Here is a 57,671-nt window from a genome sequence, read left to right on the forward strand (position 1 = left end):
CCTTCCGCGCCCGATTCGGCCACCGACTGCCCCGCGGATTGCGGGAACAAGCCCACGGCATGGCCTGGCGGACGTTCACGGAAACATTTTGCGCTCCCGGTGGGGCGCTGAGCTTACAATCGCTGAACCACGAGCAGCTGCGCGCCGGGCGTCGTCGCTACACCATCACCCTGGCTGACAGCTCGCAGCCGTCCTCCCAGCGCACCTCCACCCACACCATCACATCGATGGGTGCTATCAGCGCCATGACCCACATCCTGGCTGACGGTGGGCGTCGCGTCGAGATCCTGGAATTCCACCAGTTCACGATCTTCGAAGCAACCGTCACCATGATCTATGCGGCCCATGATCGTCGGAAAGTCTGGACCGTCGGCTTCGGTTCCAACCCCGATATCTCCGCTGCGAATTCCCTGGTCAACGCAGCCAATCGCCTGTACCCGACCGTTAAATAAGCCGGCCACCCGTCGGCCGGGAATCGCCAGCCGGCAATTACCTCTCGTCGGGGAAGTTCTCCTTCAACTCTTTAATCGACGCGCGCACGGCGGCCTTCCACGCTTCCGGCGTCGCAAACCCATCCAACGCCCCGGCTTCGCCTGCGAGACGAACACCGGGCTCGCGGGCGGCACCTGCCGCACGAGCGATCTTTCTCTGCCGCTCATACGATGCCCCCTCTTTCACAATCGTCAGGACATCCTCCAGCTCGCGTCGGCACGATAAGTCGTCAGCGACCGGCCGGAGCCGCTCAACCCACTCGCGAATATCGTCGCGCACATCTTTTTCATTGGTGCCACGATCCACAATGACGATCGCATCCAGGCCATACCGCGCCGCGCGCCACTTATTTTCGACGATGTGCCACTGCTGCAGACTCGGCAAGTCCTCCCCGCGGTCGTAGGCGCGATCGAAATACACCACCGCGCAATGAACAAAAGCAACAATCGCGCTGAGATCGCGCATGTTGGTGGTGGCGTCGGCAAAACGGACCTCAATGGTTCCCCATTTACCGGCCGGACGGATATCCAAATGCATAGCGTCAGGCTTGTCGATGACCCCGCTGCGCAGCTGGTCGCGGGTGAATTCCTCCCACTCGGCCCAGGTTTTCATGGGGTACGGGAGGCCCGCCGTCGGCAATTGTTGGTACAGGAGCGTCCTATTGCTGGCGTACCCGGTGTCCATACCCTCCCACGCGGGCGAGGAAGCGGACATGGCTAAAATGTGCGGATACAACGTCAGCATCGCGTTGATGATTGGCCATACCCGATCCTTCGAGCGGATCCCCACGTGCACATGGATTCCCCAGATCAGCATCTGACGGCCCCACCACTGGGTGCGCTCGATGATTTGCTGATAGTTCGTCTTATCCGACAGTTCCTGGTCACCCCAGTGGGCAAAGGGGTGAGTGCCGACGGAGAGCAAGTCGACGCCGATATCGTCCGCGGCCCGGAGCGCGAGATCGAGGGATTCCCGCAGGTCATCTTCGACATCGGCCACCGTTTTGCACACGGCCGTGACGAATTCAATCGTGTTCGAGAGGAATTCGCGGACAACGCGGTGATTCGGATCCATCGTGGACATCACTTGCAGCAATTCGCCTGCACGCGGGGTGAGGTCCAAGGTCGTGGGATCCACCAGGGCCAGCTCCCATTCCACGCCCAATGTCGGCGCAGGAGAGGCGTTAAATGCGACAGTGGGAGGTTTTTCCGATGTCACTATGGTCTACCTTCCGGGCGTAAGACGACGACGCCGGGCTTTTCAGCCAAGCGTCGTAATGTTCATAAGTCGTGCGGTAGAACCGATCGGTCAGCCCGCTACTGATTCATATCAGCCGTCGTCACAACAACCACGGAGCCCGGGTGCTGGCCGGACACCATTTCCGCGTTGGCCAATTGCTGGTTGGTTTGGTCTGTTTTCGGCTGAGCTTTGAGCCCCAATGCCGTGGCTACCTCAGTTGCAGCAGCTTTGCTATCCGCGTTGTCGTCATACAGAACGACCGAGCCAGGGAAAGCCGCAGCTCCGTCGGCAGGCAAGTTACCGAACGAGGTGTTGCTCCAGCTATCGGCGTTGAGGTTTTTGGAAACCTTCTCTGCCAAACCTTGAACTCTCGAGTTGTTCAGAACGGTGACCTGAACTTTACTCTTATCCACCTTTTTATCGGAACTAGTACCGTTGCTTCCGGTGTTTCCGTCCTGTGCAGCCGCGCCATTCTCAGCGGTGTTCTGCGTTCCTTGGTTGCCGGCCGTGTTCTGCCCCTGGTCGGCGGTGCTGTCAGGATTATTGGCGTTTTCACCAGGCTGCTGCTGGTCCGTCGCAGCCCCGGCCCCTGGCGCACCGGTATTCCCCGGGTTCACGGGTGCCGACGACGACGTTGAACTTGCCGATGAATTGTCATCGTCCTTGTCGCCGCTTACCAGGTGGTAGATGCCGAAAGCGATCAGCGCGACGGCCACGATTAACAAGATCACGCCGATCGTGCGCAGCGGAACTTTGGACTTCTGAGTCTTCTTGGGCTGGCCCTCTGCCGACGCTGCACGTGCGGGCTCTGATGCGCTAAGGTCCGACGCGAGGGGCGCTGCTGCTTCGTCGTAGTTAGTGGGTTCGTCGTATTCGGCGCGGTCGTCGTAGTCGAATGGTTCGGCGGGCTCATTGGGTTCGACGGGTTCCGACGCGGCCGCGCGCGCCGTTGATGCCGAGTCCCTGACGGAGCCGTCGTGTGGGGTGGCGTGGCCATCGTGGGCGCCTGCCACGGAGGCAGCCTCGGGGCTGGTGCTTTCGTGATGATGCGGGGTCTCGTCGTACGAACCGTAACCGGCAAAACCGGTATACCCACCCTGAGCAGCACTTTCACCTGCGGAATAATCGCCTGATTCAGTGGAGGAATATCCAGATTCCCCCCGGTCAGCGGAGGATCCGTCGTTAAACGCTTGATCCTCATAGACGCCATCCCTTGCGCCGTCGGTGTGCACGTCGTCGTCGAATAAATCATCGTTATCGCGATGATTATCGGTGCGACCATGAGAGCGGTCGCGATGGTTGCGGGGTGATTGTCCAGGTTCGTTATCGAAATTCACAAAACAATAATAACTTATTTCTCATTAGTCACTTTTATTTCATTCCCTGTGTCGGCAATACAGACGCACATCCGCTGCATCGCATTGGAAAATGGGGCCGACGGGGGCGGTCAATGGAGCCGGTCATTACGGGCGATCAGTACGGACGGTCAGAATTCGCAATGCGCAGCAACCGGGACACCGTCGTCGGGAATTCCTCAAGAGCTTCTCTACGCTGAATTAACCGGAAAAGGCGCTGGTAGTAGCGGATCGGGCTCAGATTGAACCGACGACGAATTAACTCGTCTTTCGCAGAATCTCTCCTCCACACACGCCGCTCAAATTCCAACATGCGTCGCTCGTCGTCAGTGAGTCCACGTTGTGTCTTGTCCTCATTCTGGGAATCATTATGGGCATCACTAGTGGTGTCGTCCGCATCATGCGCGGTGGCGGAATCCTGTGCGCTGTCGGAAGTATCTCCCTCGTTATGCGCAGATCCCGCGTCATTCGTCGTCACCCTATTGTTCACCCCACAATCACTAAATCCATCCACTACATCCGTCGGCACCCCGCAAACGATACCCGCAGGTCAACCGCCCTGAGCATGGCAGATAGGGCGCACGTCTTCCCTATCTGACCGTCCGTATCTGACCATGTCCGGAACTGCCACTACTCTATACCCCATGACTGTGCGCCCAATTGTTATCGCTGGTGATCCTGTCCTCCATAACCCGACCGAGCCTGTTACCGAATCCCCCGAGGAAATCGCGGAACTCGTTGCCGATATGTATGAGACCCTGGAGCTCTCTCATGGGGTTGGTCTCGCAGCCAACCAAATCGGAGTTGCCAAGCGCCTTTTCGTTTACGACTGCCCCGATATCGAAGGTCCCGACGGCGACTCCAAGTCAGAGGAAGAACTGAAAGCTCAGGGCGGACCGCGACGCAAAGGCTGCGTGGTCAATCCGGTTTTGGAAACCTCCGAGATCCCCGAAACAATGCCAGCCACCGACGGATCCGACGCCGAGGGCTGTCTCTCCGTACCCGGCTTGGACTTCCCCACTGGACGCGCACACTGGGCCCGCGTCACCGGCACCGACGAGCACGGAGAACCAGTTCGCGTCGAGGGCTACGGGTTCTTCGCGCGGTGCCTGCAGCACGAGGTCGGCCACCTGGACGGCTACCTCTACACCGACATGCTCATCGGCCGCTGGGCACGCATGGCGAAGAAGAAAATCAAGCGCAACGGGTGGACCGTGCCCGGAAATACCTGGACACCGGGGGTCGATCCCGATCCCTTCGGCGAAGACGATGAGTAAAACGATCAAGACGAGTAAAGAATGATCGCCCATGGCTGACTCCACACCGGCACATCTCCCGATCTCCCGCTGGTCCGACCCGGCCTCACTCGTCGTCGGAGCGCGCGTTGTCATCCGGCGACGGCTCACCGACGCCAGCCCCCACGGAGACCACTTCACCGACGTCATCGGGACGCTCGTCTCACTGAACCCGCTGGTGGTTCGTCGGCAAAACACCGGGACCCCCGGCGAAGAGATCACCATCGACCCACAACTTATCGACGTTATTAAACCCCTGCCGGCGAAACCTGTGCGCAACAGCGATATCCGGGCCGTGGAATACGCCTACGCGCTCGCGTTCCCCGGCGTGATCCACCACGAGTGGGTTAACGGGTGGCTGGTTCGCGTCGGCGATGGAGTGACCGAGAGGTCAAACAGCGCTGTCCCCTTGGAACCTCACACGGCGTTTGACGACGTTCCCGTGGACGCGATCCGGGACATATATAAGAAGTATGGGTTGCCAACGCTGATTGCCGCGCCGGATCGCATCGCACGGCCGGCTTTCCGTATGCCCGGCGCGTGGACCCGTGGGCCCGAAATCATCACGATGACTAAGGACCTGGAGACCGCGCCATCGTCGAAGGGGGCGGCGACGGAGGATGCTTCCGAGGAAGAGAGCTCAGCGGAAAACGCTTCAGCGATCAGGAATATCGCCGCGCACACTGTGTCCGATGACCTTCTCTCGCGGAACATCACGTGGGAGGTTGCCCAGCAACCGAATGACGACTGGCTGTCCCTCTACCACTTCCGCGGCCAACCTCTGCCGGAATCAGCTCTACGCCAACTATCGCACGAAATCGACGGACTTCTCGGCTTCGGACGCATCGTTATTGATGGAGAGACCGTCGCTATCACCAGGGGAACCATTACTCACTCGCCCGACAGCCGCGCCTGGTTGGGATACTCCGCCGTAGAAGTAGCCGAACGCTACCGTCGGCAAGGGTTGGGCACACTCATGGGTGCCATCATGATGGATTGGGGCCGTCGGCACGGGGCGGACACCGCATACCTGCACGTCATCGAATCGAACACTCCCGGACGCAATCTGTATCACAAGCTGGGCTTCGGCGAGCACCATCGCCACCGCTACCTGGCGGATGCGTCCACCGCGCGCATGGAAAGTGCAGACACGACCGCGCGCACCACCACCCACCCGGATACGTCACACACGAAGTAGGCTCACCCATATGCGATTGGCCACCTGGAACGTCAACTCCGTCCGCACCCGACTCCCACGGATCATCGATGTCCTTAACCGACATGACATCGACGTCCTCGCCATGCAAGAAACAAAATGCAGCGAGGACCAGTTTCCCCGCGACGCCTTCACCGACGCCGGATATGAGGTCGCCGTCAGCGGAACGAACCAGTGGAATGGTGTCGCGATCGCCTCCCGCGTTGGACTCACAGACGTCCACACACTCCCCCACCAACCCGGGTTCTCTAAGGAGCTCACCGCGGAGCAAGCTATCGAGCCCCGATCGATCGCCGCGACCTGCGGCGGCATCATCGTCATGAGCCTCTACATCCCCAATGGCCGAGAAATCAGCAATATCCACTTCACCTACAAACTCCGGTTCCTCGACGCGGTCCGCAACTATGCCGCCACGGCCGTCGATAATGATCCCGAATTACGCCTGGCCCTCGTCGGGGATTGGAATATCGCACCCCATGACACCGATGTGTGGGATCCTCAGTTCTTCGTCGGGCACACGCAGGTCACGCCACGCGAGCGCAACGCTCTGACTGCGCTCGAGGATGAAGGATTTACCGACGTCACCCACAACTCGGGCTACACGTACTGGGACTACACAGCGGGGCGTTTCGGGCGGAACCAAGGCATGCGCATCGACGTGCAGTGGGCATCACCTGCGCTCGCGGAAAACGCCGGGGAAGTCAGCGTCTATAAGGATGAGCGTGCTGCGAAAGGTAGCAGCGACCATGCACCGCTCATCGTCGATTATGACGGGGTGTAACCAAGATGTGACGACTATAACCCTCAAATCGAGGCGCTAGTGGTTAACAATTTCCATTAATTTTCTAAAATAAAACTTGTGACTTTCGACAGCATGACCACAGCCTCCCCGGGCGCATCACGATCCCATACCGTCCACCACGGCGGCCTCGATAAAGAAAAGCGCCCTGACCAGGACGTGAACGTCGCGGACGGGTACCTTCCACCGCTCACCAGAGAAGAAACTCATGTGCTCTCTGCCGCGATGTACAACTTCCTCTCGGCCACGCGGCGGCTCGTGGAACAGCCCCTCCGTTCCATGGAGGTCAACCAATCGGAAATCGAAGTCCTTTACTTCGTGCACAACCACCCCGGTGTCGGCGTGTCCGACATCGCGCGCATGAGATTCCTACGCGTCTCTAATGTCTCGACGACGGTCCGCGCACTCATTGCCAACGGTCTGCTTAACCGGGCATCGAACCCCGACGATAAACGCGCGCAAATGCTGCAAGTGACCGATAAGGGGACCCGGGTTCTCGACGATATTGCCGAGGGATGGGCCGCATTAATCAACAAAATTACCGACGAAATGAACCCCGACAGCGTCCGCATCCTTCACGAAGCATCGGAGCGGCTGAACGAAACAGCGTTCGCCACCGAGCACGTGATCGACGTGATGCAGGGCCAGTCGGAGCCTACGGCGAACCAGCAGTAAGAGAGGGCCGCGCCGCCGCACAGGGTAGCGCCGTGCGGGAACGTAGCTGCGCTACGCGTCCCGCTTCACTAACACGGCCACCCCAATAGCGAAGAGAACAAGTGCCCACACGGCGAAGTAGATTACGCTGCCCGTCGACCCCCATGGTGCGCCATCGAGTTTCGCATCACTCACCCACGCACTGAGGTTAGCGAAGGGACGATAGCCTTTAATGTGGTTCCCCACCTTCGGAATCAAAGTGATCAGGTCCTCAAGGACGAGTTTCCACAGCAGCATGATGGCGATAGCACCCGCAGTCTGTCGGATAAGGAACGCTACACCAATTGCCATCACGACGACCAGCAAAGCCTCCACTGCCGATGTCACATATACTCGCCCCGAAGAGCCGGAGAACACTTTCATCTCTGAGCCGTAGCCACCGGCCAACCACTTAAAGATTGGCACACTGATGATTGTCGAAAAGAAGGACAAAACTACTGCGACGACCCCATAGACGATCGTCTTGGATATCGCAATGATCGGACGCTTCGGAGTCATCATGATCGTCTCGTTGATGGTCTTGAAGCGGTACTCCGTGGTCACCAGAAGGGTGGCCATGATAATGATAACCATGACGCCGAATAGTTCGAACCCCTGGGTAGCAGTGATTGCGTTAAAAGTCGATACTTCCCCCATATCTTCCGGATCCATCGAATCCAGGGCCGTTTTCGACCCCCACCCCATCAGAGCGGCGAACGCCCAGCTCAGGACCACAATTAAGATCGACGTCCACGCGAACGATTTTGTCGACGCTAACTTCGTCCACTCAGCACGAATCGAGTTAACCAACATCAGTTCTGTCCTCCCTGAGCTGCCGCGCCCTGATATTCGACGTCATCACCTGTGAGTTGCAAGAATGCGTCTTCCAACGATCCGTGGTGTTCTTCCAGCTGAAGGACGGGGATCCCATAGGAATAGGCCACCTTGCCGACGTCGTCAGTGGACACCCCAGAGACGACGAACACCTCACGGCCGACGTTATCGCGGTCCATCGTGAAGGTGATATTTTCTTGCTTGAGGGCCTGCAGCATGTGGTCGTGATCACCCACGCGCAAGCGCGTCGAACTACCGCCCCGCGAGGACGTGAAGTCCTCAACCGTCGTATCGGCAACGAGTTTGCCCCGGCCAATGACGACCAAGTTATCCGCCGTCAACGCCATTTCAGAGAGCATGTGAGAGCTCACGAATACTGTGCGCCCCTCGGCGGCAAGATTCTTAAGGAAGGTGCGCACCCAGCGGATACCCTCCGGATCTAAACCGTTGACCGGCTCATCCAAGATCAACGTTTCAGGATCACCTAGAAGCGCCCCAGCCAATCCCAGCCGCTGGCTCATCCCCAGGGAGAATCCCCCCGCCTTTTTGGAAGCCACATCGGTTAATCCCACTAAGCGCAGAACTTCGTCGACACGATCAGCAGAAATGCCACTGGCCTGCGCCATCCACTTCAGATGAGTGCGAGCGGACCGGTTCGGATGAACCCATTTGGCCTCTAACAGCGCCCCCACTTCCTTGGCTGGGGCCGGAAATGACTGATAATTCTCCCCGTTCACCGTCGCTGTGCCCTTTGTTGGGCGGTCCAGCCCGGTAATCATCCGCATCGTGGTCGATTTACCAGCCCCATTTGGCCCAAGAAAACCAGTAACGACACCTGGCTTCACCGTGAAGTCGAGCGAATCTACCGCTACCTTGTCCCCATACCTCTTTGTGAGGCCATGTATTTCGATCATAGAAACTAGTTTGCCATATCCTCAGCAATGGCGACAGGCTTCAATCACACTGATGTCCGTGTAACGCTTAGACTAGGGAGACAGATGTGACAGTTGTGCTACCGCGCGCGAACGGCCTTCCCCACCAACCACAACGATCGCGCGCACCGGACGTGGCACAAAAAACTGGCGACAGGCGCAACACGTAGGGGGCCCGTATGGCACGAGAACGAGGAACAGGGCGCAACCGCGGTCCCTCACACTCCTCCGACGCCAGCCACATTCGGCTCAGCGCCATGGACGATTCCCTCGAGCCAGACGATGCCGATGTACAGCCAAGACGCTGGCACGTCCTTCACGATGCCCTCGTCCCCGCCTTGAAAGTTCCCGGCCGGATGTGGGCCTATCTGCGCACATCGCCAGGCCGGCTCATGGCGATGACAACCATCCTGGTCATAGCCATTGTTGCCGCCGGTGGTGCGCTGACCTACGCCTCATCGACCCGACAAGACCAGCTCAACAACTTGGTGAAGAACACCGAGCCGCTCTCTAACGCCGCGCAACGGCTGTACGGGTCGCTCTCCGTGGCAGACTCCACCGCCACCATTGGATTCCTTGAGGGTGGCGTCGGGTCCCAGTCGGAAGACGAACGCTACAACACAGCCATTCAGACCGCGTCGACCGCGCTCGTCGAGGCCGGTGCCGGCGCGAACTCCGATGACCACGAGGTCCTCCAACTCCTCGCTGTGGTTAACCAGCGGCTTCCTATCTACACGGGGCTCATCGCGCAGGCCCGCACGAACAACCGAGAAGGCAACCCCATTGGCGCCTCCTACCTCACCGAGGCCAGCGCCATCATGCAGAACTCCATCATTCCCGCAGCGTCGCGCCTGTACACCATCACTTCTGACCGCGTCCGCCACCAAGCCCGGTCGCTAACGAGGCCCATGTGGTTCCCCGCGTCGGGGCTTCTCGCGGCCATCATTCTCCTGGTCATTGCGCAATTGTGGCTCGCTGCACTCACTAATCGACGCCTTAATGGTGGTCTGCTCTTCGCCACCGTCGCCATCACCATCGCGCTGTTTTGGCTGGCGATTTCGTCGATCGTCATCGTCGCGGTGGGGAATGCGGACTTTAACCGGGCGTCTGATCCCCTTCACGAGCTGACCGCATCCCGCATCAGCGCACAAAAAGCGCGAACCGACGAAGCACTTATGTTGGTACGGCGGAGCGCGGATCAATCGTCGGCAGATTTCTCCACCACGGTGAGCGACGTCCAAAAGGCACTGACAAAAATGAAAGATGACGGCACGCTGGACGACGCGGACGACCAGAACACCGACACGTCGTCGGACAAAAAACCGTCCGATGCCCTCGACGACGCCATCGTCGCCGCGAACTCGTGGAAAGTGTCGCATCAAGAACTAGCGAACCGTATCGGCCGCGGGGACTACACCGGGGCCGTCAATATCGCCGTCGGTCGTGATGAATCCACCTTGAACTCGGAGCGGCAATTCATTCAGCTCGACCAGTCGCTGCGGACACTGATTCAGGACACGCGCAGCAACCTGCGGACCTACCTGGAAAATAGCCAGGACACCTCGCAAAACATCACCCGCGCGGTGCTCATCTTGTCCGTGCTCTCTGTTGTTGGTGTCCTCATTGGCGTTCGCCCCCGGATGCAGGAGTACACATGATTCGCCTGCCACACAGCTCAATTCGGTTGAGAGAGCGCAGCTCAGCCCGACTCCGCCCCCAACTCCAACTCCGCGCCCGACGCACCCGTCGTCCCTGGATCGCGGCCGCCGTCATTCCCCTCGCGATCCTCCCCCTCGCGGCATGTTCCGGGATCAGCGATTCACACCGTGGCCACAACGGCATCTTTATCTCCGTCGCCCCCTTCACCCCCATTCCCGACGGGGCAACGTGCCTCAATCCGCCGCATGAATCGTCGGCAAGCCAAACCCCCACGCCAGACACCACGACCGACGCCGACGCATACGACACACTCGCCCCCGACAACTCCACCCCCGAGGAGCGCATACCGGATATCGTCCGGCGCGGGCGCATCATCGTCGGGGTGTCGTCGTCACTCAATTTTCTTGGTTTCCAAGACCCCAGTAGCGGCAATCTTGAGGGCTTCGACGTCTCCCTCGCCCGTGAAATTGCGCGCGACATTTTCGGCGATCCCGAGCGGATCGACTTCCGTTTTCTGTCCTCGGCCGAACGCGTTGACGCACTTCAGCACGGCAATGTCGATATTGTTGTCCGCACCATGACCATCGACCGCGAACGCCGAGCCAAAGTGGCCTTCTCCGCACCATATCTGCATGCCCAAGCGCGGATTTTGGCGTCGACAAGCTCCTCTATCCAATCCGCCGACGACCTGCGCGACGCCACCGTCTGCGTGCCTAAGGACTCGACCTTCCAACACAATGCGCAGGTTATTGCGCCGCACTCGCGGTTCCTCATTACCAACGACTGGTCCGACTGCCTGGTGGCCATGCAACAACACCAAGTTCAAGCCATTATTTCCGACGATTCCATCCTCTCCGGGCTGGCGGCGCAAGACTCCAACACACACCTGGTTGGCCAACCCTACGGGTCCAGCGATTATGCCGTGGGAATCGCAAAAACCACACCGGGGAAGAACACCGACGGGCTCGTCCGGCAGGTGAATTCCACCCTGATGCGCATCCGATCCGACGGGACATGGCAACGTCTCTATGACAAGTGGCTAGGCAAATATCTCGGGGATTCCGGTGTTCCGCCCGACCCCACCTACGTCCAGGAGGAACCACAATGAGCGATTCCGAACCGAACGTCCGCGATGAAGGGCTAGGCGCCGACGAAACGCGGGATTCCGAGGCGGGGCTGAATTCCGACGCCGCGCAGGATTCCGAGGACAACGCGCGGGACACCGACAACGGCCGCCCCGATGACAATGACCACCCCACCGAAGCTGCCACGGTCATGGGAACACGGGCTGTCCCCTTTGACCCGTTCGCCGATGATGACGATGACGACGAGATCGATATCGACATCAACGACATTGGTTCACTCTTGCAGTCCGACAATCCGGCGGATACTCCGTCGTCGGGCGATGGAGTAACGGGCCCGGGCCCTGGTAGTGCCAAAACCGTGGCCCGCCCACGTGGGGCCGATGGTGCCAGCCATGACCCCAGCCAGGCTTCCCGTGAGCGTGCACTCTCCACGTTCCGGGAGCGCAGAGCGGCTTCCCGGCGCGGAAAAGTGGTTGCCGATGGCATGGTGCCGTTGCCGTTCATCGTGCCCACGGATCCGCGGGAATCTGTCATGGATTCCGACACGATTAAGGAAACGGATGCCAAGGCGCCGTCGCTCCACAAGGGGGATATGGTGGCGGGCCAGTATGAGGTGGTCGGGGCGCTGGCCAATGGTGGCGTCGGGTGGATTTATCTGGCCATTGACCACAATGTTTCGGACCGGTGGGTTGTCCTCAAGGGGATGAAGGCGACGGCCAATGAGCAGGATCGGGCGGTGGCTGGCGCCGAGCGCGCGTTCTTGGCGGATATTACGCACACGGGCATCGTGAAGATTTACAACTTCGTCGATGATGACCGCTCCCCCGGCGGGTTCATTGTGATGGAGTACGTTGGTGGGCCGTCGTTGCGCTCGCAGCGGAAGAAGCAGCGTGACAGCCTTTTCGCGGTCGATGTCGCTATTGGCTACATGCTTGAGGTTCTCGAGGCGCTGGATTATCTGCACTCGCGCGGCGTCGTTTATAACGATCTCAAGCCGGACAACATCATCATTACGGAGGAGCAGGTCAAGCTGATCGACTTGGGTGCGGTCACGGGGATCGGCGCGTTCGGGCACATTTACGGGACACCAGGTTTCCAGGCTCCTGAGATTACGGAAACTGGGCCGACGGTGCGCAGTGATATTTATACGGTTGGCCGCACGTTAGCGTCGCTTATTGTTCATTTACCGACGGTTGACGGGCGGTATGAGGACGGTTTGCCTACTCCGACTAACGAGCCGGTGTTTCGCCGCTACTTGTCGCTGTATCGGTTGCTGCTGCGGGCGACTGATCCGGATCCGGAGAAGCGTTTTGCGTCGGCGTCGTCGATGGCGAATCAATTGACCGGTGTGCTGCGTGAAATTCGTGCGGTGCGTGACCAGGTGCATTTCCCGCATTTGCATTCACAGTTCGCTCCTCAAAGGACAACGTATGGAACGAAGCACTTGGTTTTCCGTACCGATCAATTAGTCGATGGCATTGAACGATCCATTGAGATTACGGCCCCGGAGGTGGTGGCCGCGCTGCCAGTACCTATGGTGGACGCCACGGATCCGGGCGCTTATATTCTCTCGACGATCAGCTACGCCGAGCCCTCTGAGGCCATTGATTCGCTGTACGCGAAGATGAAAATGCCTGAGTATGCGGAGAGCGTGGAAATTCCGCTGTCTATTGTGAGGGCGATGCTTGATCTCGGGCTTGTTGATGAAGCTCATAATTATCTATCGACATTCGAATCGTCTTTTACCCGAGATTGGCGATACGAATGGTATTCCGGAATCACCGCTTTGCTGCTCAACGATTACGAACAGGCGCAGCGGCATTTTGAAAAAGTCATCTTCATTCTTCCCGGGGAGCCGGCGGCCAAGCTTGCCATCGCGGCGACGTCGGAATTGTGGCTTCAGGCCAAGGGGTTGTCGATGACCTCGGTGCTGGACAGGCAGACCGCCGTGGCGGCGGCAACCTTGGGACATGCGTCCGCGTTGCCGTCGGATAGCGCTCTGGAAGCGATGGGTGATCGGTGGGATCCCGTCGGCGACGACCCCGTTGCCCTGCGCTTTCACGCCACGCGGTTGTACGGCCTGGTGTGGGCGACCAACCCGACCACGGTGTCGTCGGCGTTTGGTTTGTCCCGCCAGTTCATCGCGGAGGGCGATGTTGCCCGGGCCGTTGAGGCGTTGGACCAGGTTCCGCAGGCGTCCCGTCACCACCGATTAGCCCGCTTGACGACGGTTCTCCACCTCATTTCTGGCCCCCCGAAAGATCTGACTGAAGAGCGAATTATCGACGCCGCGCAGCGCCTGGATGAGATCCCGACGAATGAGCCGCGGATGGCGCAAGTGCGCGTGGCCGTCATGTCCGCTGGGCTCAACTGGCTGCGTGAGACGAATCGGACCCACGCTACCGTGCCAACATTGTTCGGCCAGCCCTTTGAGGTGCGCGGTTTGCGGCTCGGGGTGGAGGCGGATCTGCGCCGGATGGCGCGGAGTGTTCAGTACCCTAGCCACAGGTATCACCTGGTGGATATGGCGAATGCGATTCGGCCGCGGACGTGGTGGTAGGGCATAGGTTCTGCGTCACATTTTGTGTTTTCCGGGAACCGATCGCCGTCGGCAATGGGTGGTTTTTCAGGTGTAATTTTGGTAGAGAGTATGCTAGAAAATGCGTTTCAAGTAGGAAAACCCTGTCAAACAGTTTAAAGTAAGGCACTATGTCTAAAGCTCATCGCCGAATTTCCACCCGTATCGGCGTCTCCGCAGCCGCGTCGCTCACCGCCATCGCAGCTCTCGCGGGCGGCGCCACAGTTGCTAACCCTGCTCCCGCTCGTGCGGACGACTTGCCGGCTATCTCGTCGACGAACCCGCAGGATTTCCTCAACCAGGCGCGGGATCAGTTCAATGAGTTCGCCCGCACCGCGTCGGACCGCGGCAGGACCATCGCCCTGGATTGGCGCAACAGCGTCTACCAGAACACTGAGCAGCTAGACCCGAACGCTGCTAACTGGATCCGCACCACCGTCGACGGCTGGATCAACGCCATCTGGCCGAACGCCATTGCTAACCAGGAAGCTCAGCAGGCTGCTGCGCGCGACGCCGCTGCCCGTGCTGCTGAGGAACAGGCACGCCAGGCGGCTGAAGCAGAGGCCGCTCAGCGCGCTGCTGAACAGAACGCAGTGACTGCACCCTGTGAGGATGGCGCAGAAGCTTGCGTTAACCTGGGCGCTCGTCGTTCCTGGTTGACCGATGGTCACAAGAACATCACCTACGGTCCTGTTCCGATCACTTCGGGCGCTCCGGGTCAGGAAACCACTCCTGGCTGGCACAAGGTTCTCCGCAAGGTGAAGGACGAAGTGAGCCACGAGTTCAACAACGCTCCGATGCCTTACTCGGTGTACTTCACGAACTCCGGCATGGCGTTCCACGAGGGATCGCTGAACCGCGAGTCTGCAGGCTGCATCCACCTTTCCCACCAGGATGCTGAGCACTACTTCAACACCCTGCAGGTTGGCGACGACGTCTACATCTTCTAAACAGCGTCGTTGTTAGTGCCTTGGTGTCGGCTTGTGCGTCGACGATGAGCGCAGCCGGCCTGCCGCCTCTGATGTGTTCTATTGGACACCCAGGTGGTTGATGTAGCACCATGTAGTCCCCGTTACGGCGGGGACTTTTTGATAACCCCAGACGACGAGAACTGGACGGTGGAATGTGACGATGCGGTATAACGACAAAGTCTTCGCAGCCGTGATGTTCTTCGCTGGTGCCCTGTTATTGATCGTTCGCGCACAGGGTTACATTGACGAGTCGTGGACTAACCGACTTTTCGCGGCACTCATCATTGCTGCGTCTGTTTTCCAATTCATCCGCTGGTCACTTAACCGTCGGGCTGCTCAACCCGACACAGTGGACACGCCGCCACAGGCGTAGCGCCACCACCACACGCCAAGTCAGGGCTCACCAGCCCGTCGTCGCTAGTGGTGGGCGAAGCCCGCGGCATACCGCGCGATGGCTAATTCCTCATTCGTCGGGATAACAAATACTTTCACGCGGGATTCGTCGGAAGAAATGAGCCGCGCTTCACGGGATGGCGAGTTGTTCCGCTCGTCGTCGATGAGGATGCCGAAATTCTCCAGGTCAGCCATGGTGTCACGGCGAATTCCGGCGTGGTTCTCGCCCACCCCCGCCGTGAAGGTAATGGCATCGAGGCGGCCGAGGATGAGCATGTACGCGCCCACGAAACGCCGAATGGAGTGCACATACATGTTGTAGGCGCTCCAGGCGTCCTGGTCCTCGCGGTCAATCTTTTCCTGGAGAGCGCGGAAGTCGTTCACGCCACTCATGCCTTTGAGGCCGGACCGTCGGTTGAGTAGATCGTCGATCTCGTCGATAGTCATGCCGTTGCGAGCGAGGTGGAAGACAATGCCGGGGTCGATGTCGCCGGAACGGGTGCCCATCATGATGCCCGCCAATGGGGTCATTCCCATTGAGGTGTCGACGGCGTGGCCGCCACGGATGGCGGCGACGGAGGCACCGTTCCCCAGGTGCAGCGTAATTTGGTTCACCTGGTGGGGCGATTTGCCCAGGAGATCGGGCACGTGTTGGGACACGTACTCGTGGCTCGTGCCGTGGAACCCGTACCGCCGGATGGCGTAGTTCATCGCCGTTTCGGCGTCGATGGGGTACAGAGCGGCCGCGGGCGGGAGCGAGTGGAAGAAGGCGGTATCGAAGATCGAGACATGGGGGATGTCGGGAAGGATTTTCCGCGCGACCGTGATGCCGTCCAGGTTGGCTGGGTTGTGCAGCGGAGCCAGCGGAATAAGGTCCCTAATCAGGCCGACGACCTCGTCGTCGATAAGGACGGGGCTGTTAAACAGGCGTCCACCGTGGACCACGCGGTGCCCGCACGCCACCAGGTTCAGTGTGGAGAGCCCGACGCCGAGTGAGTCCAGGAAGTTCAGCGCTTCGTCGAGGCCCTCGGTGTGGTTGAGAATGGGCAGCTCGCGGGTGTGCTTCTCCCCCGCGTATTTGATGGTGATGTGCCCGGTTTCCTCACCGATCTGCTCCACGAGCCCAGAGACGAAGGGGTCATCGGTGGCGTGATTAGCCGGGTTGACCAGCTGGAATTTGATTGACGACGAGCCCGAGTTGAGCACGAGGACGAGTTCGTCGTTCTCGTGTCCAGATGTTTCGGGAGCGTTGGGTGCGGTGGCCGGGGCGCTGTCTGCCGGGGTCGGTGTGTCGCTTGTCTTCATCATGTCGCTTCTCTCTGTGGCGGGTCAGGACTGTGCGGAATCGCGGGTGCTGGTCTGTGCGGCCACTTGCACTGCTGTGACGGCCACAGTGTTGATGATGTCCGGCACGGTGGCCCCGCGGGAGAGATCGTTGACCGGCTTGTTCAGGCCCTGGAGCACCGGGCCCACAGCCAGCGCGTTCGCGGTGCGCTGGACCGCCTTGTACGCGATGTTCCCCGCGTCGAGAGTGGGGAAGACGAAGACCGTAGCCTGCCCAGCGACGTCGGACTCGGGCATTTTCTTCTTGCCGACGGAGGGCTCGACGGCTGCGTCGAACTGGATTGGCCCGTCGATAGCGATGGGGCTACCGTTCCGCGACGTGTCGGCGGCTTTAGCCTGCGCCAGCTCGACCGCGCGAGTGACTTTATCGACGTCATCGCCCGCTCCGGAGGATCCCGTCGAGTAGGACAAGAGGGCAACGCGGGGGTCGATCCCGAAGCTGGCGGCAGTGTCGGCGGAAGTGACGGCGATTTCTGCCAACTGCTCGGAGGTGGGGTTGGGGTTCACAGAGCAATCCCCGAAGGCCCAGAGTTTCCCGCGCATGACCATGAGGAAGATGGAAGAAACGACGGACGAGCCCGGCGCGGTTTTGATGATCTGTAGCGCTGGCCTGATGGTGTGCGCGGTGGTGTGCGCGGCGCCGGACACCATGCCGTCGGCTTGGCCGTCGTAGATCATCATGGTGGCGTAGTAGGAGATGTCTTTCATGGTCTCCCGGGCGTCGTCGAGGGTGATGCCTTTCTTTTTCCGCAGCTCAGCGAAGGTAGCGGCGAATTTTTCGGCCTGCTCGACGGATTCGTCGTCGGTGCCTTGGGGGTCGGCGATGGTGGCGTCGCTGAGGTTGAGGCCGAGTTCTGTGGCCCGCGCAGCGATGTCGTTGGGGTTGCCGAGGATGGTGAGGTCGCAGACGTGGTGCTCGAGGAGCCAGTCGGCCGCGCGGAGGATGCGGTCGTCGTCGCCTTCGGGGAGAACGATGCGCGCTCCGGAGGCGCGGGCTTGGTCGATGAGGTTGTGCTGGAACACTTCTGGGCCGATGACCGGTTCGAGGTGGCCGCTCTCCCCTATTGCCGACGACACCGCGGAGTCGAGCGCGGCTTCGTCGGATGCTGCGATGACGGGGATGCTGGACGGGACGCCGTCGATGGGGTTCCCGTCGCGGGTAACGATGGCCGCGACCGTGGCCCCTTCGCCCTCGACTGTGGAGATGCTAAGTGAGACGCGAAGTGCGTCGGGGGTGACGTCGGCAAGGAAAAGGAGGACGACCGGGACGCCGATGCTGGCCGCGATGCGCGAATCGACGGTGATGTCTCCGGTGGCAACGAGCGCGCCCTGCAATTCGTCGGATGGGGAGGCCTTCTGTTCGGATGCCTTCCCTTGGGAGACCTTCTCCACTGCCTCTGCAACGAGCGCTGAGGGGTCAGCGGGTGATCCCGGCTCTCCGGAGATAATTCGGGTGACATTTCCCTGAAGGGGTGCTGGTAGGGCGTCGCCTGCCGACGTTCCAAAAGCTCCTCCGACGTCGATATATAGGGCACACGGCATGTGATTAAACCTCCACAATTACTCAGCGTTACGTGATGATGACGCAGTCTGGTTACTCGGCTTACTCGCTGTTCCGGCGCACGTGTGCTGAACCACCGATGATTCACCTTTGTGGGGTTTGGCACATATGCGGATATGCCCTTCATTATTCCGTTTGTGTGTGTCTTTCGCGACTATTTGCCACTTTCGCGGGGATTGACGCGGCATGAATTTGCAGTAACGTACCAACGGGCAGCAGGTGGGGCACCCGACCCCACAACAAAAGTAGACAGAGTGGTATAGTTTCGGATTCGTGGAGTTCAGTCGTCGGTAATCGCGTTCGTCGATCGCGCCGGCTCACGATTCCACGAATTACATAAACGCAACGTCGATGCTCCCCGGCTCGTCGTCGGAAAGAATCCGGATACAAGCGCATCGCATTACAAATCTCAATTACATCGCAATAAAAGGAGAACCTCAGTCCATGGATCGACCTCTACGTGTGGCCGTCATTGGCTCCGGACCAGCTGGTATTTACGCTTCAGATGCCCTCATGAAGAAATACGACGGCGACGTCGCCATTGATCTTTTTGAAAAAATGCCAGCCCCCTTTGGCCTTATCCGTTATGGCGTTGCGCCCGACCACCCGCGCATCAAGGGAATTATTAAGTCTCTCCACAAGGTGATGAACAAACCTGAGCTCCGGTTGATCGGGAATGTGGAATACGGCAAGGACATCACCCTTTCCGAACTCCAGTCTCTTTACGACGCCGTCATCTTCGCGACGGGGGCCACCGGGGATCGTGCCCTCAACGTCCCTGGTGAGGGTGCCGACGGTTCCTGGGGCGCGGGAGAATTCGTCGGTTTTTATGACGGCAACCCCCTTTTCCAGCGCGATTGGGATTTACACGCGGAGAAAGTCGGAGTTGTGGGTGTCGGTAACGTCGCGGTCGATATTGCCCGTGTGCTAGCCAAAACTGCCGACGAACTGCACGTCACTGAAATTCCGGACAATGTGTACGAGGCGCTGAAGAAGAATAAGGCGACGGAAGTCCACATGTTTGGGCGTCGTGGACCTGCGCAGGCGAAGTTCACGCCGATGGAGCTCAAAGAACTGGACAAGTCCCCCACTATCCAGGTGATCGTGGACCCCGAGGACATTCAATACGACGAGGCCTCTGAGGCGACTCGTCGGAGTTCCAAGATCCAGGACATGGTCTGCAGCATTCTGGAGCAGTACGCGATCCGTGAGGCCGAGGACCGCCCCCACAAGCTGTATATCCACTTCTTCGAATCGCCGGTTGAGATTTTGACCGACGACGGCAAGGTCACCGGGTTGCGCACCGAGCGCACCGAGCTTGACGGCAACGGTGGGATCCGCGGCACCGGGAAATACAAGGATTGGGAGCTGGGGGCCGTTTATCACGCCGTCGGGTACCGGTCTGACCCCGCCGAGGAGATCCCCTTCGACGACAAACACCACGTGATTCCCAACATCGCTGGTCGCATTGTGCGCGAGCCCGGGTCGGAGGAAACTCTCGATAGTTTGTACACCACGGGATGGGTTAAGCGCGGGCCGGTCGGCTTGATCGGAAACACGAAGGGCGACGCGAACGAAACCGTCGACTGCCTGCTGGAAGACCTTGATAATGGCGTGCTAACCGAACCAGAGACGACGGATCCCGACGCCGTGTTGGGGCTGCTCCGCGATAAAGGTGTCGAGGTGACCTCCTGGGAGGGCTACCACGCTCTCGAAGCGTACGAGCATGAGCTCGGCGAGAAGGAAGACCGCGAGCGGAAGAAGGTTGTTGAGTGGGACGACATGGTGGTTCACTCGCGCGTGAGTGAGTGATGGTGAGCCCCCGGGCTTCGTAGATGACGAAACTCCGGGGGCAAGTTGCTCTTCGGGGGATCTATTACGCTGAGCACGCCCGATCTGCGATCATGGGCGCTAAATCGACTCCAAGTGGGGATCCGCACCGGAACCTGACATCGGGAACGTCGAGTGTCTCATATGAATAGCCAAGCGTCTGAGGAATATCACCTCGTCTGGAGGTGAGACGCTCGCGCAAGGGTTGTGTTTCGACCGACGGGGGTTGACTCTGTCTGTGGGTTAATTCCTTGGTTGCCATAGCCCACAACTTTCCAGGCGCCACGAACAAGGGCTGGACAACGACCAGAGGGTCGGGGGGCGGCTCGCCCGATTCCGTGGCGACCCGATCTTTCTTTCGTTTACCCTGGTCTAGGCCACCGTGGTTGGCGTTCCCGTGGTGGGCAACGATGTGGTCAATGGCGGCGACACCTTTCGGATGCTCACCCGTTGCGGCAACGGACGTTGCACCGATACTCGCAGCTAGACGACTGACAGCATCGTTGGCCGCAGGATCAGAACTGCCCACAGAGTAAAGAACGCGGATCACCGGGGCGGGTTTTTCCCCTGAACCAAGCGTGGTCTCGGGCGCCCGCGCTGAGGAGTCACCGAGCACCGCAGAAGCCTCACCATCAGCCCCTTTATGAGCCTTGAGGCCACTCCCCGAGGTCGACTCCTCAGGAACCAATCGACTGAAACGCTGCTCCAACACTGCAGCGAGATCGTCGTCCGTCCCCAAACCACGCGCAATCGACATCGCCAGTCCGGAGGCGTCCTGCGCTTCCTTCACCTGCGCGGGAACGTCGACACGCGAGTGGAAAGCGTCGGTAAACAAAAGTGGCACGACAACAGCGTGATCGTATCCGAGCTCGGCCAATCGGGCGCTCACCTGCACGAGGTCGGGCTCGGCGTGGTCCAAAAACGCCATGTGAACCCCGAAGCGGCCGGCGATGCGGGATTCGCGGGCCACGGCGTCGGTAATGTCGCGAAGCGCGTGCGTCACGTGGTTATGGCGACTGCCGTGGGCGAGCAAAATCAATGCGGAACGCGTCGAACCCGGGCGCGCCGATCCCGAGCGCTTCGATACAGAGTGGTTCACTGTGCCCCCCTTCCTAACGATCGTGGCTGATCAGCGTCTCTACCAGCACGTTCATAACTCTCACGACTTTTCACGTCTCTCAGGCCGTCGCGCTATCCGCTTGCTGACCTTCCCGCGGAAGGACCAAGCCGGCGGCCACGGTATCGCCCGTCTGATCGTCGATAAGCAGGAAAGACCCGATCTTGCCGCCAGGTTGGTAGGGCTCGAATGGGATGGCGTCCCGCGTTTTGATCGTGACGCGCGCGAGTTCGTTGGATTCCAGCGTCGTCACGGGTTCGTCGTTGAATTCGCTGGGGCGCGTGGGGAGCAATTTGCCGGAATCGACGTCGATAATGCCTTGAATATCTAACAATTGGGCTTTGGTGGTGTGCGCGCCGTAGCGGAGTAATAACCGACGACGGACGACGAGCGGACGCTGGCTGGTGTGGACGATGGTGGCCTCGACGGTGTTTGTAGTGGCGGGATGGGGAGTTCCGGCGATCAGCGCGCCGCGCGACAAGTCGATGTCCGTGTCCAGTTCGACGCTCACGGAGCTGCCGGCAACCGCGCGCGCCGGCACCTCGACCGGATCACCAGCAATACTGAGCGTTGTTATTCGGGCGGTGCGGCCACCGGTGACCGTCACTTCGTCACCGACGCCGACGGAACCTGCCGCGATCCGGCCGGCGAAGCCTCGGTATTCGGAGTCGTGGTCGCGAATAACGTAGTCCACCGGCAGGCGGAGAGCCTGGTCAGCGGCGTTATCGACTGTAGCGGCGTCGTCGACTGTAACGGCGTCGTCAATGTTTTCTAATATTTCGACGATGCTGGGGCCGGTGTACCACGGCGTTCGGGCGGACGTTTCGACCACATTGTCACCCTTGAGCGAGGAGATCGGGACGACGCGGACGTCGTTGAGGTGCGCGCGGTCGGCCAGTGCTGCGACCTGGTCCTCGATGGTGCGGAGGGTAGCTTCGTCGTAGTCGACCAGGTCGATTTTGTTGACGGCGACGACGACATGCGGGACGCCGAGCAGCCCCGCGACCGTCGCGTGACGATTAGTTTGGCGGACTACGCCGTTGCGTACGTCGATAAGCAAAATGACGACGTCCGCGGTGGACATCCCGGTGACGGTGTTGCGCGTGTACTGCTCGTGGCCGGGGCAGTCCGCCAGGATGAATTTGCGCTGGTCAGTGGCGAAATAACGGTAGGCCACGTCGATGGTGATGCCCTGCTCGCGCTCAGCGCGGAGGCCGTCGACCAGGAGCGAGAGGTCCGCCTCGGCCAAGCCCCGAGCTTCCGACGAGCGCTGAACCGCTTCATATTGATCGCTAAGGATCGATTTCGTGTCGTGAAGCAGGCGGCCGACGAATGTGGATTTGCCATCGTCGACGGAACCCGCGGTGCAGAGCCGGACGGTAGGCAGCTGGTTATTGGCTGGGGTGGGGGTGGAGCGGGTGTCGGCGGACGTGGTGGTCGTCGCGCGGGTGTCGTCGGCAACGGTGTCGAGCGTCGCGGTTGTACTGTGAGACATCAGAAGTACCCATCTTTCTTCCTATCCTCCATGGAGGATTCGGACAATTTGTCATCTGCGCGGGTGGCGCCGCGTTCGGTCGTGGTTGAGCGGCGGATTTCGTCGATAATGTCGGCGTTGGTGCGGGCTTCCGACTCGACCGCTCCCGTACACGACATGTCACCGACGGTGCGGTAGCGGACGGTCTTCGTGACGATTTCTTCGCCGTCGCGCGGGCCACCCCACTCGCCCGGTGAGAGCCACATCCCGTTGCGGTTGAACACTTTGCGCTGGTGGGCGTAGTAAATGGGGGCGAGTTCGAGGTGGCGCGCGTCGATGTAGTCCCAGACGTCGGCCTCCGTCCAGTTGGAGATGGGGAAAACGCGGACATTCTCACCGGGCTGCACTTTTGCGTTGTAGATGCCCCACAGTTCGGGGCGCTGCCGGCGCGGGTCCCACCCGCCGAACGAATCACGGACGGAAAACACGCGTTCTTTCGCGCGGGCTTTTTCCTCGTCGCGACGTGCTCCACCAAGGACGACGTCGTAACCCTGGTTTTCAATCGTCTCGACGAGGGGGACGGTCTGCAACGGGTTGCGTGTGCCGTCGGGACGCTCGTGGAGTTCACCGCGGTCGATCCAATCTTGAACCTTAGCGACGCGAAGAGTGACGCCGGGGCGGGCGGCGATCGCGTCACGGAACGCGAGGACCTCGGGAAAGTTGTGGCCGGTGTCGACGTGGAGAAGTTCGAAGGGGATCGACGCGGGAGCGAATGCGCGACGGGCGAGTTCGAGGACGACGACGGAGTCTTTGCCGCCGGAGAACAAAATGGCGCCGCGATCTGCCTGACCGGCGGCTTGCCGAATGATGTCGATGCCTTCCGCTTCGAGTAGCGCTAAATGTGGAGGTAAGGAGGACGCGACGCGCGTCGGGGCGGCTGTTGTCATGGGGTTTTCCTAACTGTGGGGTTGGGGTGATGACGAGCGTGGGTTTTGGGGGCGGACGCCAGCGCGGGCTAAACATGCAGGCCACACTCGGTTTTCTCCTTCCCTTGCCAGCGCCCGGACCGCGGGTCCTCCCCCGCTTGCACCCGCGCCGTGCACGTTGCGCACCCGATGGACGGGTACCCCTGCGTCGTTAAGGGGTGCCGGATCAAATCGTGCTCAACGATGTAGTTCTCGACGTCGTCGTCGGTCCAAGTAATGATGGGGTTGATCTTCAGCCGCCCAGCCTTGTCGATTTCGAGGACGGGAGTATGCGCGCGGGACGGCGCGTCGACACGCTTGAGTCCCGTCACCCACGCGGGGTAGCCGGCCAGCGTCTCCTGGAGCGGCACGACTTTCCGCATGTGGCAGCAGAGGGTGGGATCGGTTGCGTAGAGATCCTTGCCGTAGCGTTGGTCCTGCTCACGGCGCGTGAGATGCGGAACAACCCGAAGCAGCCGGTTCGAATACCGCCTCTCCACGGCATCCGCGACATCCAGCGTCTCGGCAAAGTGGTAGCCGGTGTCTAAAAAGACGAGGTCGGCGGCTGGCGCGTACTTCTCCGCGAGATCAGCCAAGACAGTGTCCTGCATCGATAGCGTGACCGCCAGCTTCGGGACATAATCATGCGCCCATTGCATAATCTCTTCCGCGCTGGCTTTTTCCAGTTCCGCGGAGTAATCGAGAGCCAGATTCAGCATCTCAGCCTGATAATCATTGCCGACGTCAGGTGCGTTTCTCTCTGACGTATTTCCGTCCCGCGCCTCGACGATGGGGTCTTCGATGCCACGGGTGTGCCGGACGATCGAGGTCTGCGCGGCCCTCTCTGATCTCCGGGCGTTGGGCGCGTTGTGCTCCGCGCTGTGGGAATCAGGCACATCCGTCGTCGATAAATGTTCGCCGTGATTCGTTGTCGGGGTGGACATGGAGAGTCACTCCTTAGTATTCACCGGTATCACCGCGACAGGGCTCATCTCGAGTAGCTTCCTTATGAAACTTATGAACGCTGCCGATGTGTGGTGGTTACTGCTGGTTTTGTTTGTTTACGTTTCTGGGTAGGTATCCATGGAATTTCACGCTGAAAACATGGCAACATTCCCGGCATTCCCAGGCGTATTCGGTTTGCGTATCAGGGAAAAGCAATTCCGAACCGCAATAGGGACAGTTATTAATGATGGCCCGATTCGGATTCGAATGGCCTTTCTTTCCGGGAACATCACGATGAAGTTTCGGCGCCTTATCCTCCTCCGGAATATCCGTGTTGTCGGTATAAGAATTCGTAGGCGAGTTCATATCAGAATGGTTGCCGACGTCGTTTTTGATTACTGCTGCGCTCATTGCAAATCCTCGTCTGGGGCGCGAAGGACCCATTCGCGAAACTGTTCACCCTTGTTTCGATCAGCTTTATATTTGGTGACAAGCCTTTCGACGTAATCGGCGAGTCCTGCACTCGTGACTTTGTGGCCACGGAGTTTTCGTCCAAAATCGGGGTGGAATCCGAGGGCCCCTCCGAGGTGAACTTGGAATCCTTCAACGCGATTGCCATCTTGGTCGGTGACGATTTGCCCTTTGAGCCCGATATCCGCCAATTGCGTTCGGGCGCACGAGTTGGGGCAGCCATTAAGGCTGATCTTTAAGGGAACATCGAGATCACCTAAGCGTTCTTCGAGTTCGTCGGCTAACCGAACTGCGCGTTGTTTTGTCACAACGAGGGCAAGTTTGCAGAATTCCAACCCCGTGCATGAAATGATGTCGCGTCGAAAACTCGAAGGCTTCGCCGATAGTCCCTCATTATCAAGGGCATGAAGTAGATGGGGCACGCGACCCCGTTTGACGTCGAGAAATAGGAGTTCTTTATTCGGAGTGGTTCGAATTCGACCCGATCCAAATTTATCGGCGAGCTCAGCCAAGCGAATCAGCTGACGCCCTTCAGTGTGCCCAACCGTAGGTTTCACCCCCACATACTTCAGCCCATCCTGCTGGTCGTGAACGCCGATATGATCCCGATAACCTGGGGCAACCGGCGGCTCCACACCGTCGCGGAGCGGATGACCGAGGTAGTCGTTTTCCAAAACTGAACGCAGCTTTTCGACGCCCCAATCAGCGACGAGGAACTTCAGGCGAGCGCGGTTACGCAAACGTCGATAACCGTAATCGCGGAAAATGGAGACGATGCCCTCCCACACATCAGGAACCTCGTCGAGAGAAACAAACACGCCCAAACGCTGAGCAAGCATGGGATTCGTCGACAAGCCCCCGCCTACCCAAACGTCGAAACCAGGCCCATGCTCAGGATGCCTAACACCGATAAACGAAAGGTCCTGAATCTCATGCGTCACATCTTGACGAGAGTTTCCCGAAATTGCAGTCTTAAACTTCCTCGGGAGATTTGAATACTCCGGCTTAGGAAGGCGATTGTTTTTAATCTCCTCAATCGCCGGTGTTGCATCAATAATTTCATCAGCAGCGACGCCGGCCACCGGCGAACCCAAAATGACGCGCGGAACATCACCACAACCAAAATTCGTGGACAAGCCCACACTGTTTAAGCGATCCCAGATCTCCGGGACATCTTCGATTCGGATCCAGTGGAGCTGCACATTCTGACGGTCCGTAAAGTCGGCGGTTCCACGGGCGAAGTCGCGGGAAATTTCACCGATGACCGTTAGTTGCTCGGAATTAACGACGCCACCGTCTAAACGGATCCTCATCATGAAGTAATGGTCCTGGAGTTCAGCATTACTTTTGATGCTTGTTTGCTCTCCATCCATATCCTGGCGGCGCTGGGTATAAAGGCCGATCCATTTAAAACGCGGGGCGAGGTCATTCGCCGGAATGGAATCGAACCCCTGAAGCGCGTAAATATCGCGGACGCGCTGGGCGACGGCGACACCGGCGTCCTCAGCCTTGATCTTTTCGTCGTCGTTGAGGGCCTCGTGACCATCTACAGCCCACTGACCTTGGGGCTTCGGCTTTCGACGAGGACGAGAACACCCACCGGCAGCGCGTCCACCTGTGGTGCGTCCGCTGGCTCTCTGAGCGCGAGGCGAATCAGTCGACCGAGCTGCAGATGCGGCTTTTTCCCGGGTGGGAGTCGCGTCTCTCGTGCGGGACTGGGCGGAATCGTCAACGCCGGTAGCGGAGGCCTCGTGCTGAGCTGTTTCGTTACGAGTGGGGGTTGTCATGGCTTTATCCTTCGTTTCGTTGTGGCAAGAAGCCGGATCAATTGGGCTGCGTTGAGAACTCGGGGTTTCACATCGCGGGGCTATCAGATCGGGTGCCATTAGCTGGTCGGCTGGCTGGACGGCAATTGGTGGGGCCGCCGTCGGCGAGGAAGTCAGGTGAGCATCGGTTCGTCGTCACTTCCTCGTCGGTCGGAATGGTGGATTATGTACTCCACCGTCCGCGGCAGGGTGATTGTTTCAGCTTCCCCGTGAAAGGACGACCACAACTCTTCGCTTCCGAAGCAGTTATTATGTGCCTCACAGGAGCCTGTTTCACCTGATAAACGGGCTTTTATCCAACCAGCACACTGCCTGACTTCAGAGTTCCGATCGATCCCCTAGTGATAGACCAAGTTGTTTTTGATTGTGCTCAAATTCTAGACCGCTCTGTCTATTCTTTCAACTTTTTAGAGACATCGTGCCCCTGACACTGAAGCAGATGCCTGCTCAGCTGCGACATCAGAAGGACCCGTCTTGATCACTTCCGCCCCACGCGTCTCCGCATGCACGCCTGGGCGAGGATCGCGCGAAGAGGACTCGCTACGTGAGCCAGCGTCGTTAAGCGTCGTTAACCGGCTTGAAACGCGCTTTTCCTCTCGAGACTGGGCATATTGCCGAGCCCAATTGCCTGCGATCATCCCAAAGCCAGCGGCTAAGACGACTGCTTCCCACTGGGACGCGTGACCGATACCGAGAGCATCGAGCAACACCTTGACATTCAGCCCGACGAGCAGCACGCCGACCGCGCCACCGAGGACCGACGCATTAACTTTTCCGGCGAGCCACGCGGCAAACGGAGCGGTAACAATCCCGCCGATGAACAGGCCCAATGCCGGCGCAGCGTGGTGCTCAACTTCCCTGCTCAACACCGGTATGAAGCCCAGCGTTGCCGCGGTGGCGACGAGGAATTGCGCGGCCAGGACCGTCCCAACTATCCGCCTCGGCTCGCGTTTTCCGGCCGCCATCAGCGTCGATGTGGTCATCGTTCCCCAGCCACCGCCACCCGTGGCATCCAGACCGCCGACCACAAAACCAAGAATGCCGAGACGCTTCGGTCCCCACACTGTTTTCGCCTGGATGGTGACGAGCCCGATGAATCGCAAAACGATGAATGTCCCCAAAGCGACAAGAATCGCGGCGGTCAGCGGACGCGCTGCTGACGCGCTCGCCTGGCCCAAAACACGTGCGCCGATAAAGGCTCCGAATGCGCCCGGAGCGCCCAGCGATAGAGCTAGCTTCCAGTCGACATTTCCCATTTTCCAGTGGCTAAGCCCCAGCGCAAGGGTGGTGCCCACCTCGACGAGGTGAACGATTGCCGACGCCGTCGCGGCCTGCACGCCAGTAAACACCAGCAGTGTTGTTGAGGTAACCCCGTAGGCCATCCCCATGCTCCCCTTGACCAGCTGTGCACCGACGCCGATCAGGAGAAAAATAATTATCGCTTCCATGGGTTCGCCTTCGCACTACGTTGTCTAAGGTCCGTCAGCCTACAATAGACCGAGCGGTCTAGGTATTGAAAGCGAAACTACCCCTCCCCGTGCACGACGTCAACATTTCTGCGACACAGTGTCCCCCCGGTCGATTTTGCCTGGATGTACCGACCTGCGCGTGAAACCGAGAAGTCTGAGCGCGACTTGGGCGCCAGCCCCTGCCCTGGATGTCTTCTATATCCCCGATACCCCAAATCCGCACCGCAGTATCTATGACTTGCAGTTAATACCGCAGAGTTAATCCTGCAATAGCGATAGTGATGCCGGGATACCCATCCCCGTCGACTCCTATTCACACGAATAGGCTGCCGAAATCCTAAAAGTGCTGGGGTATATACGGTGCTCGTCAGAAAAATGCGGGGATATATGCCAGAAAAATGGCCGAAAATTGACCATATACCCCCACAGTTTTATTTCACCGGCATATACCTCCGCAAAAATCCGGCCTAGTATCTCTCCGTCAGGTCCGGACCATCTTCAGCAATTCCCGATTCCACCTCAAGGATTCGAGTCCTTACATGTTGGCCCGGCACCACACCAGGCCAGCAGCCTAAGCGTCTCCCTTAGAGGACGTCGCATAGCTACCCGCACTCGAAGCCTCCTGGCTCGCAGACACTGTTTGCTTCGGATCCACAGCATAGAGCTCGTCACCTGACGTAATCTCGCTGGGCAAAGACTGAACCAGCCGATGCAGGGGGCCAACCCGTCGATAGTTACTGACAACAACCGGGGTCGTAACTTCGTACCCGGCTCCAGTAATCCCCTCAATATCGAATTCGCCCAAAACTTCACCGGCTTCGACAACATCACCTTGTTTCTTGTGAGGTGTGAAGTACTTACCTTTTAGGTTCACAGTATCGAAGCCAATGTGCATCAAAATGTCCAATGGTTTTCCATCTTCGCCTTTACCGCGAACGGCGAATGCATGCCCAGTCGGAAATGCCACAATAATTTTCCCGCTGATCGGAGCCACGAGTTTTCCTATCGATGGCTTAATTGCCACGCCCGGGCCAAGTTTTCCTTGCGCGAACATTGGCTCGCTAATGGATGAAAGTGGAGATACTTCTCCGGAAAGCGGAGCATAAACCGTTGTTGCATTTTCCGAAGGCGAATCCGAAGCATCGTAGTTGGTGGCCTCGGAAGCCATCGAACCTGTCGGGACGGCTGCATTGTTGCCGGCTCCCACATCAACACCGTCGGGAACATCCGGATCGATCGTGCCTTTTCGGACGAGCGAAAACTTCCCATAGCTGAAAGCCGCAATGAAGGAAAGCACGAAGGTAATAACTGCACAGATCAAGAAGTTGCCCCAGTCACCGGCGCGCATCGAAACCACACCGACGAAACCGGCAGCACCTAAAGCCATGGCCTTCACATTAAACAGGGCGATGAGCGCGCCACCGATAGCTCCGGCACCCATCCCGATATAGAACGGCCAGCGCAAACGTAAGTTAACACCGAAAATAGCTGGCTCGGTAATACCGAATACAGCCGAAACTCCGGACGCACCTGCGAGACCTTTTAATTTTTCGTTCTTCGCGAGGAAGAAAACAGCTAGCGCGCCCGCACCTTGAGCAATGTTTGCCATCGATGCGATAGCAAAGATAAACGATCCGCCTTGGTTCCATAACATCGTCTCGACGGGTGGGAAGCTCTGGTGGAGACCCGTGATAACAATCGGAGAATAAATCAGACCGAAGATGAAACCGCCGATCGGACCACCAGCGTCGTAAATATTTTGAAGTCCGATAGCGAGCTCATCACCGACCCACCGCAACGCGGGGCCGACAGCAATAAAGGTCACAAAACCGGTGATCAACAGGGTAAGAAGGGGCGTGACCATAAAGTCGACGGTGCCCTTGAGCCTCTTATGAAATGCCTTCTCGATGGTCGCCAAAATCCAGGACACCGCGAGTACAGGAAGTACAGTTCCCTGATAACCCGCCTGAGCAACATGCAATCCGAAGAGATCCCAATATTGCATGGATCCTTTATCAATGGCCTCGGCGACGTCATAGCCATTCACGAGAGTTGGCATGACCATGGCCATACCAATGCCGGCGCCCAAAAACTCGTTACCGCCGAAGCGTTTAGTCGCCGTGAAGCCCACCAAAACGGGCAAAAATGCGAAAGGAGCGGAGGCAAGGAGGTTTATCATCTCCGAGACTCCGCTAATTTGTGGGTACATCGCGACTAACGAACGGGACCCGAAAAGCCCTTCGGCAGTCAATACATTATTGAGGGCCATGAGCAGACCCCCACCGACCAGGATCGGGATAAGGGGAACAAATATATCGGCGAGGACTTTTACTCCCCGTGTGAACCAGTTGCTTTTCTCAGCCGCAACGTTTTTCAGTTCCTCTGTCGTCACGGAAATATTCTTGGAGGTAAGCTTATCCAGTTCGCTGAATACTTCATTGACATCCCCCGGGCCGACAATAATCTGGAACATTCCCCCGGTCTCAAAGGTCCCTTTTAAGTCGGGGTCATTATCGAGGGCTTGGGAATCCACCGCCTCGGTATCATTGAGAACCATTCTTAGCCGAGTAGCGCAGTGAGCTGCAGCCACTATGTTAGATTCGCCACCGATAGCGTTGAGAACCCTATCGGCAACCGCCTTGTGATCCACTATTTCTCCTATTCATCCCTGCCAAAGCTAGTGACGATCACTACCTGGTAGTACTACCTGGTATTACTACTAAAAAGATATCTACTTGTTTTGCTGAAACGTGCCGAGCCACCCTTTGCTCTAAAGCGTTTACTTATTATTATTCTGAATTTAAAAATATGACCTATACACAGGAACAAAGTGCTCCTGTTAAGAAGTCACTAACACTCGTTAACAGTAACAGATGCTGCAGACGAAATATTGATGGCTTATGAGGCACGCTTTTTAGACGCACGGGACATTTATCTGCACAGACAGATCTTGGTAAGACAAAGATCTCTAGGAGAGTTTCGCACGGCCGTGGGATACGTCACACATAACGGGGATATATCACGAATTTCTGAGATAAATGATGCATCCGGCATGAATCAGGGACCCTTGTAAAAATCAAACACCTCTGAGATATACCCCGAAAAACACTCAGACATCAGCCGCACTCGAAGTGCTATCTAAAAACACAGCTCAGTCATTTTTAATGGAGTAGAACAAGGCGCAGTAACGTCGATCACAAATAGCATCGTCTAATGCATGAAAGAACGAAGGAATCGGACCACGCAACCAATCACATCGAACTCGCCTCTTCGTGCAATTCGCACCAGGTCTCCCCTTCCGAAGGGTAAACCATCGACGACAGCGCTATTTGCCCGCCACCAGCTAAAACCTCTAACGTGCAGCCGTCGACGACTATCGACGTCGCGCCTTGCATGTATTCCGTATCAACATCAGCCACCCGCACATCACCATTAATCTCGACCGATACCCTGCTACGTCCAACGTCAATCCGTGCTGCTTGGTTGCCGCCCGTGTCGGTAAGGAACACGGAATGCACGGCGTCACTATCGCTCGGCGCAGCGACCTCACGATGTTGCACCCAAAACGGTCCGTAATTATCTACCTTCGCAGCCTCGGCTGCACATGAACGTATTGTCCCCACGTCCGGCAGGAATGACTGAATCAGCCGATGATCCCGCAGCACTACACGACGCGGCATCGTTAGCGAATGAACCCATCCCGCGGCTGACACCGTGGGCGCATCATCGGCATCGGGTAACCCCATCCACCCCAGCATGACAGCAGAATCCCACGCGCCAGAATCCTGCCGTGGCCGTCGTCGGTAATAAGCACTCTCTGACGAGCGGAAATTATCAACCGGACCACTCTGATCGCTTAGAGACTCTTCCTTAAGTACATCAGTTTTCTTATTAACTTCCTGCAGGTCAGCAATACACGATCCATCCGCGAACTGCGGAGCATAAAAAGTGTGACCATAATCAAGCTCCGAAAATCCCCGAATTACAGAAAACGTCGTTCCTTCTAGCTTGCCGACGATGTAACCGCACTGATCACTACTCGCGTAGTGACGAACCCCATTGATCCGACGCTCAGAAAGCCCCTGCGGGCACATGACGAGAACGTCCAAATCCTCTCCTGTGCTGCGGTCATGCATGCGGAAGAGGTTTGGACACTCCCACATATAGCCACGCGGAAGAATGTCCGGAGCAGAACCAGACTGCGCAGAGTTTACGTCGAAAATAAGCTCACCTTCGTAAGCCCAGTGAACTAAATCGTCGGAACGATACAAAGCAATCCCACCGGTGAGATCATTTCGCTGCGCACCAATGACCATTCGCCAGCGTCGTTTTCCCCCATAATCTCGCGTCACCATCGGGTCACGGAAATGCTCGGTAAACCCCGGGGCAGGACCATCGATCACCGGATTTTCTGGATAATGGCGAAACTCCATACCAACAACCGGATCATGTGTCGCGCGAACCAAGTTTTGAGTTGTACGCCGACGAATTTTTCCATTTTCCACCGGAACCTTGACATTTCCAGTGTAAAAAATCGCTAACGAATCCTTATTGTCTTTATTGTTTCGCCCATTTTCGTTAACGCCGACAGCATTTCCGGAATAACAACCCTGCATGTCATATGGATGGCCCGGATACAGAGAATCAGGATGGTGAGTAATCCGCCATGCATTTTTTCCAGTAATAGGTACGGACGCGCGGGCCCAGCCGGTGCGTTTAGGCGTACGAGGAAAAACCGGGTCGTGCTGATAAAAGATGTGGAGTGTGTTGCCGACGATGCACAAACCATTCGGGTCGTTCAACCTGCCCTGGATAGGAGTGACATGCAGAAAGGGGCGCATCGAATTGGCTTTCATGGCACCTATGGTAGCGGTTTGGCGCTGTAGGTTGACCTTACGTATGGGGGTTGCATCCGATGATTGATCGCCACTAATGGTGGGGCAGCTCCGGGAATAGTAATCGATATCCCCTAGGCGCGGCCGAAAGTGCATAATTTCTCGGAATTGTGAAAGTGATCGTGGTTAATGTGGCTCCATCGGGCCATTCTCAAGCTCAGGTGCCTTCGTCATAGGAAAACTGCGGGGAAATATGGGCCGTTCCTGAGAAAAATGCGGAGGTATATGCCAGAAAAATGGCCGAAAATCGGCCATATATCCCCGCAGTTTTCTGAACCTGGCATATACCCCCACAAAATTCAGGCACCGAGCCGGTCTTGGGCGGAATAGGGACTACGCACAGCACACCACCGAACGAGGTGTCGCAACAGCAGCCTCGCACCAACTACTACCTCACACGAATAACCGCATCACCCAGCTCAACCAGGTAAAACCCCGCACAGCCCCCATCAAAACCGTGCATCTCACCCACAATTCCTGCCACCCCACACAAGGCCGAAAACCCCACATGTTTTATTTCCAGCTTGTTACTAGCGCACATTCCATCAGCCAAAACGCCAAGAAATATTAAGTTATTGTTTCCGATACTAAGAATTATTCCGGGGAGGTCTAGCGTAACGAACAATTAATTGTTCACACGAAGGGAGACCGAGATGGCATCGCCTGAGGTCACACCAAAAATGTCGGGAAACGCACCCCGCACCAAAAACACCCACCCCACCACACGCCAAGACCACTCCCTACACCGAGGCGTCGGCAGTATTGGCCTGCTGTTCGCAAGCGTCGGATCCATCATTGGATCCGGGTGGTTGTTCGGATCAATGGTCGCTGCTCAAGCGGCCGGCCCGTCGGCAATAATCTCGTGGTCACTGGGCGGGGTCATGATCCTGTTCATTGCCCTGTGCTACGCAGAGCTCGGCACCATGTTCCCTCTTTCGGGCGGGGTCGTGCGCTACCCGCACGTCGTGTTCGGCGGGTTCGCGTCATACATGACCGGGTGGATCAACTGGATTGCGGCGCTCGCGCTCCCTCCGATCGAGGTAATGGGCGCGCTCACCTACGCCACGAAATACGGCCCGTTCACGCACGAACATCTGGTCAGCGGACAGACTGTTCACACGCTCACGCCGTTGGGAATTGCACTCGCGGTCCTGCTCATGGCGGTTTTCGTCGTCATCAATTACTTCGGAATCCGTTGGTTCAGTCGTATCAATAACGTACTTGTGTGGTGGAAACTCGGGATCATCACTTTGGTCGTTGTTTCCTTTGTTGCCCTAGGTTTTCACGGCACCAACTTCACCGCGGGCGAAGGCTTCTTCTCCCACGGGTGGCACGGAGTCTTCACCGCCATCGCGACTTCCGGAATCGTCTTTTCTTTCCTCGGTTTCCGGCAAGGCATCGAATTGGCCGGCGAAACGAGCAATCCGCGCCGAAATGTTCCCCTGGCCGTCGTCGGCTCTGTCCTTATTTGTATTTTGATTTACGTTGCGCTTCAGACAGCTTTTCTAGGCGTTCTTCCGCATAGTGTGATCGCGAATATGGGCGGACACTGGTCCAGCCTCAACTTCAGCGACTCATTCGGTCCACTCGCCGCAGTGTCGACGATGCTCGGGGCGGGCTGGCTCGCCGTCCTCCTCTACATCGACGCAATCGTGTCGCCCGCGGATACCGGACTGATCTACGTCACGACCACCGCCCGCATCTCGCATGGCATGGCTCGGAACGGCAACGCCCCAGCTAAACTCGCCACAACGAACCGTCACGGAGCACCCGTCGTCTCGATGATCGTCGCTTTTGTCGTCGGGCTCGTGCTCTTCCTCCCATTCCCGTCGTGGCAGCAAATGGCCGGATTTATTTCGTCGGCAACCGTCCTATCCTTTGCTTCGGGTCCGCTAACAATGGCGGCGCTGCGCAGCCGACTCCCCCACCACCAGCGCACCTTCAAAGCGCCGTTCGGGCATCTGCTGCCGATGCTGGGGTTCATGTCGTCGAACTTGCTGGTGTACTGGACCGGGTGGACCACCGACCTCAAACTCTTCATCGCGATGGGGCTGGGGCTGGTGCTGCTCGCGGTCAACAAAGCGTTCAGCCGGCACGAGGCGATGAACCGCTACAACATGGCGTTCCGCGCGGGCTTCTGGTACATCCCGTGGCTCACCGGGCTCGCGATCATTTCGTACCTCGGGGACTACGACGGCGGGATCGGACTGCTCCACTTCGACACCGCCGTGCCCGTGATTATGGTGTTCTCGCTGGCAATTTATTGGATGGCGATTCACTTCTCGTTCCCGGCCAAGAGGGTTGAATTTCTTGCCGACGCTATTTCGCGGGAAGCCCGTGGCGACGCGGTGGCAGAGGACGCGGCGGATTCGGCGGCGACAGACGCTGAGGCTGGGGATCCCAGTGAGCCTGAGGGGGAGGCTGTCCTTGCTCCGGTAAAGGCTTAGGTTGCCTGAGTGACGGGGGTTGGGGTCGAGTGCGTGGGCCGAGATGGCTGGGAGATGGCCGGTCCCCGGGGCTTGAGCTTGGGCGCTGGGGACCAAGAGCGGGGGCTGCCCGAATCTCGGGGACTCGGCGCCGACACTAGCGAAAAGTGCGGGGGAATATGCAAGAAAAATGGCCAAAAATTGACCATATACCCCGCAGTTTTGAACTGGCCCCCATATCGCCCCGCAAAAATCACGCGCCGATCCGCTTTACCCCGGTAAAACTGCCAGACCACGCCCCAAAACCCAAAACCCCCACGCCCACGTGACCGACACACCTCAACGCTCTACTGTGATAAGTATGCATTCAACGAAACTTGTGGTGGTAGGCCTAGGCCACGTGGGCTCGTCCGTGGTCACCTTTGCGATGGCGTCGGGGTTGTACTCCGAGATCGCCGTTATTGATACGAAGGAGGGGCTGGCTCTCGGCGAGGGGCTCGACCACTCCCAGTCAACCGGCGTGCCCGGGACAACGAATACGTACATTCATGAGGGCACCTACGACGACACTCGCGACGCCGACGTGATCATTTGCGCAGCTGGGGCGTCGATTGTGCCTGACCCGGACCGCCCGGATTACGTTCCTCCCCGTTCGCTCCTGGCCAAGGTGGGGGCCCAGGCCGCTCGCGACGTCATGAAGAATGTGTCCGAGCGCACCAAGGAGCCTGTCATCATTTTCATCACGAATCCTTTGGATGCCGTGGTCCATATTGCGTCGACGGAATTCGATTACCCGGCGTCGAAAGTGTTAGGTACCGGAACCATGCTTGACTCGGCGCGGCTGCGCTGGACTGTTGCGCAGGAGCTCGGCATCGACCCGAAGTCGGTGACCGGCTACATGATGGGCGAGCACGGGACGACAGCGGTGCCGATCCTGTCGAACCTCAATGTGCAGGGCGTTTCCTGGTCTGAGCTGGAGCGTTGGAGTGGCAAGGATCTGCCGTCGCGCGACGACATTAAGCAGCGGGTCGTTGATTCGGCTTACGACGTTTTCTTTGCGAAGGGATGGACCGACGCGGGTGTGGCTCGCTCCGCCAACGTGCTGGCCAGGTCCGTTCTGCTGAACGAGCGCTCCGTCCACCCGGTCTGCTCGCGCCTCGATGGCGAGTACGGCCTGGGTGATATCTCCATGTCGGTGCCGGCGGTGTTGGGTTCCGAGGGGCTGATTCGTCGCCTTCCTCCGATTGTCGACGCTTGGGAGCAGGAGAAATTAGAGGAGTCGGCTGATTCTATCCGCGCCGTGTATGCCGAGGCGACCAGCGAGAGCGACGAGGGTGGCGAAACGAGCGCGACCAGCGAGGAGGCCTAGTGAGCGTCTATCTCACCGGCAAGCGCCTCATGGACATGACCGCCGCGCAGGTCCATGAACTGTATAAACTCCGCGTCGATATTTTTGTCCACGAGCAGGAAAGCCCCTACAAAGAGATCGACGACACCGACATCCACCCCGGGACTCAGCACCTTCTGGCGTACGAGACCGAAGGTGGCGTGCACCTCATCGGAACGGCCCGAGTTTTCGGGAAGCCCGACGAGGGGCAGCACATCGGCCGCGTTTGTGTGGCTAAGGATGCGCGCGGGCACGGGATCGCGACGCAGCTGGTAAAGAAGGCCCTCGAGGTGTGCACCGAGCGGGCGGCGGGGATCGACCCCAACAAAGGCGCACTGATCGAGCTCGACGCTCAGTCCCACCTGGTCGATTGGTACGAGCGCTTCGGGTTCGTGGTCGATGGTGAGGAATTCGAGGAAGCTGGGCGGCCGCATAAGCACATGAGCATGCGGATTTAGGTCATCGATTTTCGACGATTGACGACGGCACACGCTGCGGTAAATCCGACGCCGCGCACCCACCCCACACGCCACTGATCTGCAGCCACACACCGTCCCGTGTACAACGGAAATATGAACGCTACCGACATTTTCGTTGATTTCGCCTCACGACCCATCGACGCCGCGAAGGGCCTCCCCAACCTCACCCCGGCCCAGCTCAACGCGCACCCCGGCGGCCACGACAATTCCATCGCGTGGCTCCTCTGGCACGCTGGCCGAGAGGTCGATATGCAGTTATCGCAGCTCAACGGCTCCGAGCAGATCTGGACCACCCAAGGTTTCAAGGAGCGTTTCGCCCTCGACAACGGCGATTCGCTCGGCTACGGGCACTCGGCCGAGGAAGCGCGGTCCATCGTCGTTAATGATCAAGAGCTGCTCGTGTCCTATGTCACTGAGACTTTGAACGCGCTCATCGCGTACGCGAAGTCGGGTGTTGATTGGGATGAGGTGATCGACCGCGATTGGACGCCCGAGGTCACGCGCGGTGTGCGGATGGTTTCGATTGTCGACGACGCTGCCCAGCACGTCGGACAGGCGGCGTACATCGCGGGGATGCCGGAGCTGTAACGGACCTGGTCAGAGGGCTTGGGTGGCGTGTGCCGGGACCGGGCGCGGGGGGATGATTAGCGATGCTCCCAAAAGTGGTCCAAAGGCGCATTCCCGTTCACGTGAGCCGGCTCGGGCGTACCGCTGCTATCCCTGTTGCGGTGGAGCCCGATCGCGAAGTCAAGGGTGTCCGCCGCGACTAACGCCCGGCGCGTCCAGGTCGCTGCATCGTGGACTGCGGCTCGCCAATCGCAGGCGGATACGCCGGGATGCGAATCGGGGTCCGCCGAGGTGTCGGCCTGATGAACCCGTCGAGCCGCGAACGTGGCCAGGGCCGAACTAAACGTGCAGCCTGTCCCGTGCGTATTCGTCGTCGCCACCCGGTCGTGGCTCAGCAACGCCGTCTGCTCGCGATCGGCAACAACCTCGGTGACCTTCGGCCCATCATCGCCGAAGCCATTATCGGGGCCGCCGGTCACAACAATGACCGTCCCCAAAGCCTCCGACAACGCCGACGCTGCCTCCGCAATTGTCGACGTCAGGGCTGAGCTATCTGCCGCGGCTTCCTCATCATTACCGACATTTTCATTGCAGACATTGTTTTCGCTTTTACTGGTGTGCTCTTCACCGGGGCCAACACTTTCTTCGCTGTGGTCTCCAACTGCAGCCGACGCGCCTGGGTCACCGCTATCCGAACCCTGAGAATCAATAGCGTCAAGGTGCTTCCGAAGCGTCGCGGGCACCGCTACCCCCGCCATGTCGCACAGCCCGACGAGCTCGCGCCCGTTGGGAGTCAACGCGTCCGCACGTCGGGCAAGGTCAACAAATCCGCTGGTCGCCGTCGTTTCGTCGTCGACAAGCGAGCTACCACTGGAGGCCACCATCACCGGATCCCACACCACCGGTCCAGCAAATGATAGCGCGGTGAGCTCCGCGACAATGGCGTCGGCAATGGAAGAACTGCCGACCATCCCGATTTTGATCGCATCAATCGGGTAATCGTCGGCTACTGATCGAATTTGCTGGGCGACGAATTCCGGGCTCATGTATTCGGCGGCGTCGACGCCTCGTGTGTTTTGCGCGGTCACGGCGGTGATGGCGACGCAGCCGTAGCCGCCCAGTGCGGAGATGGTTTTGAGGTCGGCTTGGATTCCAGCGCCGCCGGAGGAGTCGGAGCCGGCGATGGTCAGGACGACGGGTATGGGTGAGGAGGAAGAGGTCATGTTTCCACACTAAGCGCGCGCGTTACCCGACAACAGGTTTCACAAATAAATTCACACATACTCACACATACCAGCGTGCGATGACCGCTACGAAAACCATGACAAATGGCACTGTTCCGCGCTGCCGACGTCGGCTGTACTTGGTTTATGACCAGTTCATGCACCGCCATCGAAGTCCACGACGTCACTCGCAAGTTCGGGGCAACTACCGCAGTCGACGGTGTTTCGCTATCGGTTGATGCCGGCGAAGTCGTTGCCGTACTCGGGCCCAATGGCGCAGGTAAATCGACACTTCTTGACCTCATCCTGGGTCTCTCCCAACCCGACACCGGCGCGATCTCCGTGTACGGCCACACCCCAGCGAGCGCAGTGCGCGCCGGGCTTGTCGGTGCCGCGCTTCAAGACGGCGGCCTACCCAGCACCATGACCGTCGAGAGAATGGTGCGGACACTCACCTCCGTTCACCCCCAACGCCTGAACCCCAGCGCGGTCCTGTGCGATCCCTCCCTCAACCGGCTGAGGAAACGCAAAATCGGGAAGCTCTCCGGGGGTCAGCGCCAACGACTGCGGCTGGCTTTAGCCACCATGTCGGACCCGCGGGTCCTTATTCTCGACGAGCCCAGCTCTGGGCTAGATGTCACAACACGGTCTGAGCTGTGGAGCGGCATCCAATCCATGGCCGACGACGGCATCACCGTGCTCTTCGCCACACATTACCTCACGGAGGCGGAGCGATATGCCGACCGGGTTATCGTCCTGAACGCTGGAAAAATTGTTGCCGACGGGACACCGGAGCAGCTGACCTCGTGTTATCCGACAATCATTCGCGCTTCACTGACCATTGCCGACGACGAGGGTGCGCGGAATAGTTCAGCGCCCGGATCTGCAGTCAGCGCGGACGAGATGGCTACGCCCGGCGCGACGCAAACCGAAGCGACACAGCCTAGCGCTGCTATGACCGCCGATGATCATATCGACGCTCGTATTAAAGCGTGCCTCGCTGCAGACGACACTTATGAGCGGCACGGCGACGAGGTCATCATCCACACGACCAACCCTGACCAGGTTTTACTCCACACGCTGCAGCAAAAGTTGCTCATCCACCCCACGGTGAATCGCGCTGCGCTCGACGATGCGTTCAGTGAACTCACCCGATGAAACCACCCAGCGACCAACGCCTACACCAGGAGTTACAGATGAATTCCACACGCTCAATGCCGACAACGCCATTACAAAACACGCTGCCTCACGCACGTTCAACGCAGGACACGACAGAATCCCGACAGCGTTCAGGTTTCACGTCGACAATGTTGTACAGCTGGCACTATTTCACGGAGCTGCTTCGTCGGCCAGAAACGCTTGTTTTCTGCCTAATCCTTCCGGCGGCTCTATACCTGATGTTCGGGACGGCCACGGAGAACTCAGACTCCGCGCTCAGGGAGGGCAACGTGGCGGCGTTCATCATGACGGGGATGGGGCTCTATGGATCCGCCATCGCCATGACCTCGATCTTTGGTAGCGCGACGCAGGCTCGTCAGGAGGGGTGGAACCGCCAACTTCACCTCGCGGGGCTCACCACGACGCAGTCCGTGGCTGGGACAATTATCGCTATGGTCGCGTTCGCGGCTCTCCCCATCCTGGTGACGTTCGCCACCGCGCTCGCAACGGGTTCCCAGTTCGACCATGTATGGCAGTGGATAGCAACGGGCGTCCTGAGCTGGCTCGTTACTCTCCCATTCGCTGTTTATGGCCTCGCCGCTGCACTCTGGCTGCGCACGGAAACAGCAACGGGCATCTCCTCAGGATCACTGGTCATTCTGGCGTTTTTCGGTGGAGTATTCATGCCCCTGCAGGGAACGCTTTTCGACATTTCGCGTTTCACACCGTTCTACGGGCCAATCACCATCGCACACTGGCCACAGATGGCAGGCGATCAATTCGGCAGCAACGGCAACCTCATCATGAGTGAATCTCCGGTTTTCGCGTTCTCCGTTACACTCATGTGGACCGCGATCTTCGCCCTCCTGTGCGTCGCAGGGGCACGAAGAGCCATCAAGAAATAAGCGCCGAAAGCGTGGCCTCAGCAGCATAAACTTCATTGCCGACGCCAGTACCGCCGGCGCGCGCACCGTCGGAAACTCGGCACCACAAGCATCACCACATCCACACGGAGACAGCAACCATGGCCCGACCACACCCCCGCACCTGGAGGAACACCGAGCTTCTGTATCCCGCCGTGTGGCTCATCTACCTGACCTTCCCTCTTGGGACATGTCTCACCGCCGACGCCAGCATATTTGCTCGGATTATCGCGTCGATACTGGTCATAGCTTTCGGCGTCGTATACCTCAGCGTCTACCGGTATGCGCACAAATTCGAGGACAACAAGGCGCTCAAACTGTGGGGTGTCACGGGGATCCTTATTGCCATCGGTGCGGTAACTTACCCCGTCACTGGCCTATCTTCTGTGTGTTTCATTCCATATATCTGTGCACTGTGGGTCTTTATCCGATCCGGTCGGCAAGGGATCATAACAGGGATTCTCGTATCGACGGTTCTCGTCATCTGCGTTCTTATCGCCTCCCCGCAGCTTCACGGTCAGACGATGCCCATCGTCCTTGCCGTCGGAGTGGGTGTCGCGATAGTCATTGGAGTAGGAGTCGCCCACGCCGACGAAGAACGACGCCGGGAACTCGAGCGCCAGCTGGACCGCGCGCACCAACGCGAGGCCTATGCCACCGCCATGCATGATGTGCTGAGTCACAGCCTCACCGTCATTGCAGTCAAAGCGCAGCTCGCGTCGCGTCTCCTCGATGCCGAAGCGGACAAGGCCTGCAAGGATAAAGCTCGCGGGGAAATTGACGACATCTACGAGCTATCCCATTCTGCGCTCAACGACATGCGATCGGCACTCGATGAGCTAGCTCCGCCATCGTTGACGGAAACGGTCGAGGAAGCGCAGGCAGTGTGCACCTCCGCGGGGATTTCCCTCGGCACGCACATCGGCAACGACATTCCGCCGGCCACCGCTTCGCTCTACGCAGCAATAGTGAAGGAAGCGACAACCAATATTCTTCGGCATTCCGGGGCGCTATCCGCATCCATCACCGCGACGCCTGCCCGACTCATTATTGCCGACGACGGACATGGTTTTGAACAGGAGAAACGTCGCGCTATCAAAGAGCTACACGACGAGGAGAATGACGCTCAACAACACGGGTTGAACAATGTGAAACAACACGGGCTGGAAGGAATGAAACGTCGCGCCCACAATATCGGCGCCTCGTTCTCGATTCGTTCAACGCCGGGTGAAGGGACGACGGTCACCGTCGAAACCGCACCGGGAAAGACCGCACGGCGAAAGACCACTCCACGAAGGGCCACGCCAAAGGAGACAAAACCGCAGGAGAGAGAGTCATGAGCACCGACAAAGCCGACGGCAACGCCATCCGCGTCTTCATCGTGGACGATCAATCGCTCATTGTGAGTGCTCTCGAGTCGCTCCTCACTCTGGAGCGCGATATCGACGTCGTCGGGACCGCAACAGACGCACATGACCTTACCCATCGCATTGCTGACAGCCACGCCGATGTTGCACTCATCGACATCGAAATGCCAGGTATCGATGGTATTCAAGCCACCGCGGATCTCACCGAGCACGGCCACTGCCGCGTCATCATCGTCACGACTTTCGGCCGGCCCGGATACCTGCAACGGGCGCTCAACGCGGGCGCGCGTGGTTTCGTCGTTAAGGACTCACCCGTAGAAACGTTGACCAGTGCGATCCGGGACGTCTATGCAGGCGAAACCATCATTCCCCTGCAACTTCATGACAAAGTGCGCGCCACCGGGGACAATCCGCTCACCGCACGCGAACGCGATGTGCTCCGCAAAGCGCTCACGGGAGCGACGATCGCGAGCATAGCATCGACGCTGTTCCTCTCCCCTGGCACCGTTCGCAATCACATATCCCGAGCCATCGCGAAAACTAACACCACCACCCGCGCTGAAGCAGCTACCGTCGCACGCGACGCCGGCTGGTTGTGAACTCCGCTGTCGGCGCGCAATGCCGTCCGCACACCACCGCCACCGCACCCACTTACCCCCGGTTGTAACATTTTGTCGCGAACGTTCTGACTACTCCACCCACCTGACATACACTGAGCCACGACCCCACGGGAGCCCATGGCACGGGCTGAGAGGGAGCTGACGCCGCTCCGACCGTCCGAACCTGTCCGGATCATGCCGGCGAAGGAAGAGAGGACCTTAGGCATGTCTGCACCCACCGATTCATCACCGCGCCCACACACCGTCCACGGCGAAAACCACCCCAAACACCACGAGAAATTCGTCGAAAAAGACGGACTTCGCGTACCCTACACCGAGGTCAGTCTCGACGATTCGCCCACGGGCCCCAACGAACCGGCACGCATCTACCGCACAATGGGCCCCGACGTCGACCCCACTCGCGGACTCCCCGGCTTGCGAACACCTTGGATAACCGACCGCGACGACACCACCACCTACGAAGCACGCGGCAAGAAACTCGAAGACGACGGGCGCTCCGCCGTCAAGCGCGGGGCGTCGTCGCAGGAATGGCGCGGCACCACGCGCCGACCCGTCCGCGCGAAAAGCGGCCACCGCGTCACACAGATGCACTACGCCCGGCGCGGCATCATCACGCCCGAAATGAAGTACGTAGCGCTGCGGGAAAACTGCTCCCCCGAGCTTGTTCGGGACGAGGTCGCCGCCGGTCGCGCAATTATCCCCGCCAACGTTAACCATCCGGAGTCCGAGCCGATGATCATCGGGCGTCGGTTCTTGACCAAGGTCAACGCCAATATCGGCAACTCTGCGGTGACGTCGTCGATCAATGAAGAAGTCGAGAAGCTACGGTGGGCCACAAAGTGGGGAGCCGACACCGTGATGGACCTCTCGACCGGCGACGATATCCACACCACGCGCGAGTGGATTATCCGGAACTCGCCCGTGCCCATCGGAACCGTGCCTATTTATCAGGCGCTGGAGAAGGTCAATGGCGAAGCCAACGCGCTGACCTGGGAGATCTTCCGCGATACGGTGATTGAGCAGGCCGAACAGGGCGTCGACTACATGACCATTCACGCCGGGGTGCTGCTGCCGTATGTGCCACTCACGGCGGATCGCGTCACCGGCATCGTCTCCCGTGGCGGCTCCATCATGGCTGGGTGGTGCCTGGCACACCACAAGGAAAGCTTCCTCTACGAGCACTACGACGAGCTGTGCGAAATTTTCTCCCACTACGATGTCGCATTTTCTCTTGGCGACGGACTGCGTCCAGGGTCCATTGCCGACGCGAACGACAAGGCGCAATTCGCTGAGCTGCGCACACTCGCCGAACTGACGCGGCGGGCGTGGGACTACGACGTTCAGGTCATGGTTGAGGGCCCGGGACACATTCCGCTGAACCTCGTCGAGCAGAACATCCGCGTCGAACAGGACTGGTGCCACGGGGCGCCGTTCTACACGCTGGGGCCGCTCGTGACCGACATTGCGCCTGGTTATGACCACGTTACGTCCGCTATCGGTGCGGCCACTATTGCGATGGGCGGGACGGCGATGCTGTGTTATGTCACGCCGAAAGAGCACCTGGGCTTACCTAACCGTGACGACGTCAAAACGGGCGTGATTACGTATAAGATTGCGGCCCACTCGGCGGATGTGGCCAAGGGGCATCCGGGTGCACAGGCCTGGGACGATGCCATGAGTAAGGCGCGGTTTGAGTTCCGGTGGAATGATCAGTTCGCGCTATCGCTCGACCCCGACACCGCGCAGGCCTACCACGACGAAACATTGCCGGCCGAACCAGCGAAAACCGCGCATTTCTGTTCCATGTGCGGGCCGAAGTTCTGCTCTATGCGGATTAGCCAAGATATTCGCGACGCTTATGGCGAGACGATGCTCGGTATGCCTGAGGTGGGTGACCCGATGGGTGATGCGACGGATGTAGAAGCAGGCATGGCGAAAATGGCTGAAGAGTTCCGCTCCCACGGATCCGAGCTCTACATGCAAGAATCCAAAGCGAAAGACACCGCTGAGGACATCGACCACGACCTCGCGAACATGGGTGCACACCACCGCTGATCTCACGGGTTAAAAACCGCGGAGTGAAACGTACGGGGTAAAACCTGCTCCGCGAGGTTTGCAGGATCCCCCAGCGAGCGAAACTGGCACACGACGGATAGGACGATAAGAAACACATGGCCTCTACCGACACGGATTTCCGCCTCTACCTGGTCACGTCTGGGACGGACCGGCACACCGTTGACACCGCAGCGAAGGTCGCTGCGGCTGGGGCCGGCGTCGTCCAGGTGCGCGCGAAGGACCTTTCCACGCGGGACCTGCTCAGCCTTGTGACGGAATGTGCCACAGCTGTTCACCGGGCAAATCCCCACACGAAAGTCGTCGTCGATGACCGTGCCGACGTGGCCTACGCTGCTCGACGCGCCGGGACTCCGGTCAATGGCGTTCACCTGGGACTAGATGATCTTCCCCCGGATGCGGCCCGCGACATGCTCGGCCCGGATGCCCTCATCGGGCTGACGACGGGGACTCTGCCGCTTGTCGAGGCCGCGGAAGAGTTCCACCAATCGCATCCAGGGGTGATTGACTACATCGGTGCGGGGCCTTTCCGTCCGACGCCGACGAAGGATTCGGGGCGTGCGCCTATTGGTGTTGACGGTTATCGGCCGCTCGTGGCGGCAACATCCTTGCCCATTGTCGCCATCGGGGACGTGACACCCGACGATGTTGCGGCGCTGAGCGCTACTGGTATCGCCGGGTGCGCAATGGTGCGAGCACTGATGCACGCTGATAACCCCGGCGACCTAGCCCGACGTGCGTTGGAGAGTTTCCGTAGCGAGTGAGCGCGGAAATGGGGCGATTTAGCTGCTACCGGGGTGTTTAGGCCCCTGGTTGCGGCCTTCGTCGGAACTGGTCATTGGCCGTCATTGTCCAGGCGTTGTTTCATCACATCTATTTGTGAAATGACTTCATTATCGGTGGGCCCGTTATTCGGGCGGAAAGCAGAAAGCACCTGATCAGTGTCAAAATTCGCTTGCTGCCCATTATGGGAAGCACTGCCCAAATAAATGTATGACAGCGACTGATTGATATCCCTGAATATTGTTTCCTTGCCAAGTGAACTAGGTGCTACTACATGACGTTGGTCCTGTAAGCCCACAGATAAAACATTATCGTGTTTCACATCGAACACGGAGTTCACCATTACAAATTTACGAGGAAGATCGTCCCGGTATGACGTTTCTTGGTATATATCATCCAGAGTTGCCGCCATGGGCTTAAGGTAACCGGAATTTGGTGCCGAACCACACACTTTAATCGAGAATTTTTCGGATGTTGAACACGATGAAAAACCATATTCTTCATCCCAAGCACGATCGACGCTCGTGGAAGAGCCCACAGGAACTGATATAAAGAACACCACGCCAAGGAATAAACACAGTGGTGCTATCCAGATGCCCCTGAACAGAGAGCCTAGGACGGTGCCAATCACGCACGACACCAGTAAGAACCCAACAATCATCAAGAAGGTCGGGGTCCCTGCCCAGAGTTGCCTGATAGTAACGTGATAAGAAACCCCGGATAGAATTGCACCAACAAAAGAAATCGCTATTAACACTAAGGCGAGAATGACGAGGGGGATAAAGGTGCTTAACGCGGATATGCGAAAGGCGCTAACTAACCTCTCTATACGACTTCTGGGGGACGTATCCTCCCAATCAGCATTTCCACTCCGCCATCGTGACTGACTAGATATCACACTGGCGCATAGAGTCGCAGGAGCGAAAAAGAGTATTAAGACGGTTAGCCCTTGCACCATCAAGAGTTGTGGACTACCCAGCCATGACGATGCACTCGCCAGAGGAGCGACAACCGAAAAGACGATGAGAATCAGCGCAATAGGGATTGCGTATGACGCTCTCAGTTTTCCTTTTAAAACTAGTGAGGAGTAGCTCTTGCCGGTGCGGAAGCTTGCTCGGGAACGAGGTTCCTTATGGTCCGAATTCTTCGACCATCCTTGAACATAGATGACAGACCCCAGGGCCCATATCACGATAACAAGTAGCGCACTGAGGTTCGGCTGCCCACCAGGCATAACAAAACTGCCCGGTGCACGCAGAGCACCCCAAAGACTGTGCCCAACCGACGGCTCTAAAGGCCAACTGAACGTGAGTGACCCAAGAACCGCGAATACTGGAACTACCCAGATAAATGTCTTTTTCAGGACGTAGGTGGACACTAGTCCAAGGCCAATAAGTCCGATATTGTTCCTTATGACCGTAAGAGAGCCATAGTCTGAAAAATCTCCCCAAAAGCACAGAAACCCTACTAGAGCAGCCCATACGGTTACCAGTGCCAGGAGTATGAGCCGTCTATTTCGAATGGGCCGCGGGGAGACACGATCAAAGTCATCCTCATGAGTGAATACAAAGAGGAGTGGAATCGATGTCAGAGCCGACACCCACACGGTGTCGATATCGACAGAATTCCCGTTCTGCTCTAGCAATATCCACGTGGCGGATTTTACAACAAGCGAAAGTATAAGGGACGTCAGAAAGAAGTAATGAACTCTATTATGACGTAGCCACAGACCTGTTCCAGAACTCATGATTCCAGCAGATCTAGATACATCGTGTTGAGTTTGTTGATGTCTCTTCCTGCTCCGAATTTTTCCCATGGCCCCGAGTATTCTTTTACCCCGTTTTTCATAATCGTCAGGGTGTCTGCATTTTCAATGACATCTTCGACTATGTGTGTTGAAATAATTAGTGTAGAGGACTCCGACGAGTGATGAAGTATTCTCTTACACGCTGACCGCTGGGATAAATCGAGCCCTGCCGTTGGTTCATCGAGCAGGATTACCGGTGGCGATGAAACGAGGGCAGATGATATTCCAACCCTTCGTCGCATACCACCAGACAAATGCTTGATGAGTGAATCGGCTTTATCCGCCAGACCAGCGAGTTCTATCAGCCTATCGACCTCATGGGGGACCTTATGCTGTGGGACTTTCCTCAGCCAACACATGTACGCGAGGTGTTCCCGCACGGTAAAGCGTGATTTTTCGAGATTGTCCTGAGGAAGGTAGCCGACCAAACCACTACGTGGATCATTAACCCGGCCATCTATATACACACTGCCACTGCTCGGTTGAGTAAGCCCGGCTATTGCCCTGAGCAGAGATGATTTCCCTGCACCATTGGGGCCGAGTAATGCATGAAATCCGGTATCGACATTTAAGCTGATGTGATCAACCGCGATATGCGAGCCGTATTTCACAGTTAATTTATCAGTTGTAAGTTTCAACCAGCTTTCCTCCTCAGCTTTTTAGCCAGGCTACCCTACAAAAGTCAGTAACATTTAGCGTAGAGCTTTTTACTTCGCTTCGGAAGTCTAACCTCGGAGTGCGACTCCTACTGCTGCTCCCAATAAAAAACCTGCTCGTCATCGACGGTCACCACTGCACGGTCCGGATCCCGACTAATCATCGTCCGCAACGTCTGATGCTCCGACGCCTGATCGCCCTCCGGCTGCCCCGTCACAGCAAACGTGATCGTGTGATCTTCAACGTTTTCTACAACAAGTTCGCCACGCGCGATCCACGGATGGTCCCTACGAATCCCAATGAGACGTTGATAAATCTCATGCAGCCATTCCCCCGTCGGCAATAAATCTGCTGGGGAATCCGGCAGTGGCGGTCGAATGTCGGCGTCGGCATACAAGCCATCCTGCTTTTCACCCCGAAACCCCTGTTCATCGCCGTAATAAATGCTCGGCATACCGGGGAGCGTCAACTGCGCGACGGCAGCGAGCACCGCGCCGTTATCCCCCACCACCGAAGCAATGCGCGACACATCGTGATTGCCAATGAACGTCAACGGAAGGATCGGCCGCTTATCGGGCTGATTATTGGCGACGGCCGCGCCCTGCTCCACGAAGATTTGGTGCCGACCGAGCGCGTGGTCCAGCTCCCACATGTTCGCGTTTTTAATGCTGCTCCAGATGGCCTGCCACACCTCATATTGTGTGATCGAGTCCATGTGAGACTGAGCGGCGAACTCGATGTACCCGCCCTGTTCCTCGCCGTGGATAATTTCGCCCAGGAACACCGCATCCGGATAGTGGGTGCGCACGCGGTCGATAACGGTCCGCCAAAATTCGGTCGGCACGGAGTACGCGGCATCGAGCCGCCATCCGGTGATCCCGCGATCCAGCCAATACTCCATGATCTCCACGACCATGTCGGCGACGCGCGGGTCGGAATGGTCCAGCTCAGCCAGGTCGAGGTTCCCCTCCCACGGGACCGACACGATCTCCCCGTCGTGTGTGTGCGTCTTCACCGGGGTCTTCTCCACCCCTGCACGCGCCCGCTCAATCGACTCGGCCACCAGCGGATGGTGCGTCCCGACGTGGTTAAACACCCCGTCCAGCATCACCTTGAGGCCACGCTTCGAGCACTCCCCCATTAGGTGATCAAAATCGTCCAGCGACCCTAACCGCGGGTCGATCCGCAAGTGATTCGTGGTGTCATACCCGTGCGCCGTCGACTCAAAAATCGGGCCGAGCAAAATCCCAGAACAGCCCAGCTCAATGGCATAATCCAGCCAGGCTTCTAGTCGGCGCAATTTTCCAGGCTTATCGACGCCACGCTCGGAGGGTGGTGCGGATGATGCGTCGTCGGGCGTCGGTGCGTCGGGCGTTGAGCCGCCGGAAGATTCGTCGTCCAGCGTTTCGCCGTCGGATGGTCCATCGGATTGGGGGCTGAACATGTCCGTTCCGCACGCTCCGAGGGGGTAGATCTGCCACCATAGCGCGTAATCAAGCGTGTCCATTGCCCTTGCCTGCCTATCCGACTTCATTAACCAACGAGTGCGGGCGGGGTGGCGACCCCACGTCTCACTACCCTTCGAGCTTACGTCAGATACCGGACATACCTCGGCGCTTATTGCTCACTTGTCGTCCCTTGACTTGTCACAACTTGTCATCCCATTGACGACGATTGACGCGCGGTGTCGCAACCTATTTCGCTACCGTTTTCATCGCGGTGATCCCTCCGGCCAGCGAATACACCGGAATACTCAGCGTCTCCCGCAAAATGTCGGCCACTTGCTGACTACGTGCTCCACGGGCGCAGTACACGGCCACCGCCGTCGCTGATTTAGGAATACGTACCGACGCCGCATCGGCTTTCACCACGCCCAAGGGAACATGAATATCGCGCGGGTTGGCATCCGCAGGCGCAGTGCCACCCGATTCGACGTCCCCATCCAACGTGATGCGCTCAATTAAACGCTCGTGATCTTCGCGGACATCCAGGAGCACGTGGTTCTCGTCGGCAAGAAAACCAGGTAGATCCGACGGCGCAAGATCTCCAGATTCGTGCGTGTGATCCTGAGGTTGGTCACGACGGTTCCGAAGCTCCCCTTCTGACGAGCCTTCTACCAAGGGGTTTCCGGCTGACGCTTCGCATCCCACTTCACACACTGCTTCCGCGTTGGAGAGTGCAGCCGTGTCACGAATCGTCGTCGCCGGTTCACGCGACGGGTCACGACGCAACCGGAGCGTGCGCGTCGTCGCTGACGTGGCGTTATACGTCAGAACCCGCCCCACGAGGGGCTCACCGATACTGCCCATAATCTTCAGCGCCTCGGTAGCCATGAGATTGCCGATCACGGCCGTCGTCGCACCCAAAACGCCTGCTTCTGCACAGGTCAGCACTGGTTTCGTCGGCGGCCCGTCGAAAAGATCGCGAAGCCCAGGTCCGTGAGGAGCCCAGAACACCGAGACCTGCCCCTCATAGCGCAGAACAGCACCCCAGACCAGCGGCGTTTCCGTCATTTCCGCAGCGTCGGCCGCCACGAACCGGGTGGCAAAGTTGTCGCTGCCGTCGATCAGGAGGTCGTGCTCGTGGCACAACTGCTCCGCATTATCGGGGCCGAACCGCCCCTCCGTGCGAATTCTCATGGAGGGGTTGAGCGCGTGCATGCGTTCGCGGGCGACGTCGGCTTTCGGGCGTCCAACGTCGTCGACACCGAAAAGTGTTTGCCGCTGGAGATTAGTAAAGTCAACGACGTCATCATCGCAGACCGTGATATGTCCATTCGTACCGACGCCCGCCGCGGCCAGCGCGTACAGCAGCGGCGAACCCAATCCACCCGCGCCGATCACGCACATCCGCGCGGCGGCGAAGCGCTGCTGGACGGCTTCATCGAAAAGGGCCAGGTGACGCGCGGTACGGACGCGTTCATTGTGCGGGAGAGGCGCGAGTCGTTCGTCGGGAATCAGTGGGGGCAACCCGGCACCGGAGCCAGCTGCGTCCGTGCTAGATGACGGCATCGGCCCACGCCCTCCCCTCCAGCGGCGAGGACGCCACCGCGTGATGCCGCTTCGGAATCCTCCCCGCCTGATGCGCCCAATAACCAGCGCGAACACCGCTGGCCATCGCCTTCGCCATCGCTTCCGGATCGTGACTGCGCGTGACGGAACTGGCCACCAACACCGCGGAGCACCCCAGCTCCATGGCCAGCGCCGCCTCCGACGCGGTCCCCACCCCGGCGTCCAGCACCACGGGGATATCGCCGGCTTCTTTCACAATCATTTCGATGTTGTGCGGGTTGAGAATCCCCAGGCCCGTGCCGATCGGAGACCCACCGGGCATCACGGCGTCCACGCCCGCGTTCACCAGCCGTCGCGCAACAATGGGGTCGTCGTTCGTGTACGACAGCACGTGGAATCCGTCGTTAACCAGCTGTTCCGCGGCGTCGACAAGTTCGACAGCATCGGGCAGAAGAGTGTCGTCATCAGCGACAACCTCGAGCTTGATCCAGTCCGTGTCCAGCGCTTCCCGCGCCATTTTCGCGGTCAGCACGGCGTCGCGCGCCGTTTTGCAGCCGGCCGTGTTGGGCAGGATGTGGACATTGTGCCGGCGAAGCATCCCGAAAACGTCGGCTTTTCCCGCTTGGTGTCGACGCATCGCGACCGTTGCCACATTGCTTTCCGACGCCACCAGCGCTTTTTCCATGATATCTAGCGACGTCATTCCGCCCGTGCCAAGGAAAAGGCGCGACGTGAGGTCCCGATCGGCCAGACTCCAGTGGTCGGGGTCGGTGTGGCCCGTGTCGGGGGTTCGGTTATCGTCGGCGTTCGCCGGTGTGTTGTTTGTAGGATCATCGTCCCTAGTTGCGTTGTGTGTCATTGCCTAGCCTCCTTGAACAGCGGTGAGAAGTTCGATGCGATCGCCGTCGCTAATAGTGGCGGTCTGCCAGGTGGATTTGGGAACGATCTCGTCATTAATGGCGATGGCGTATCCGTCGAAATCGTCATCGGTTCCGGTGTCGTTGCTGGTGGACGGATTATTCGCGGCGTCGGTGAGAGCGGTGAGGTCGGCGTTATCACCGTCCACTGACACTGCTTTGACGAGCGTCCGGACAGTAACGCCGCGTGCCACCCGGCGCGATGTGCCGTTCAGTTCGATGCTGATCGTTGGACTGGAGGTATCTGTCATTATTTCCTCTGGGTTTCCTCTGTTTTGTTCGACTTAGTTCATGGTCTGTGGTGCCTGGTTGGCGGGCTGAGGTCACTGCGCTCGACGCTGTGTGACGTGCGCATTTTCCTGCACGTTGTTCCGACACATCACTACACATCACGGTGAATATCCGTAGCTGCCAGAATGTCATTCAAGGTCAGTTCCGGAGCATCGTCATCGTCCGCCCTGGTGAGGAGCTCGTTACCTTTTACTAAGCGCTCTTCTAAGGATTCGTGTGCGTCGGCCACTGAATACGAGGCGGCCGCTGAGGTTTGACCATCCGCGGAACCGGACGGATCAGCAGCACCTTCCCTGCCAGCAATGGCAAGCGCCGCCCCCACCCGGGCGCCCAGCGCAGTCAGCAAAATACCGTGACGGAAATAGCCCGTCGAAACAACCGCGCCAGTACCGTCGTCGATACCGATATAAGGCAGGTCATCCGGCGTGCCCGGCCGAGCCCCCGCCGTGATCTCCTCAATCGTGCACTCGCGAATCCCCGGGCAAATCGTGTCGGCGTCGCGCATGAGGTCCAGCGCGCCACCCACCAGCGGCTGATCACGGCCGTCCTCCCGGCTCGTGGCCCCCAACACCAAACCGCCATCGATGCGCGGCACCACATAGACCGGCCGATCCCGCACAAATCCCCGAATGACCGACGTGACCAGCGGGTCGAGCTCCGCCGGCACGCGCAAACGGAGGACGTCACCCCACACCGGGCGCAACTGCAGGTACGGGAAGAACTCGGACGCGCCGAGACCATTGGCGACGATAGTGACGTCGCTGGAGTTAACGTCCAAAGGAATGGCCGATCTCTTGACGATCTCCACGCCACGATTTTTCAGCGCACCGATAATGAGGTCGCCGAACACTCGTGGATCGATCTGGTGATCGCCCGGGATATGCACGGCACCGGACAGGTTCGGGCTGAGCGCCGGCTCCGCTTTCCGCAGTTGACGAACGGTCACCTGGGTGGCCTCCATGCCGAACGATTCCTGGAAATCTCGCGTCTCGGCGAGGTGCACCCAATCGGCAGAATCGGCGGCGACGACGTAGGTTCCGTCCCGACGGAAACCGGTCACGTGGGGGTCATCGGGGTCGGAATGAGCGGCGAGAGCGACGCGTCGAACAAGGCTCGGGTACCACAGCGCGGATTGGCGCATGAGGGGGACCAGCGCATCCTGCTGATACTGCATCTCTGCGGCCGGGGCTAACATGCCCGCCGCGTGGTGGCTCGCCCCTGAAAGCGGAGCCGGGTCCAGAATCGATACCGAGCACTCCGAATCGAGTTCAGTCAGTTCAAACGCGGTGGCCAGCCCCACAAGACCAGCGCCGATAATAGTGATGTGCCGGGACATAGGCTCCTTCCCTCCGGCGGCATTATCCGCATCAGGTTTACGGTCGGCGGCGATGCCCGCCCTCTCAGCCCACAATCACTGGGCTCCCGTAGGTCGACGATGTCGATGTTCAGTTTTCTATGGTTACTTCTTAAGTATCCTCATCACTCGATTATATTCCCCGGTGGGACATCGTGAGTTTGTAGATGATAATCGCCGGCTCGAAGGTAGCGATCATATCCTGGTCGGTGCATACGCTGCCGGTAGTACATAACCTGCACAATGCTTATCAGAATAATGAAGCAAATCTGGGTAGTCTTGGTTGTAGCCGAGCCTCCTCATTTCTTACCTTTCGATAACGCTTCGGGTGGACGGTGGAGGTGTTCGGAGATGCTTTTCGGCGGGGCTGAAGAAAACACGTCGCAATATCACTCAACGTGAGCATGGTGATGAAATGATGTACGTAAGGAAACATTCTTCGCGTCAACGTGGTGCAGTAACTTCTTTATTCATCGCTCTTACCACCGCAATCATGCTCAGCGGATGCTCATCCTCGTCAGATTCATCAAATACCGAGAAGGCAGAAAGCGCTATTTCAACGACAAGCGCAGGGCAATCGTCTAGCGAAGTGTCACATTCTGATAGCTCGAGCACTGCACCTTCGAACTCTACGCACTCCTCCACCGAGCATTTTGTTAAAAGTGATGGGACGTGTAACCCCGACGTCATCGATATCAATCACGAGAAAAACACAGCGGAGACGCACTATCACGGCCTCCCCGATGACCAGGTAGCGATGAAGTTTTACGACATTAATGGAAATAATATAAAACAGACGGGCAGCAACTTCTCAGCAGGAACAACAGGTGAGGGACCAATTTTTAACACCGGCGTTCTCAATGCCGATATCAGCTATATCGGCGTAAAAATTGAGCACAAAAATGGGGAATCTCAGGAATGCAAAATCCTGGTGGACTAACACTGGTGGAGCAACCCTAGTGGGGTAACAATCGTTACCGTTGCTCTCGATTTTTCTGGAAATAGCGGACTAGCGCCCCCACACCCCGAATCACAAAAATAAGAGCCACGAAAACTATGACCCTAAGAACCGGACTTTGATCCGCCATGGCGGTGGTCATGAAGACCGCCACCGCCACGCACCCAATAATGATGGTAAAAAACGCACTCAAACTGGGGACACCAAAGAACTGCCGAAGTTTCTCACCCACCGGAATCCCTCCTTCTTATTTATGTTAAATCCACTCTATAGACACGGATTTATTGCAGCAATAAGATTCGGAACAGAAGAACGCTCCCGTAACAGAAATACTGGCGTCTACGAAGGGACCCATCATGACGACACCCTCATCACCCAACCGAACTAGCCCTCCCCTCTCTAAACAGGTCGTTTTAGTCACCGGCGGTGCTCGGGGACTCGGACGCGCAATTACCGAAGCGTTCCTCCGCGAAGGCGCCCGCGTTGTCGTTAATTATTTTTCCAGCGAAACCGCTGCACACAACATCGAAGCAGCTCACCCCCACCGCGTGCTGGCAATACATGGCGATGTGCGTGAAAGAGATGACATGGACGCCATCTTTACCACAGCGCGCGAAGAATTCGGGCAACCAATAAGCACAGTGGTCAATAATGCGCTCACGAACTTCTCTTTCAACGGGGAAGCCAGGCCAAAAGCTGACCACATCACCTACGAGTCATTCCAATCACAATTTTCGAGTGCAGTCCAGGGAGCAGTTAATGTCATCCAAGCTGCGCTACCCAGTTTCGAGCAGGCCCACGGTGGTCGCGTCGTTAATATAGGAACTAATCTTTTCCAGAACCCCGTCGTGCCCTATCACGATTACACAGCCGCCAAGGCTGCCCTACTGTCACTTACCCGGACATTCTCAACCGACCTCGGCCCTATGGGGATTACTGTCAACATGATTAGTGGCGGGCTTTTGCGCACTACCGATGCCAGCGCGGCAACACCCGAGGAAGTCTTCGACTCAATCGCAGCAACAACACCGCTACAGTCCGTAACAACCCCGGAGGAGCTTGCCGACGCCGTACTCTTCTTCGCCTCACCGTGGGCGCGGGCAGTCACGGGCCAAAACCTCATCGTCGACGGCGGACTCGTCAAAGACTAAGCCCGTCTACTCCCCCCGGTCCTCGGATCCGCGCGGGCTATCGCCCCAGCCATCCTCCGCATCAGGCACGAAAGGATGCACCGTAGATGCCGCCTGCGTCGCCCGTGACCGCGCCGTCTCAATATCCTCGGCAGTCGCGGTCACAACGCCCATCCGTCGGTGAGGAAAAGCCTCCGGCTTGCCAAAGAGACGCAGGTCAGTCTCCGGCACGGCCAAGGCCTCCTTCACACCCGAGAAGGCCACGCCGTCACCCCTCACACCGCCGTAAATCACGGCAGACGCGCCCGGCGACACCAGCGTGACGTCGACAGGCAATCCCAAAATCGCCCGGGCGTGCAGCTCAAACTCGGACAGGCGCTGGGTCCCCATCGTCACCATGCCCGTATCGTGCGGGCGCGGGCTGACCTCGGAGAAATACACATCATCGCCCTTCACGAACAGCTCGACGCCGAATACACCGCGCCCGCCCAGGGCGTTGGTCACGCGCGCCGCGATGGACCGCGCGTTCTCCGCGGCCGCGTCGCTCATCGGCGCAGGCTGCCAGGACTCCACATAATCGCCGGAATGCTGACGATGCCCCACCGGCTCGCAGAACCACGTGGCCACCTTCCCCGTCGAGGGGTCCACCGCGCGCACCGTCAATAGTGTGATCTCATAGTCGAAATCAACGAACTGCTCGACGATCACGCGTGCCTGGTTCACGCGGGCGCCGCTCATCGCGTAATCCCACGCCTCGTCGAGGTCCTCCGGACCGTTGAGCACGCTCTGCCCCTTGCCAGAGGAGCTCATCACCGGCTTCACCACGCACGGGAAACCCATGGCGTCCACGGCGTCGTCGAACTCGTCGCGGGTCGACGCGAACGCGTAGCCACTCGTCGGCAAGCCAAGATCTTCCCCCGCCAACCGACGAACTTCCTCGCGATTCATCGTGACGCGCGTCGCCTCGGCCGTGGGAATCACCGTGTAATCCGACTCCAAATCGCGCAACCCGTCCGTCGCGATCGCCTCAATCTCCGGCACAATGAAATCCGGGCGGACATCGTCGACAAGGTTTTTAATGGCATCCGGGTCCGTCATGTCG

The 57,671-nt window shown here is 58.5% G+C and carries 49 protein-coding genes and 2 riboswitches (2 of these 51 running past the window's edge); of the genes, 23 read left to right on the forward strand and 26 right to left on the reverse strand.

Annotated elements, in window-relative coordinates:
* Positions 1–452, forward strand: the 3' portion of a protein-coding gene (locus CKROP_RS08255) for a 2-isopropylmalate synthase (protein WP_012732282.1). Its footprint begins 298 nt before the window's first position; only the last 452 of its 750 coding nucleotides appear in the window; the start codon falls outside the window, past its left edge; it ends in the stop codon at positions 450–452.
* A gap of 37 nt (positions 453–489) precedes the next feature.
* Here CKROP_RS08255 and CKROP_RS08260 read toward each other — a convergent pair whose 3' ends face one another.
* The 3 genes from CKROP_RS08260 to CKROP_RS11750 form a co-directional block, all read right to left on the reverse strand.
* Positions 490–1,710, reverse strand: a complete 1,221-nt coding sequence (locus CKROP_RS08260) for a glutamate--cysteine ligase (RefSeq protein WP_012732283.1) — start codon at positions 1,708–1,710, stop codon at positions 490–492.
* A gap of 98 nt (positions 1,711–1,808) precedes the next feature.
* The gene (locus CKROP_RS08265; RefSeq protein ID WP_012732284.1) at positions 1,809–3,068 is read right to left on the reverse strand and encodes a LytR C-terminal domain-containing protein; all 1,260 of its coding nucleotides are present in this window, start codon (positions 3,066–3,068) and stop codon (positions 1,809–1,811) included.
* A gap of 136 nt (positions 3,069–3,204) precedes the next feature.
* Positions 3,205–3,564: a DUF3263 domain-containing protein gene (locus tag CKROP_RS11750; protein WP_237698412.1), complete on the reverse strand. Its 360-nt coding sequence runs from the start codon at positions 3,562–3,564 to the stop codon at positions 3,205–3,207.
* A 166-nt stretch (positions 3,565–3,730) separates the two neighbouring features.
* Between CKROP_RS11750 and CKROP_RS08275 the strand changes: the two genes are divergently transcribed.
* The 4 genes from CKROP_RS08275 (at position 3,731) to CKROP_RS08290 (ending at position 7,071) form a co-directional block, all read left to right on the forward strand.
* Positions 3,731–4,363 (forward strand): peptide deformylase, encoded by a 633-nt coding sequence (locus tag CKROP_RS08275; protein WP_041628897.1) that lies wholly within the window; start codon positions 3,731–3,733, stop codon positions 4,361–4,363.
* 31 nt (positions 4,364–4,394) lie between these two features.
* A complete protein-coding gene (locus tag CKROP_RS08280) occupies positions 4,395–5,579 on the forward strand; it encodes an N-acetylglutamate synthase, CG3035 family (RefSeq protein ID WP_012732287.1) in 1,185 nt (394 codons plus the stop codon).
* Between the two features lie 10 nt (positions 5,580–5,589).
* A complete protein-coding gene (locus CKROP_RS08285; protein ID WP_012732288.1) occupies positions 5,590–6,378 on the forward strand; it encodes an exodeoxyribonuclease III in 789 nt (262 codons plus the stop codon).
* Positions 6,379–6,456: 78 nt separating this feature from the next.
* Positions 6,457–7,071: a MarR family winged helix-turn-helix transcriptional regulator gene (locus tag CKROP_RS08290; RefSeq protein WP_148209674.1), complete on the forward strand. Its 615-nt coding sequence runs from the start codon at positions 6,457–6,459 to the stop codon at positions 7,069–7,071.
* A 51-nt stretch (positions 7,072–7,122) separates the two neighbouring features.
* On the opposite strand, the gene CKROP_RS08295 is transcribed toward CKROP_RS08290, so the two are convergent.
* Positions 7,123–7,902, reverse strand: a complete 780-nt coding sequence (locus CKROP_RS08295; RefSeq protein WP_012732290.1) for an ABC transporter permease — start codon at positions 7,900–7,902, stop codon at positions 7,123–7,125.
* Positions 7,902–8,837, reverse strand: coding sequence for an ABC transporter ATP-binding protein (locus CKROP_RS08300; protein WP_012732291.1), 936 nt, complete (start codon positions 8,835–8,837; stop codon positions 7,902–7,904). The genes CKROP_RS08295 and CKROP_RS08300 overlap by 1 nt, the downstream gene beginning before the upstream one ends.
* Before the next feature lie 197 nt (positions 8,838–9,034).
* On the opposite strand from CKROP_RS08300, the gene CKROP_RS08305 reads away from it, so the two are divergent.
* The 5 genes from CKROP_RS08305 to CKROP_RS08325 all read left to right on the forward strand — a co-directional run bounded on the left by CKROP_RS08305 (position 9,035) and on the right by CKROP_RS08325 (position 15,521).
* Positions 9,035–10,513 (forward strand): GlnX family signal transduction membrane protein, encoded by a 1,479-nt coding sequence (locus tag CKROP_RS08305; protein ID WP_012732292.1) that lies wholly within the window; start codon positions 9,035–9,037, stop codon positions 10,511–10,513.
* Positions 10,510–11,622: a glutamate ABC transporter substrate-binding protein gene (locus CKROP_RS08310; protein WP_012732293.1), complete on the forward strand. Its 1,113-nt coding sequence runs from the start codon at positions 10,510–10,512 to the stop codon at positions 11,620–11,622. The genes CKROP_RS08305 and CKROP_RS08310 overlap by 4 nt, the downstream gene beginning before the upstream one ends.
* Positions 11,619–14,159 (forward strand): serine/threonine protein kinase, encoded by a 2,541-nt coding sequence (locus tag CKROP_RS08315; RefSeq protein ID WP_012732294.1) that lies wholly within the window; start codon positions 11,619–11,621, stop codon positions 14,157–14,159. Before CKROP_RS08310 ends, CKROP_RS08315 begins: the two co-directional genes overlap by 4 nt.
* A 149-nt stretch (positions 14,160–14,308) precedes the next feature.
* Positions 14,309–15,127 (forward strand): L,D-transpeptidase, encoded by an 819-nt coding sequence (locus CKROP_RS08320; RefSeq protein WP_012732295.1) that lies wholly within the window; start codon positions 14,309–14,311, stop codon positions 15,125–15,127.
* Positions 15,128–15,308: 181 nt separating this feature from the next.
* Positions 15,309–15,521, forward strand: coding sequence for a hypothetical protein (locus tag CKROP_RS08325; RefSeq protein WP_041628898.1), 213 nt, complete (start codon positions 15,309–15,311; stop codon positions 15,519–15,521).
* Between the two features lie 44 nt (positions 15,522–15,565).
* On the opposite strand, the gene CKROP_RS08330 is transcribed toward CKROP_RS08325, so the two are convergent.
* Positions 15,566–16,849, reverse strand: a complete 1,284-nt coding sequence (locus CKROP_RS08330) for an acetate kinase (RefSeq protein ID WP_012732297.1) — start codon at positions 16,847–16,849, stop codon at positions 15,566–15,568.
* 21 nt (positions 16,850–16,870) lie between these two features.
* A complete protein-coding gene (gene pta / locus CKROP_RS08335; protein ID WP_012732298.1) occupies positions 16,871–18,427 on the reverse strand; it encodes a phosphate acetyltransferase in 1,557 nt (518 codons plus the stop codon).
* Between the two features lie 463 nt (positions 18,428–18,890).
* On the opposite strand from pta, the gene CKROP_RS08340 reads away from it, so the two are divergent.
* Entirely contained in the window at positions 18,891–20,258 is a 1,368-nt protein-coding gene (locus tag CKROP_RS08340) for an FAD-dependent oxidoreductase (RefSeq protein ID WP_012732299.1), read from the forward strand.
* 64 nt (positions 20,259–20,322) lie between these two features.
* Here CKROP_RS08340 and CKROP_RS10830 read toward each other — a convergent pair whose 3' ends face one another.
* The 9 genes from CKROP_RS10830 to CKROP_RS11500 all read right to left on the reverse strand — a co-directional run bounded on the left by CKROP_RS10830 (position 20,323) and on the right by CKROP_RS11500 (position 33,399).
* The gene (locus CKROP_RS10830; protein WP_012732300.1) at positions 20,323–21,375 is read right to left on the reverse strand and encodes a sirohydrochlorin chelatase; all 1,053 of its coding nucleotides are present in this window, start codon (positions 21,373–21,375) and stop codon (positions 20,323–20,325) included.
* A gap of 79 nt (positions 21,376–21,454) precedes the next feature.
* Complete coding sequence (locus CKROP_RS08350; RefSeq protein WP_012732301.1) at positions 21,455–22,888, reverse strand: sulfate adenylyltransferase subunit 1; 1,434 nt, start codon at positions 22,886–22,888, stop codon at positions 21,455–21,457.
* Positions 22,888–23,814: a sulfate adenylyltransferase subunit CysD gene (gene cysD / locus CKROP_RS08355; RefSeq protein WP_012732302.1), complete on the reverse strand. Its 927-nt coding sequence runs from the start codon at positions 23,812–23,814 to the stop codon at positions 22,888–22,890. The genes CKROP_RS08350 and cysD overlap by 1 nt, the downstream gene beginning before the upstream one ends.
* Positions 23,815–23,882: 68 nt before the next feature.
* Entirely contained in the window at positions 23,883–24,776 is an 894-nt protein-coding gene (locus tag CKROP_RS08360) for a phosphoadenylyl-sulfate reductase (RefSeq protein ID WP_012732303.1), read from the reverse strand.
* A 97-nt stretch (positions 24,777–24,873) separates the two neighbouring features.
* Positions 24,874–25,188 (reverse strand): hypothetical protein, encoded by a 315-nt coding sequence (locus CKROP_RS08365; protein ID WP_237698413.1) that lies wholly within the window; start codon positions 25,186–25,188, stop codon positions 24,874–24,876.
* Positions 25,185–27,134: a nitrite/sulfite reductase gene (locus tag CKROP_RS08370; protein ID WP_012732304.1), complete on the reverse strand. Its 1,950-nt coding sequence runs from the start codon at positions 27,132–27,134 to the stop codon at positions 25,185–25,187. The genes CKROP_RS08365 and CKROP_RS08370 overlap by 4 nt, the downstream gene beginning before the upstream one ends.
* A gap of 347 nt (positions 27,135–27,481) precedes the next feature.
* Positions 27,482–28,522, reverse strand: coding sequence for a sulfite exporter TauE/SafE family protein (locus CKROP_RS08375; RefSeq protein WP_012732305.1), 1,041 nt, complete (start codon positions 28,520–28,522; stop codon positions 27,482–27,484).
* A 592-nt stretch (positions 28,523–29,114) separates the two neighbouring features.
* Positions 29,115–31,193: a sucrose-specific PTS transporter subunit IIBC gene (locus CKROP_RS08380; protein ID WP_012732306.1), complete on the reverse strand. Its 2,079-nt coding sequence runs from the start codon at positions 31,191–31,193 to the stop codon at positions 29,115–29,117.
* 601 nt (positions 31,194–31,794) lie between these two features.
* A complete protein-coding gene (locus tag CKROP_RS11500) occupies positions 31,795–33,399 on the reverse strand; it encodes a glycoside hydrolase family 32 protein (protein WP_052292408.1) in 1,605 nt (534 codons plus the stop codon).
* 692 nt (positions 33,400–34,091) lie between these two features.
* On the opposite strand from CKROP_RS11500, the gene CKROP_RS08390 reads away from it, so the two are divergent.
* The 4 genes from CKROP_RS08390 to CKROP_RS08405 all read left to right on the forward strand — a co-directional run bounded on the left by CKROP_RS08390 (position 34,092) and on the right by CKROP_RS08405 (position 38,318).
* The gene (locus tag CKROP_RS08390) at positions 34,092–35,885 is read left to right on the forward strand and encodes an APC family permease (RefSeq protein ID WP_012732308.1); all 1,794 of its coding nucleotides are present in this window, start codon (positions 34,092–34,094) and stop codon (positions 35,883–35,885) included.
* A gap of 340 nt (positions 35,886–36,225) precedes the next feature.
* Positions 36,226–37,233 carry a lactate/malate family dehydrogenase gene (locus CKROP_RS08395; RefSeq protein WP_012732309.1) on the forward strand — a complete coding sequence of 336 codons (1,008 nt, stop codon included), beginning with the start codon at positions 36,226–36,228 and terminating at the stop codon, positions 37,231–37,233.
* A complete protein-coding gene (locus tag CKROP_RS08400) occupies positions 37,233–37,709 on the forward strand; it encodes a GNAT family N-acetyltransferase (protein ID WP_012732310.1) in 477 nt (158 codons plus the stop codon). The genes CKROP_RS08395 and CKROP_RS08400 overlap by 1 nt, the downstream gene beginning before the upstream one ends.
* Positions 37,710–37,823: 114 nt before the next feature.
* Positions 37,824–38,318 (forward strand): mycothiol transferase, encoded by a 495-nt coding sequence (locus CKROP_RS08405; RefSeq protein WP_041628899.1) that lies wholly within the window; start codon positions 37,824–37,826, stop codon positions 38,316–38,318.
* 56 nt (positions 38,319–38,374) lie between these two features.
* Here CKROP_RS08405 and thiD read toward each other — a convergent pair whose 3' ends face one another.
* Entirely contained in the window at positions 38,375–39,520 is a 1,146-nt protein-coding gene (gene thiD / locus CKROP_RS11595) for a bifunctional hydroxymethylpyrimidine kinase/phosphomethylpyrimidine kinase (RefSeq protein WP_012732312.1), read from the reverse strand.
* Between the two features lie 147 nt (positions 39,521–39,667).
* Here thiD and CKROP_RS10845 point away from each other — a divergent pair, with 147 nt between their 5' ends.
* The 6 genes from CKROP_RS10845 to CKROP_RS08440 all read left to right on the forward strand — a co-directional run bounded on the left by CKROP_RS10845 (position 39,668) and on the right by CKROP_RS08440 (position 46,425).
* Entirely contained in the window at positions 39,668–40,678 is a 1,011-nt protein-coding gene (locus CKROP_RS10845; RefSeq protein ID WP_169302966.1) for an ABC transporter ATP-binding protein, read from the forward strand.
* Between the two features lie 38 nt (positions 40,679–40,716).
* A complete protein-coding gene (locus tag CKROP_RS08420) occupies positions 40,717–41,583 on the forward strand; it encodes an ABC transporter permease (RefSeq protein WP_012732314.1) in 867 nt (288 codons plus the stop codon).
* A 119-nt stretch (positions 41,584–41,702) separates the two neighbouring features.
* Entirely contained in the window at positions 41,703–42,941 is a 1,239-nt protein-coding gene (locus CKROP_RS08425) for a sensor histidine kinase (RefSeq protein ID WP_012732315.1), read from the forward strand.
* Positions 42,938–43,567, forward strand: a complete 630-nt coding sequence (locus CKROP_RS08430) for a response regulator transcription factor (RefSeq protein WP_012732316.1) — start codon at positions 42,938–42,940, stop codon at positions 43,565–43,567. The genes CKROP_RS08425 and CKROP_RS08430 overlap by 4 nt, the downstream gene beginning before the upstream one ends.
* A gap of 118 nt (positions 43,568–43,685) precedes the next feature.
* Positions 43,686–43,794: riboswitch (TPP riboswitch) on the forward strand.
* Complete coding sequence (gene thiC / locus CKROP_RS08435; RefSeq protein ID WP_012732317.1) at positions 43,793–45,643, forward strand: phosphomethylpyrimidine synthase ThiC; 1,851 nt, start codon at positions 43,793–43,795, stop codon at positions 45,641–45,643. (Overlaps the previous riboswitch by 2 nt.)
* Positions 45,644–45,759: 116 nt before the next feature.
* Complete coding sequence (locus CKROP_RS08440; RefSeq protein WP_012732318.1) at positions 45,760–46,425, forward strand: thiamine phosphate synthase; 666 nt, start codon at positions 45,760–45,762, stop codon at positions 46,423–46,425.
* Between the two features lie 71 nt (positions 46,426–46,496).
* On the opposite strand, the gene CKROP_RS11345 is transcribed toward CKROP_RS08440, so the two are convergent.
* The 7 genes from CKROP_RS11345 to thiO form a co-directional block, all read right to left on the reverse strand.
* The gene (locus CKROP_RS11345) at positions 46,497–47,075 is read right to left on the reverse strand and encodes a hypothetical protein (protein WP_148209676.1); all 579 of its coding nucleotides are present in this window, start codon (positions 47,073–47,075) and stop codon (positions 46,497–46,499) included.
* A gap of 1,112 nt (positions 47,076–48,187) precedes the next feature.
* Positions 48,188–48,889, reverse strand: a complete 702-nt coding sequence (locus CKROP_RS08450) for an ATP-binding cassette domain-containing protein (protein WP_012732320.1) — start codon at positions 48,887–48,889, stop codon at positions 48,188–48,190.
* A 107-nt stretch (positions 48,890–48,996) separates the two neighbouring features.
* Positions 48,997–50,415: an alpha-amylase family protein gene (locus tag CKROP_RS08455; RefSeq protein WP_041628900.1), complete on the reverse strand. Its 1,419-nt coding sequence runs from the start codon at positions 50,413–50,415 to the stop codon at positions 48,997–48,999.
* Between the two features lie 187 nt (positions 50,416–50,602).
* Positions 50,603–51,919 carry a ThiF family adenylyltransferase gene (locus tag CKROP_RS08460; RefSeq protein WP_012732322.1) on the reverse strand — a complete coding sequence of 439 codons (1,317 nt, stop codon included), beginning with the start codon at positions 51,917–51,919 and terminating at the stop codon, positions 50,603–50,605.
* Positions 51,906–52,778 (reverse strand): thiazole synthase, encoded by an 873-nt coding sequence (locus tag CKROP_RS08465; protein ID WP_012732323.1) that lies wholly within the window; start codon positions 52,776–52,778, stop codon positions 51,906–51,908. Before CKROP_RS08465 ends, CKROP_RS08460 begins: the two co-directional genes overlap by 14 nt.
* Positions 52,779–52,781: 3 nt before the next feature.
* Positions 52,782–53,087, reverse strand: a complete 306-nt coding sequence (thiS, locus tag CKROP_RS08470; protein ID WP_012732324.1) for a sulfur carrier protein ThiS — start codon at positions 53,085–53,087, stop codon at positions 52,782–52,784.
* A gap of 131 nt (positions 53,088–53,218) precedes the next feature.
* Positions 53,219–54,463: a glycine oxidase ThiO gene (thiO, locus tag CKROP_RS08475; protein WP_081429448.1), complete on the reverse strand. Its 1,245-nt coding sequence runs from the start codon at positions 54,461–54,463 to the stop codon at positions 53,219–53,221.
* Positions 54,455–54,563, reverse strand: a riboswitch (TPP riboswitch). (Overlaps the previous gene by 9 nt.)
* A 333-nt stretch (positions 54,564–54,896) precedes the next feature.
* Here thiO and CKROP_RS08480 point away from each other — a divergent pair.
* Positions 54,897–55,421: a hypothetical protein gene (locus tag CKROP_RS08480; protein WP_041628901.1), complete on the forward strand. Its 525-nt coding sequence runs from the start codon at positions 54,897–54,899 to the stop codon at positions 55,419–55,421.
* A gap of 34 nt (positions 55,422–55,455) precedes the next feature.
* Here the strand turns inward: CKROP_RS08480 and CKROP_RS08485 are convergent, their stop codons facing one another.
* Positions 55,456–55,671 (reverse strand): hypothetical protein, encoded by a 216-nt coding sequence (locus tag CKROP_RS08485; RefSeq protein WP_012732327.1) that lies wholly within the window; start codon positions 55,669–55,671, stop codon positions 55,456–55,458.
* Positions 55,672–55,795: 124 nt separating this feature from the next.
* Between CKROP_RS08485 and CKROP_RS08490 the strand changes: the two genes are divergently transcribed.
* Positions 55,796–56,590 (forward strand): 3-oxoacyl-ACP reductase, encoded by a 795-nt coding sequence (locus CKROP_RS08490; RefSeq protein WP_012732328.1) that lies wholly within the window; start codon positions 55,796–55,798, stop codon positions 56,588–56,590.
* Between the two features lie 6 nt (positions 56,591–56,596).
* Here CKROP_RS08490 and purT read toward each other — a convergent pair whose 3' ends face one another.
* Positions 56,597–57,671, reverse strand: the 3' portion of a protein-coding gene (gene purT, locus CKROP_RS08495; RefSeq protein ID WP_052292409.1) for a formate-dependent phosphoribosylglycinamide formyltransferase. It continues 185 nt past the right edge of the window; the window shows 1,075 of its 1,260 coding nt (coding positions 186–1,260); the start codon falls outside the window, past its right edge — the gene reads right to left on this strand; the stop codon is at positions 56,597–56,599.

This window comes from Corynebacterium kroppenstedtii DSM 44385 (genome assembly GCF_000023145.1).
Taxonomy (GTDB): domain Bacteria; phylum Actinomycetota; class Actinomycetes; order Mycobacteriales; family Mycobacteriaceae; genus Corynebacterium; species Corynebacterium kroppenstedtii.

Bases quoted from the DNA above. Each gene is read 5' to 3' on its own strand.
- CKROP_RS08300 (WP_012732291.1), bottom strand. From the start codon at position 8,837: ATGATCGAAATACATGGCCTCACAAAGAGGTATGGGGACAAGGTAGCG.
- CKROP_RS10845 (WP_169302966.1), top strand. From the start codon at position 39,668: ATGACCAGTTCATGCACCGCCATCGAAGTCCACGACGTCACTCGCAAG.
- CKROP_RS08430 (WP_012732316.1), top strand. From the start codon at position 42,938: ATGAGCACCGACAAAGCCGACGGCAACGCCATCCGCGTCTTCATCGTG.
- CKROP_RS08420 (WP_012732314.1), top strand. From the start codon at position 40,717: ATGAATTCCACACGCTCAATGCCGACAACGCCATTACAAAACACGCTG.
- CKROP_RS08405 (WP_041628899.1), top strand. From the start codon at position 37,824: ATGAACGCTACCGACATTTTCGTTGATTTCGCCTCACGACCCATCGAC.
- CKROP_RS11500 (WP_052292408.1), bottom strand. From the start codon at position 33,399: ATGAAAGCCAATTCGATGCGCCCCTTTCTGCATGTCACTCCTATCCAG.
- CKROP_RS08275 (WP_041628897.1), top strand. From the start codon at position 3,731: ATGACTGTGCGCCCAATTGTTATCGCTGGTGATCCTGTCCTCCATAAC.
- CKROP_RS08395 (WP_012732309.1), top strand. From the start codon at position 36,226: ATGCATTCAACGAAACTTGTGGTGGTAGGCCTAGGCCACGTGGGCTCG.
- CKROP_RS08315 (WP_012732294.1), top strand. From the start codon at position 11,619: ATGAGCGATTCCGAACCGAACGTCCGCGATGAAGGGCTAGGCGCCGAC.
- CKROP_RS08285 (WP_012732288.1), top strand. From the start codon at position 5,590: ATGCGATTGGCCACCTGGAACGTCAACTCCGTCCGCACCCGACTCCCA.
- CKROP_RS08280 (WP_012732287.1), top strand. From the start codon at position 4,395: ATGGCTGACTCCACACCGGCACATCTCCCGATCTCCCGCTGGTCCGAC.
- CKROP_RS08480 (WP_041628901.1), top strand. From the start codon at position 54,897: ATGATGTACGTAAGGAAACATTCTTCGCGTCAACGTGGTGCAGTAACT.
- CKROP_RS08375 (WP_012732305.1), bottom strand. From the start codon at position 28,522: ATGGAAGCGATAATTATTTTTCTCCTGATCGGCGTCGGTGCACAGCTG.
- thiC (WP_012732317.1), top strand. From the start codon at position 43,793: ATGTCTGCACCCACCGATTCATCACCGCGCCCACACACCGTCCACGGC.
- CKROP_RS08455 (WP_041628900.1), bottom strand. From the start codon at position 50,415: ATGGACACGCTTGATTACGCGCTATGGTGGCAGATCTACCCCCTCGGA.
- CKROP_RS08490 (WP_012732328.1), top strand. From the start codon at position 55,796: ATGACGACACCCTCATCACCCAACCGAACTAGCCCTCCCCTCTCTAAA.
- CKROP_RS08360 (WP_012732303.1), bottom strand. From the start codon at position 24,776: ATGTCCACCCCGACAACGAATCACGGCGAACATTTATCGACGACGGAT.
- CKROP_RS08340 (WP_012732299.1), top strand. From the start codon at position 18,891: ATGGATCGACCTCTACGTGTGGCCGTCATTGGCTCCGGACCAGCTGGT.
- CKROP_RS08310 (WP_012732293.1), top strand. From the start codon at position 10,510: ATGATTCGCCTGCCACACAGCTCAATTCGGTTGAGAGAGCGCAGCTCA.
- CKROP_RS08440 (WP_012732318.1), top strand. From the start codon at position 45,760: ATGGCCTCTACCGACACGGATTTCCGCCTCTACCTGGTCACGTCTGGG.
- CKROP_RS08370 (WP_012732304.1), bottom strand. From the start codon at position 27,134: ATGGCACCCGATCTGATAGCCCCGCGATGTGAAACCCCGAGTTCTCAA.
- CKROP_RS08365 (WP_237698413.1), bottom strand. From the start codon at position 25,188: ATGAGCGCAGCAGTAATCAAAAACGACGTCGGCAACCATTCTGATATG.
- pta (WP_012732298.1), bottom strand. From the start codon at position 18,427: ATGCCGTGTGCCCTATATATCGACGTCGGAGGAGCTTTTGGAACGTCG.
- CKROP_RS08460 (WP_012732322.1), bottom strand. From the start codon at position 51,919: ATGCCGTCATCTAGCACGGACGCAGCTGGCTCCGGTGCCGGGTTGCCC.
- thiD (WP_012732312.1), bottom strand. From the start codon at position 39,520: ATGACCTCTTCCTCCTCACCCATACCCGTCGTCCTGACCATCGCCGGC.
- CKROP_RS08295 (WP_012732290.1), bottom strand. From the start codon at position 7,902: ATGTTGGTTAACTCGATTCGTGCTGAGTGGACGAAGTTAGCGTCGACA.
- CKROP_RS08325 (WP_041628898.1), top strand. From the start codon at position 15,309: ATGCGGTATAACGACAAAGTCTTCGCAGCCGTGATGTTCTTCGCTGGT.
- cysD (WP_012732302.1), bottom strand. From the start codon at position 23,814: ATGACAACAGCCGCCCCGACGCGCGTCGCGTCCTCCTTACCTCCACAT.
- CKROP_RS08425 (WP_012732315.1), top strand. From the start codon at position 41,703: ATGGCCCGACCACACCCCCGCACCTGGAGGAACACCGAGCTTCTGTAT.
- CKROP_RS08320 (WP_012732295.1), top strand. From the start codon at position 14,309: ATGTCTAAAGCTCATCGCCGAATTTCCACCCGTATCGGCGTCTCCGCA.
- CKROP_RS08330 (WP_012732297.1), bottom strand. From the start codon at position 16,849: ATGATGAAGACAAGCGACACACCGACCCCGGCAGACAGCGCCCCGGCC.
- thiS (WP_012732324.1), bottom strand. From the start codon at position 53,087: ATGACAGATACCTCCAGTCCAACGATCAGCATCGAACTGAACGGCACA.
- CKROP_RS08465 (WP_012732323.1), bottom strand. From the start codon at position 52,778: ATGACACACAACGCAACTAGGGACGATGATCCTACAAACAACACACCG.
- thiO (WP_081429448.1), bottom strand. From the start codon at position 54,463: ATGTCCCGGCACATCACTATTATCGGCGCTGGTCTTGTGGGGCTGGCC.
- CKROP_RS08305 (WP_012732292.1), top strand. From the start codon at position 9,035: ATGGCACGAGAACGAGGAACAGGGCGCAACCGCGGTCCCTCACACTCC.
- CKROP_RS08350 (WP_012732301.1), bottom strand. From the start codon at position 22,888: ATGTCTCACAGTACAACCGCGACGCTCGACACCGTTGCCGACGACACC.
- CKROP_RS08390 (WP_012732308.1), top strand. From the start codon at position 34,092: ATGGCATCGCCTGAGGTCACACCAAAAATGTCGGGAAACGCACCCCGC.